The organism is Rathayibacter sp. AY1B6 (assembly GCF_002932755.1).
Taxonomy (GTDB): domain Bacteria; phylum Actinomycetota; class Actinomycetes; order Actinomycetales; family Microbacteriaceae; genus Rathayibacter.
In genome coordinates this window covers 1-56,130 of record NZ_PSWL01000015.1, presented here as the reverse complement: position 1 = coordinate 56,130, position 56,130 = coordinate 1, and the positions used below count along the sequence as shown (strand labels likewise).

The following is a 56,130-nucleotide window of genomic DNA, read 5'->3' as shown; positions in this document are numbered from 1 at the left end:
GACAGCTGTCGGGACGAGCGGAGGCGGATCGACCGCCGCCGGAGCGCCCCCGTCAAGCCCACCGCCGCCGGACGCCGCCGGTGCCAGGGTGGAGCCGTGCCTCCCTGGACCCTCGCCCTCGCCAGCGGCGCCATCGGCGGCGCCACCCTCCTGATCGGCGCCGCGCTCGCCTGGTTCGTGCGCGTGCCCCCGAAGCTCACCGCCGCGATCTCGGCGTTCGGAGCAGGGGTGCTGATCTCGGCGCTCGCCTACGAGCTCGTGCAGGAGGCGGCGGACGACGGCGGACTGCTCCCGACGATCCTGGGGACGCTCGCGGGAGCCGTCGTCTTCGTCGGGGCCGACGCGCTGCTCACCCGCGCCGGCGCGGGGAACCGCAAGAGCGCGAAGGGGTCGGGCGGAGGAGGCGGCGCGGCGATCGCGGCGGGAGCGCTCATCGACGGCGTCCCCGAATCGATCGTGCTCGGCCTCTCGGTCGCCCAGGGCGGTGCGGGAGCGGCGATCAGCGTGCCCATCGTCGCCGCGGTCGCGATCTCGAACCTCCCCGAGGGTCTGTCCTCCACGGTCGGGATGAAGGCGGACGGCCGCTCCGCCCGCTACGTCTTCACCGTCTGGGGCGGGATCGCCGCGATCTCGGCCGCCGCGGCGCTGGTCGGCTTCCTGGTCTTCGCCACCGCACCGGGCGCGGTCGTGGCCTTCGTGACGACCGTCGCCGCCGGCGCGATCCTCGCCATGATCTCCAACACGATGATCCCCGAGGCGTTCGACCGCGACGACGTGCTCACCGGGCTGTACGCCGTGCTGGGATTCGTGACGGCGTTCGCGCTGCATGCGGCGTCGTCGTGACTGCCACTCCCCGCGCGGACGAACGGGGGGAGGTGCGATGTGCAGGGGATCCGGAGGCATCTCGGCCCCTCCGGCGGAGGAGAGCGCTCCCGGGTGAGGATCCCCTGCAGATCGCACACCCGGGTGATCGAGCAGGGCGGAGTCAGCCGCTGAAGGCGGTGAGAGCGTCGTCGAGGATGCCGAGGCCGCGGGCGACCTCGGCAGGGGTGATGACGGCCGGCGGGACCACGTGGATCCGGTTGTCGGCGGTGAAGGGCAGGAGGCCGCGGGACAGCAGGTCGGCCTTGAGGCGGGCGACGGAGGCCGCAGGCAGCGGGGTGCGTGCGGCCCGGTCGCTCACGAGCTCGAGCGCCCAGAACACTCCGGAGCCGCGGACCTCGCCGATCAGGTCGTGCTTCGCCTCGAGCGCCGCCAGGCCCGGGGCCAGGTGCTCCGAGCCGATGGTGCGCGCGTTGTCGACGATCCCCTCCTCCTCCATCGCCTCGAGCGTCGCGACGACGCTGGCCGCGGCGAGCGGATGGCCGGAGTAGGTGAGACCGCCGGGGAAGACGCGCTCGTCGAAGTGGTGGGCGATCGGGTCCGAGATGACGACGCCGCCGATCGGGACGTAGCCGGAGTTGACGCCCTTGGCGAAGGTGATCAGGTCGGGACGCACGTCGAAGGCGTCGAAGGCGAACCACTCCCCCGTGCGGCCGAAGCCCGCCATGACCTCGTCGAGGATCAGCTGGATGCCGTAGCGGTCGGCGATCTCGCGCACCCCCGCGAGATAGCCGGGCGGCGGGGTGAGCACACCGGCGGTGCCGGGGATGGTCTCGAGGAGGAACGCGGCGATCGACTCCGGCCCCTCCGCCTGGACGACGCGCTCGAGGTGGTGGAGGGCGCGCTCGCACTCCTGCTCGAGCGTCTCGGCCCAGAACTCGCTGCGGTACAGGTACGGCCCGAAGGCGTGCACGTGCCCGCGGGAGTACTCGTTGGGGATGCGGCGCCAGTCGCCCGTCGAGACGATCGCCGCTCCCGTGTTGCCGTGGTACGAGCGGTACAGCGAGACGACCTTGTCGCGGCCGGTGAACAGCCGCGCCATGCGGATCGCGTTCTCGTTCGCGTCCGCGCCGCCGTTGGTGAAGAACACCTTCTCCATGCCCTCGGGTGCCCGCTCGGTGATCAGGCGGGCCGCCTCGGCGCGGGTCTCGTTCGCGTAGGCGGGACCGACGGTGGTGAGGACGCCCGCCTGCTCCTGGATCGCGGCGACGACCTTCGGGTGCTGGTAGCCGATGGTGACGTTCACGAGCTGGCTCGAGAAGTCGAGGTAGCGGGTGCCGTCGACGTCCCAGACCTCGGCGCCGAGGCCGCCCGCGATCGGCAGCGGGTTCAGCGCACCCTGCGCCGACCAGGAGTGGAACACGCGGGACCGGTCGGCGGCGGTGACCGAGGCGTTGTCGCGGACGGTGGGGGCGGTCGAGGACGTCATGCTCCCCATCGTGCCGCGCCCGCCTCAGGAGTGGGCGTGCGGATCCGTCGATCCGCGGACCCTACGATGGACGGAACGTCGAAGGGAGCCGCGCATGCCCGCGACCGTCCGCGATCTGCTGGCCGAACCGGCCTTCCGCCTCCGCGTGCTCGCCGGTGTCCACGACGAGGCCGACCTCGACGCCCCTCTGGTCTGGGCGCACTCCTCGGACCTCGTCGATCCGACGCCCTGGCTCGAGTCGGGGCAGCTGCTGCTGACCGACGGCGTCCACTTCACCGGGCACGACACCGCCGAGTTCTCGGAGGAGTACGTCGCCCGGCTGCGCGGCCGCGGCATCCGCGCGCTCGGCTTCGCCACCCGCATCGTGCACGACGAGGTGCCTGCCGCTCTCGTCGCGGCGTGCGAGCGCCAGGGCCTGCCGCTGCTGGAGGTGGCCGAGCTCACCCCGTTCATGGGGATCATCCGCTTCGTCGCCGACGTCATCTCGCGGGAGCAGCGCGAGCGGCTCGAGTGGTCGCTCGAGGCGCAGCGGCGGGTCGCCCGCGCGGCGCTGCGGCCGGACGGGCTCGCGGCGATCCTCACCGAGCTGGAGCGGCAGCTGGACTGCTGGGTCGCCCTCTACGACGCGGCCGGGCAGAGGGTGCATCTGCCCACCCGGCTCGACGTGCCGGCGGAGGAGGCGGTGGCCGCGGCCGCGAGGCACGCGCTGACCCGCGGCAGCCGAGCGGGGCTCCGGCTCGACGACGGCGGCGGAGTGACGCTGCAGACGATCGGGCGCCGCGACCACCTGCGCGGGGTGCTCGCCGTGGGCACGGGCACGCCGCTGGACCCGGCGGGCAGCGACCTCGTCGCGAGCGTCATCGCCCTGGCCAGCATCGCGCTGGAGCAGCGGCGGGCGCTCGACTCCTCCCGCCGGCAGCTGCGCTCCGGACTGCTCGAGCTGCTGGCCGCAGGAGCCTTCGACGTCGCCGAGAGCACCGCACGGCGCCTGGGGAGCCCGCTGCCCGCCGAGCCCGTGCGGGTGGTCGTGCTGAGCGCGCCCGTGCACGGCGACTCGCTCCTCGACGAGCTGGAGGTCGTGGCGGAGGAGGACGGCGCGCGCCTGTTCTTCGCCGAGAGGGACGGCTCGCTCGTCGCCGTGGCCGCCGCCGACGGACTCGAGCCGCTGACCGCCGTGCTGAAGCGGCACGGCGCGAGCGCCGGCGCCTCCGCCCCGATCGGCTGGTCCGACCTGGACCGGGGCCTCGAGGAGGCGCGGCGCGCCGCCGAGCGGACGGGAGACGGGACGGTGGTCCGCTTCGAGGACGTCGCCGCAGAGGGGATGATCGGGCTCCTCGCCGCCGCCGGAGCCGCACCGCTCGCCCGCCGGATGCTCGCACCGCTGCTGACCCCGGAGGGAGCCGTGCTGCTGGAGAGCGCTCGCGTCTGGCTCCGCCGCAACGGCGCCTGGGAGCCCGCCGCCCGCGACCTCGGCGTGCACCGGCACACCCTCCGCAACCGCATCACCGCCGTCGAGCGCGCCCTCGGCCTCGACCTCGACGACGTCTCCGCCCGCACCGAGCTCTGGACGGCGCTGCGGCTCCACTCATAGCCGATCTCCTCCTGCGTCGTCGATCGGCCGCAGTCGGCTCGGGCAGGTGGCCGCGCCGGGAGGAGCGGGTCGCGTCCCGCGCACGACGATCCGCTCCCACGCGGATCGCCGGTTGCGCTATGCGCCGCTGAGCCTCTCTCCTCCTGGCGTCGTCGATCGGCCGCAGTCGGCTCGGGCAGGTGGCCGCGCCGGGAGGAGCGGGTCGCGTTCCGCGCACGACGATCCGCTCCCACGCGGATCGCCGGTTGCGCTCGACGCCGCTGAGCCTCTCTCCTCCTCGCGTCGTCGATCGGCCGCAGTCGGCTCGGGCAGGCGGCCGCGAGGCGAAGAGCGGGTCGCGTCCCGCGCACGACGATCCGCTCCCACGCGGATCGTCGTGCGCGGAACGTTCGACGCTCTCGAGAACGGAACCACCCTCCCCAGCCGACCGCGGGCGATCGACGACGTCAGGAGGAGAGAGCCTATGAATGCTGCGGGAACCCCAGGTTGATGCCGCCGTGGGAGGGGTCGAGCCAGCGGCTGGTGATGGCCTTCTGCTGGGTGAAGAAGCGGACTCCCTCGGCGCCGTGGGCCTTGGTGTCGCCGAACAGGGACGCCTTCCAGCCGCCGAACGAGAACGTGGCGACGGGGACGGGGATGGGGACGTTGATGCCGATCATCCCGACCTCGACCTCGTTCTGGAAGCGGCGGGCCGCTCCTCCGTCGTTGGTGAAGATGGCGGTGCCGTTGCCGAAGGCGCCGTTGTTGATCAGCGCGACGCCCTCCTCGTAGGAGGCGACGCGGACGATGGAGAGCACCGGTCCGAAGATCTCCTCCGTGTACGCGCGGGAGGTCGTGGGGACCTTGTCGAGCAGGGTCGGGCCGAGCCAGAACCCGTTCGCGTCCCCGTCGACCTCGATGCCGCGGCCGTCGATGACGACCTCCGCGCCGTCCTCCTCCGCGATCGCGATGTAGGAGGCGACCTTGTCGCGGTGCGCCTCGGTGATCAGCGGGCCCATGTCGCAGCCGCGGCGCCCGTCGCCGGTGCGCAGGGTCGCGGCGCGCTCCTGGATCTTCGCGATCAGCTCGTCGGCGACGGGCTCGACCGCGACGACGACCGAGATCGCCATGCACCGCTCGCCCGCCGAGCCGAAGCCCGCGTTGATCGCGGAGTCGGCGACGAGGTCGAGATCCGCGTCGGGGAGGACGAGCATGTGGTTCTTCGCGCCTCCCAGCGCCTGCACCCGCTTGCCGTGCCTGGTGCCGGTCTCGTAGACGTACTGCGCGATCGGCGTGGAGCCGACGAAGGAGATCGAGCGCACGTCGGGGTGCTCGAGCAGCCCGTCGACGGCCTGCTTGTCGCCGTTGAGCACCGTGAAGACGCCGTCGGGAAGGCCTGCCTCCTTCCAGAGGGCGCCGAGCCAGATCGCCGGGGACGGGTCCTTCTCGGAGGGCTTCACCACGACGGTGTTGCCGGCGGCGATGGCGATGGGGAAGAACCACATCGGCACCATCGCGGGGAAGTTGAAGGGGCTGATGATGCCCACGACTCCCAGCGGCTGCTTGGTCGAGTAGACGTCGACGCCGGTCGAGACCTGCTCGGAGTACTCGCCCTTGAGGTGGTGCGCGAGCCCGGTCGCGAACTCGACGACCTCCTGGCCGCGCGTGATCTCGCCGAGCGCGTCCGAGACGACCTTGCCGTGCTCCGACGTGATCAGCTCGGCGAGCTCCTGCTTCTTCGACTCGAGCAGCTCGCGGAAGCGGAAGACGATCTGCTGCCGCTTCGCGAGCGACGTGTCGCGCCAGGCGGGGAAGGCGGCCTTCGCGGAAGCGACGGCGGCGTCCACCTCGGCGGAGTCGGCGAGCGCGACCTCCTTGGTCGCGACTCCCAGCGCCGGGTCGTACACGGGAGCAGTGCGGCCGGGACGGCGGGGCTCGAGGCGCCGTCGCTCGAGGCGCCGGGGGCGGCCGTGCTCGGGTCGGCAGCGTCGGGGACGGCAGCGTCCGGCTCCGCACCGTCCGGCTCCGCACCGTCCGGCCCCGCACTGTCGAGATCGGCACCGGAGTCGGCAGCGTCCTGCTCGGCCGAGCCGGGCTCCTCTCCGCGCGCCCCGGCAGCGGACGCCTCAGCCGCCACCGCCTCCTCCGCCGCACCAGCCGGGTCGAACCGCGCCAGCGCCGCCGTGATGTTGTCGTGGCCGCCGCGCTCGTTCGCCCAGGCGACCAGCGCCTCCGCGAGCGTGACCGGATCGGCGCCCACCCGTTCCTGCGCGTCGCGCAGCACGCGCGCGAGGTCCTCGGCGGCGGACGCGTAGTTCCAGAGCCCGTCGGAGCAGACCAGCACCCACCCCGGCTCGATCAGTTCCTCGGAGGTGACCCGCGGCTCCTCGTCGTGTGCGTCGGCGCCGAGCCAGCGGGTGATGGCGTGCGCGTCGGGCGCCGTCTCGGCCTGCTCCCGCGGCACTCCCGAGGCGATCTGCTCCTGCGCCCACGAATCGTCGACCGTGAGCTGCCGCGGCTCGCCCTCGTCCGGCATCCAGTAGCTGCGGCTGTCCCCCACGTTGCCCGTGACGAGCAGCGCGCCGTCGAGCACCGCCGCCGTGAAGGTGCACGAGGGCGGATTCGACCGCTTCTCGGGCACGGCCGCGTCGATCGCTCCGGAGGCGCGCGCGGTCGCCATCTGCAGGAGCGCGCGCCAGCGGTCCGCTCCCGCGCTCTCGCCGCCGACCTCGGCCTGCAGCGCGCTGAGTGCGGCGCGAGCGGCGGCGAGCGACGCCTTGTCGGAGTCGGGCGTCGACGAGACCCCGTCGCAGACCACGAGCAGCGCCGTCTTCAGAGAGCCGTCGTCGCCGGTGGTCGCCCCCAGCGCCATCGCGTCCTCGTTGGCCGGGTGCCGGAGTCCGCGGTCGCAGACCCCGCCGACCAGCGGGTGCGGCGCCTCCGCCCAGTGCTCGCGCTCGCTCGGTGCGGGGCGTCCGCACTGCTCGCAGTAGCCGTCCTCGGCGACCGCTCCCCCGCAGGAGACGCAGGTGGCGGATCCTCCGACAGCGACGGGCGGAGCGGAGGGAGTGGCCGCGACGATCAGCGGTGTCCCGCAGGCCTCGCAGAACGCGTCGCCCGTCGTGACCGGCTCGCCGCAGTTCGGGCAGGGCGTCGACAGCGCGCCGCTCATGTCAGCGTCCAGCGTCGGACCTCGTTGGCCCGGTCGACGAGGCGCAGGCGCTCGTCGCGGTCGCGGGTGGAGGCGGCGAGCGCGCGATAGGAGGCCTCGAGCCCATCGCGGATCGCGGCCTCGTTCGCCTCGACTCCGCCGAGGGTCGCCCCCTCGGCCGGGCCGTCGCGCCGCACCAGCTCGAGGGCGGAGGCGAGGACCTGCGTCGTGAGCTCGAGGCGGGTCCGCTGATCGATCGACACGGAGTCGACGCTCGCGAGAGCGGCCGAGAGCGCCGGCAGCCCGCGGCCCGACTCCGCCAGCAGCTCCGCCCGGCGGCGGCGCGCGTCGGAGTAGGAGGAGCGCGTGGGCGCGACGATGTCGAGGGCGTCGAGCGCCCCGTCGAGGTCGGAGCGCAGCTGCCGCACCCGGGCGAGCCCGAAGGCGGCCGGTGCCGTGTAGTTCGCGTCGGCGCGGGCACAGATCACGTAGAGGGACTCGGCGACCTCGGGCTCACCGCTCGCCTCGCACGCCGCGGCGAGCGCGAGCTTCGGGGCGAGCTCGCCGGGGACCTGCCCGTAGACGGTGTTGAAGGAGGCGCGGGCCCCGATGTCGTCGCCGCGGGCGAGCTGCGCGAGGCCGCTCATCCAGACCGCCCGCCACTCCCACGGGTCCTCCGTGAGGATCTCGCCCGTCGCGCGGGCCGCCTCCTCCCAGCGCTGCGCCTCGATCGCCGCCCGGGCGCGGGCGAGCCGCACCTCGACCGTCACGGTGGGGGCGAGCGCGAGAGCGCGCAGGCGCACGATCGGGTCGGCCACGTTCACGCCCGCGAGCCACGACCGCGCGGGATCGGACTCGTCGCGGCGGAGCGCCGGCAGCGCGTCCCACGGCGGGACGCGGTCGACCACGTCGGCCACGGGCGCCTCGAACAGGGCCGACTCCGTCGAGTGCAGCGCGGGGTGCCCCGGACCGCGATCGGTCGCGACGACCTCGCGCAGCACCCCGAGCAGCTGGCCGCGCATCTCGTCCACCGTGGCGAAGCGGTCCTGCGGATCGGGAGCGCACGCCTTCGCGATCAGGCGGTAGAAGGAGTCGTAGCGCTGGAACAGCGGCGTCTCGGACACCGGCGGCAGCGAGGCGACGAAGGTCGTCTGGTTGCCGCGGAAGTCGAGCACCAGCGAGGCCAGCGTCCGGCCGATCGTGTAGACGTCGGAGGCGACCGAGGGACCGAGGTCGGCGACCTCCGGAGCCTGGTAGCCGACGGTGCCGTAGATGGCGGAGTCCTCGTCGTCGATCCGGCGCACTCCGCCGAGGTCGATCAGCTTGACCTGGTCGCCCACCTGGATCATGTTGTCCGGCTTGAAGTCGCAGTAGAGGAGCCCGTGGTCGTGCAGGTAGGCGAACGCGGGAAGGACCTCGAGCACGAAGGCGAGCGCCTGGTCCACCGGCAGCGGATCCGCGGCGCCGCCGTTGGCGTCCAGCCGCTCCTTCAGGATCTGCTTGAGGCTCGGCCCGCCGACGTACTCCATCACGATGTAGCCGGCGCCGTCGTGCAGGACGAAGTTGTAGATCTCGACGATCAGCGGGTGCTCGACCTCGGCCAGGAACCGGCGCTCGGTGACGGCCGCGGCGTACGCATCGGGGTCGCCGGAGTTGAGCAGGCCCTTGAGCACCACCCAGCGTCCCGAGACGTTCCGGTCGCGCGCGAGGTAGATCCAGCCCAGGCCGCCGTAGGCCAGGCAGCCGACGACCTCGTACTGGCCGCCGACCACGTCGCCCTTCACCAGCTGCGGGGTGAACGAGAACGGCGTGCGGCAGTTGGGGCAGAACCCCTCGGTGCGGCCGGGCCGACCGTCGCGCCCGCGGCCGACGGCGGTGCCGCAGTGCGAGCAGAAGCGCTTGCGCTCGGGGAGGACCGCCTCGGTCATCAGGGCGGCCGTCGGGTCGGCGGCCGGGCGGGACGGGACCGTGGTGAGCCCGGCGCCGAGCCTCGGGCCGCGCAGGCGGGTCGAGGTGGTGCCGACGCGGCGGGTGACCTTCGAGCCGGTCTGCGCGGTGCGGGCGGAGCCGAGGGCAGCGGTGGCGAGGCGGGCGGAGGAGGTGCGAGTGCTGCGCGCGGTGGCCGACTCCTCCGCGGGTCCGGGTGCCGCGGCACCGGGCGCGCCCTCGACGAAGCCGGTGCCGAAGGCGGCGGAGGCGGTGGCCGGCGGGGAGGCCGGGGCGGCGCGGCGCGCGGTCGGCGCGGAGGCGGCGGCGCCCTCCTCGGGCGGGAGGCCGCAGACGTTGCAGTAGCCGTCCTCGATCGTCCCGGTGCAGCCGGGCGTCGCGGTGCAGGGGGCGCCGTTCATGGGGTGGCCTTCCGGTGGTGCGCGGGGACGGGATGCGGGAGGTCGCGGGTGACGACGTCGTACTGCTCGACCAGGTGGCGGGCGAGCGGGACGGAGCAGGGCACCGCGTCGAGGGCGGCGCGCACCTCCTCCTCGGCCGCGACGCCGACGGCGGTGGCAGCGCGACCGTTGCCCTCGGCCCGCTCCCGCAGCGCCCGGAGGCGGAAGCCCAGAGCGGCGCGCTCGCGCAGGGGCGACGTGTAGGCGGCCTCGACCGCGTCGAACGCGCGGCCGACGGCGGTGAGCCGCGCGAGGTGCGCGTCGAGCGCCTCGCGGTCGGACGGAGGATCGCCCAGCCGGGAGACGTCGGGCACGGCCAGCCGCGGCGGGTCGGCGATCTCGCGGCGGCAGCGGGCCACGAGCTCGCGCAGCGGCGCTTCGCGGCGCTCGGCCGCCTCCGCCAGCTCGCGCGCCCGCCGGCGGTCGCGCTCGAGTCCGCGCCGCTCGGACGCGGCGATGATCAGGTCGCGCTCGAGCCGGGCGGAGTCGCTCTCGAGCTGGCCGAGCGGCCCCGACACGTCGGCTCCCCGGCCCGCCCGCTCGGCGAGCGCGTCGAGGCGGGAGCGCAGCACGCCGACCCGCTCCGCCCGCTCGCGGTCGACCGTGCCGCTCCCGTCGCGGGTGAGATCGCGGCAGCGCTCGATCTCGGCGCGCACCCCGACGATCCGCCCGGCGACGTCGGTGCCGCTGGGGTCGAGCTCGAGCCGGGAGCGCAGCTGGCCGACGACCGCGTCGCAGAGGCGCACGGCCTCCACTAGCGAGACCGCGCCGCTCCCGGAGGCGTCGAGACGGCCCCAGATCAGCTGCGACATCCGCTCGCGCGCCACCACGTCGACGCGGCCGGAGTCCCAGACCGTCTCGAGCTCGGCGAGACGCCGGGTGACGGATTCGCGGAGGGACTGGGCGAGCACCACGTCCGCCGTGTAGTTCTCGGCCTGCGGCGACGCCAGCGCGGCGGCGTCCAGCCGCGAGAGCTCTCGCGTGGTCCGCTGGAGCCAGCGGGTGAGAGCGGCGAGGTACTCGAAGAGCTCGCGCTGCGGCGCGGCCTCCCCCAGCCGGCCCGGAGCGACGGGGGTCCCCTCCGCGAGACCGGTGCTCATCGGCCGTACACCGGGGCCGGCGGCGATGCCTCGCCGAGGACCCCGAGCCAGCGCTCGTAGATGCTCTGCCAGCGGCCGTCGGAGCGGATGCTCTCGAGGGCGGCGTTGACGAAGCGCACGAAGTCCGGGTCGTCGGCGGGGAGGCCGAGGCCGTAGGGCTCCGAGCTCAGGGCGTCGCCGACGACCTTCGCGTACGGGTCCTGCGCCACGAAGCCCGCGAGGATCGTGTCGTCGCCCGCGATCGCGTCGACCTCGCCGGCCTGGAAGAGGGCGAGGCACTGCGAGTGCGTGGCGGCCTCGACGGCCTCCACCTGCGGGTAGTCGTTCTGCAGGCGGCTGAGCGTCGTGGTGCTGCTGGGCGCGCAGACCTTCTCGCCGTCGAGGTCGCCGATGCCCGTGACGGGGGCGCCGTCCGGGTCGTCCGAGACGAGCACCTTGAGGCCCGCGTCGTAGTACTCGGACGAGAAGGCGATCGAGCTCCAGCGGTCGCAGGTCATCGTGAGGGTGCGGGCGACCATGTCGACCTGCGGGGCGCCGTCACCGCCGGTGAGCGCGGGGAGGCGCTGAGCGGAGGTGATCACGACGTAGTCGATCGAGTCGGTGCCGAGGATCGCGCGGGCGACCTCCCGGGCGATGTCGACGTCGAAGCCCTCGATCGACCCCGTGATCGGGTTGCGCGCGCTCATCAGGAGGGTGTCGGCCGAGACGCCGACGCGGAGGGTGCCGCGCCCGCGGATCTCCGCGAGCCTGGTGCTGTCGGTCACGCCGGTCGGCGCGTAGGAGGTGACCGCCGAGGGCGAGCAGTCCGCCGCGGCCGGAGCGGCGGGAGCGGCCTCGCTCGCCGTCGGAGTCGGGGTCGCCGCGGCGAGGGGCGTGCCGAGGTCGTCCGCCCCCGTCGTGCAGCCGGTGAGGGCGAGCGCCGCGGCGGTGGCCAGGGCGAGGGCGGCGGCGCGCAGGCGGTTCATCGGTACTCCTCCAGTCGCTGGGCGATGCCGCGCCAGGCGGACACGGCTCCGGCGAGACCCGCCGCCAGCAGGATCCACGAGACGAGGGTCGCGAACTCCGCACCCCTGTCGAGCGTGGTGGCGGCGGCCAGGGCCTTCTCCTGCACCACGTCGCGGGCGTCGTCGGAGAAGGTGGTGAAGAGGTCGTTCGGGGTGCCGTTCCCGGTGATCGTGGCGACGCGGACGGCCTGGTCCCAGTTCCCGGCGTCGTCCGCCGCGCGGATCTCCTCGTGGAACGACTGCCACTGCCCGAACTCGTCGACGAGCCGCGTCCTCGCCAGCTCGTCCTGCACGCCTCCCGAGAGCTTCTCCCGGGCGGAGTCGACGGCCTGCGTGTAGCGCTCCTCGAGGGCGGCGCCGGAGCCGCGCTTGATCAGCGTGAAGCTCTCGAGCGACTTGGCGTCGCTCGCGGCGATCAGCGCGTTCGAGACGGTGAGCGCCTCGCGGTAGGACTCGACCCGCGCCGTCCCCGCGTCCGCCGCGACCGATCCGTAGGCGAGCGCCCCGCCGACGCCGACGACCAGGAGGAGGGCGGTCCCCGTGGCGAGCGGGCGGTTGAGGTAGCGGTGCGTGCGGCGGGCGAGCCAGAGCTGCGCCGCGAGGAGGAGGACCAGCATCACGAGCGAGCCGATCATCAACAGGACGCTCCAGCGGACCGCGTCGTAGGCGGCCGCGACCCGGTCGGCACCGGAGTCGACCAGCCCGTCGAGGTCCTCGAGGATGCCGCCGTCGCCGGAGAGCGCCGTCGACGCCTGGTCGAGGTAGGCCGAGGCGACGGGGAAGCCCTGCCGGTTGTTGGCTCGTGCCTGCTCGATCAGCCCGCTGTAGGTCGTGATGCTGCTGGCGACGCGGGCGAGGGCCTCGGTGTCGGCCGAATCCGCGGCCGAGAGCCCTGCGATCGCCGACGCGGCGCCGGTGAGGCTCGAGACGTAGGACGCCCGCAGCTCGGTCGGCTCGAGTCCGCCGACGAGGAAGGTGTTGGCGGCGATCGCGTTGGCGTCCACGAGCAGCGTGCGGACGTTCTGCACGCCGAGGAGCTGGGCCGACTGCTCCCGGGCCGTCGTCGCGGCGCGCGCCTGCATCGCTCCGGCCTGCTGCGCGAACACGCCGAACAGCACGGCGGCCAGCGCCGTCAGGGCGAGCAGGAGGCGCAGAGTGCCGGGAGTCGTCGCGGTCGCGCGGGCCAGCAGCGACGGCCTGCGCCGGGCCGCCCGGTTGGCGACCTGGACGAGGGGCGGCTCGGGGATCCTCTGCGCGGGCGGCGCGGCGGGTGCGGTGCTCAACGGCTCTCCTCCTCGGGGTCGTCGGTGACGGGAGGCGCCGCGCCGCTCGGGGCTGCGTCCGGCTGCCCGAAGGCCTCCTCCGAGCCCGCGACCGCGCCCTCGGCGTCCTCGCCGGGCCCGTCCGGGCCGCCCGAGGCGTCGGGGCTCTCCACCACGTCCTCCGGCAGCAGGATGCGCAGCTCGTCGAGCGTCGGCTCCTCCACGTCGCGGAGCCGCCACGCGTGCCGGGCGATCGCCGCGTCGAGGACGTTGCGGACCCAGCGCCCGTTGCCGAACGCCTCCGTGCGCTGCTGCGCCGAGGCGAGGCCCGCGAACGCGGCGAGCGCCTCCTCCGTCGGCTCGAAGTCCGCGGAGGCGGCGAGGCGGCCGAAGATCGCCGAGAGCTCGTCGTCCGAGTAGTCGGCGAAGTCGATCGTGGTCGAGAAGCGGCTGGCGAGACCCGGGTTCGTGTCGAGGAAGCCCTGCATCGGCCCGGAGTAGCCGGCGACGATCACGACGAGGTCGCCGCGGTGGTCCTCCATGTCCTTCACCAGGGTGGTGACCGCCTCTGCTCCGTACTGGTCGAGCGCGAGCGCGTAGGCCTCGTCGATGAACAGGACCCCGCCGCGCGCGGAGGCGATCACCTCCGCGGTCTTCGTCGCGGTCTGCCCGAGGTAGCCGGCGACCAGCTCCGAGCGGTCGACCTCGACGAGCACGCCCTTCGAGAGGATGCCCAGCGATCGGTAGATCCGCGAGACCAGCCGCGCCACCGTCGTCTTGCCCGTGCCGGGGTTCCCCGTGAAGACGAGGTGGCGGGTGAGCGTGGGCGTGCTGAGTCCGGCGGCCTGGCGCAGCGTGTCGATCCGGAGCAGCTGAGTCTGCCGCTTGATCTCGCTCTTCACCCGGTCGAGGCCGATCAGCGCGTCGAGCTCGGCGAGCAGGTCGTCGATGGACTCCGGCGGATCGAGCGGCTCCGGCTCCGAGGCGGGCTCCGCAGCGGCAGCGGCGGCGGGGGCCGGCTCGTCCTGCGGGCCGTCGTGCTCGGTCCGGCGGAGGCGCTCGAGGATCTCGTCGATCCCGGGCACGCCGGCGGGCAGACCGGTCGGCAGGTCGGCGCTCGCGGCACCGTCCGGTGTCCGGCCGGTCGTTCGCAGTGCTCCCCCGCCCGTCGTCGCAGCGGCTCCCCGGGCGCCCGGGACGGCCGAGAGCTGCGCCGCGGCGGTCGCGGAGGCGGAGGCGATGCCGCCGATGCCCGGGTCGCCGAGAGCGCTGGCCGCCGACACGACCTCGGTGAGGGCGCGGGCGTAGGGGGCGGCGTGCGGAGAGCCGGCGGCGACCAGTGCAGCGAGCTGATCGGTCGGCCCCGACCGCCAGCGCCGGCCGCTCGAGGCGGCGGTGAAGAACGCCTCCAGGCCGCCCGTCGCGCCGGTCGCGGCGAGCCAGTCCGGCCCGGCGCCACGGATCGACTCGGCGACGGCGGCGGCCAGACGCGCACCCTCGTCGCGGACGGCGGCGGCCTCGAGTCCGGCGGCGGTCCCCGCGAGCACGAGGGCGTCCAGGGCCGGGGCGAGCGCGGTCACGAGGCGCTCGGCGGGGTCAGCGAGCCGGATCCGGACGGCGCTCCCGGCTGCGGAGGCGCGTCGAGACCGCTCGGGGAGAGCGAGGACTCCGTGAACTTCTCGGCCAGGAACTGCCCGTGCGCGATCAGCGCCGAGGCGTCCTGCCGTGAGACGGCGTCCGAGATGCGGTCGAGCGTGCCTCCGAGGAGGTCGAGCTGGTCGCAGAGGATCATCAGCGAGGTCTTCCCCCTGTGCACGGCGCGGCGGTCGGCGAAGTCCCTCGGCAGGCGGAGGTAGCCCTCGACCGCCTCGGGGAGGTAGCTGGTCGCGGTCGCGACGACGGTGTGGCCCTGCCGGCTCATCCCGCCGAGGCGGTCGAGGCGGGGCACCATCTCGCGGACCGTCTCGTCGATCCGCTGGATGCGCGCCGCGACGATCCCGGGCACCCTCCCCTCGGTCCGCGCGCCGACCCTGTCGAGCGCCGCGAGGATGTCCTCGCTCGTCGGGACGCTCGGCAGAGCGGGCGCGGTCTCCTCCGGTGCCGCGGGGGCACCCGTGAACAGTCGGGAGAACCAGCCCATCGGCTAGCGGCCGAGATCGAGCGAGGACGTCGCGTCGATGTCCGAGTTGCTGCGGCGGGCCCGCTCGACGTACTCGCCGGCCTTCGCGGTCTCGGTCTGGAGGACTCCGACGGTCTGGGCCATGCTGTCGAGCGCCTTGATCTTGAAGTCCGAGATCGAGTCCATCGTCTGGTAGATGTTCGCGAACGCGGCCTGCAGCTGCGGCAGCCCGACCGTGGCCGAGGCGGCCTGCGACTGGATCGAGGCCGACTGGTCGGCGAGCATGCGCGAGGTGGCCTCGATCATGTTGGACGTCGTGGTGTTCAGCGCCGTGATCTGATCGAGCACGAGCCGCTGGTTGGCGAGCGCCTGTGCCACGATGACCGCGGTCCGCAGCGCCGAGACGGTCGTGGTCGTCGCCCGGTCCACGCCCTTGATCAGCTCGACGTTGTTCTTGATGACGACGTCGATCGCGAGGTAGCCCTGGATCGACACGGCCAGCTGGGTCAGCAGGTCCTGGTGCTTCTGGCGCGCGTAGAAGAGGACGTCCTCGCGCAGCGCCTTCGCCCGCTCCGGGTCGGTCGCGTCGAGCTCGGCGATCTTCGCCGAGAGCTTCACGTCGAGCCGCTCGGCGACGTAGATGTACTCGTTGAGACGGGTCATCGTCTCCCAGAGGTTCTGCTTCTCGAGGTTCAGGGCCGCGTTGTCCTTCCGCAGCTCGTCCTGCCCGTCGTACAGGGCCTGGATGATCGCGTTCAGGTGCGACTGCGCGCTCTCGTACCGGCGGAAGTAATCGGTGATCCTGTTGCCGAACGGGATGAAGCCGAGGATCTTCTTCTGCAGGTTGTCCTCGGACGGGTCCAGGTCCTCCACCGTGCGCCGCAGCTCGAGCAGCGTCCTGCCGATGGTCGAGCCCTCGGCGAGCCCGCCCTCCTTCAGAGCGCGCACCGGCGTGCTCAGCAGCCGGTTCGACGAGTCGGCGGCCGAGCGGATGTCGGCGTCGCCCATCGTGCGGATGTCGTTGGCCCGGGTCGCGAACTCGGGGCTGCGCGCCTCCGTCGCCAGGAGCGTGTCGAGGTAGCCGTCGACCTTCGCCTCGAGGCCGGGCAGAGCGGCCTCCGGCACCTTCGGAGCGATCGACGGCGCCGAGGTGGTCGGCACCGCCGCCACCGGCTCCGGCGGCGTGAGCGAGAGGGCGTTCTGGACGGGCGGCTGCAGGGCCTCGGTCATCGGGATCCTCACCGTTCCTGGCGCTCGGCGCCGACTGGGATGAACGTCCGCCCAGCATATCCCGGGCCCTCCCGCGGGATCCCCGCGAGCCGCCTCGTCCGAGGACTCGACGCGAGAGGGCGGCTGTGGAGGAGCGTCGGCCGCCGGTCAGACCGCCTTCGGACGCCTCCGCAGCGTCGCCACCGCGACTCCGGCCAGGGCGAGCGCGCCTCCGAGCAGCGCGGCGAGCGGCGGGGTCTCGCCGAGGACGAGCCAGGACAGCAGCACGACCACCGCGGGCACCGCGTAGGTGGACGCCGCGGTGCGGCCCGCGCTGGAGCGCGCGAGGACGTATCCCCACGTCGTGAAGGCGACGGCCGTCGGGAAGATCCCGAGGTAGACCACGGCCAGGATCGAGGAGAGCGGAGCGGCGGCGAGCGCCTCGACGAGCTCCGGGGCGAAGGGCAGGCACGCGACCGTGCCGGCGAGGCAGCCGAGCCAGGTCATCGTCGGCGCGTCGATCCGGCCCAGCAGGCGCTTCTGGAGGGTCGCCGCGCTGCCGTAGACGACGGCGGCGACCAGGCCGAGGGCGACACCGATCACGTCGAACTGCCCGGTGGAGGTGGAGAACGCGATCACCGCGACGCCGGTCAGCGCCACGAGCATCCCCGCGAGGAGGCGGCGGGGGAACCCCTCCCCCAGCAGCAGCCCGGCGAGCACGGCGGTGATCATCGGCGCGATGTTGACCAGCAGCGCCGCCGTCCCCGCGTCGACGTGCCGCTCCGCCGCGTTGAGCGCCAGGTTGTAGACCCCGAACCAGGCGACTCCCCAGCCCAGCACGAGCAGGAGGAGGCGCCCGCGCGGGACCGCCGCGCGCGGGTCGGGAGCCGCCTCCGAGCGGCGCCTCCGGGCGGTGAGGACGACACGCACGACCGTGAGCGCGAGCGACCCGACCACGATGCGGCCGAGGGTCAGCGCGCCCGGGCCGAAGTCCTCCGTCGTGGCGCGGATGCCGACGAAGGCCGACGCCCAGAGCAGGACGGTGACCGCGATCGCGCCCCACAGCAGGAGGGCGTCCCTCGTGGAGGGCGGGGCGGAGGAGGAGACGGCGGTCATGAGGCCATCGTGGCGCTGCCGGCGATTCAGCACCAGTTCCGTTCACTGTCGGATCATTCAGCGGGACTGTACGGTCGTCCCATGCTCGACGTGCACCGGCTCCGCATCCTCCGCTCCGTCGTCGCCTCCGGCTCGATCGCGGGAGCCGCCTCCGGCCTCGGCTACACGCCCTCCGCCGTCAGCCAGCACCTCACCGCTCTGCAGCGCGAGACCGGACTGACCCTGCTGGAGCGGGTGGGGCGCGGCGTCCGCCCGACTCCCGCCGGACGCGCCCTCGCCGCCCAGGCGGACCGCGTCCTCGAGCGCCTCGCCGAGGCGGAGGCCGTGGTGGAGGAGCTGCGCGAGGGCCGCTCCGGCCGCCTCTCGGTGACGTACTTCGCCTCCGTCGGCAGCGCCTGGATGCCGGAGGTCGCCCGCCGGCTGACCGCTGCGTTCCCCGGCCTCGCCCTCGACCTGCGCCTGGGTGAGGAGCTCGACGACGACCTCGGGGCGCGCCCCGACGTGCAGCTCCTGGTCGCCTCCTCCGAGCCGACCGCTCCCGGGTTCACGGCGCACCACCTCCTCGACGACCCGTACCTCGTCGTCCTGCCCGACGGACATCCGCTCGCCTCCCGGAGCGAGATCGACCTCGCCGAGCTCGCTACCGAGCGCTGGGTCGACAACGACCTGCCCACCGGCTGGTGCCGCCGGAACGTCGTGGAGGCCTGCGCCGCCGCCGGATTCGCGCCGCCCTTCCACGTCCAGGCGAACGACCACATCACCGCCGCCGCGTTCGTCGCCGCGGGAATGGGAGTGACGGTCCTGCCGGAGCTCGCGGCCCACCGCCTGCCCGACGGCGTCCGCGCCGTGCCCGTCGTCCGCCCCCGGCCCGTCCGCTCCCTCGAGGCCGTCGTGCGGAACTCCGCCGCCTCCTCCGCACCGGTGGCCCTGGTGCTGGAGACGCTGAAGGCCCTCGCCGCGCGCCGCTGAGCGCGCCTGGACGGGCGAGCTCGCAGCACATCGGAGCACGATGGGCGCGTGAGCTCCGTCGAACCCGTCACCCGTTCCGCGCCCGCGCTCGGCGGGCCGCGCATCCTGAAGCAGCGCTGGACCGAGGCGACGTTCCTGCACTGGCGCGTCGACCCCGCCCTGGTGGCGCCCCACCTCCCCGCCGGGACGAGGCCGGACGAGCACGACGGCTCCTCCTGGGTGGGCCTGATCCCGTTCCGGCTCTCGCGGACGGCCTTCCTCGGCGGCCCGCGGGTGCCCTGGCTCGGCACCTTCCCCGAGGTGAACGTCCGGCTCTACTCCGTCGACGAGCAGGGACGACGCGGAGTCGTGTTCGTGTCGCTCGACGCCTCGCATCTCCTTCCCGTGCTCACCGCGCAGGCGGTGTTCGGGCTCCCCTACCGCTGGGCTCGGATGAGCATCGAGCACCGCCACGGCGCGGTGATCTACGACACGATCCGGCACGCGGACTCGGCCGCCCGCTCCCGGATCGTCGTCCGCCCGGGCGAGGCCGTCGGCGAGGACCCGCTCGCCTCGTTCCTCACCGCACGCTGGGCCTACCACGAGCGCCACCTGGGCTCCACCTGGTACGGCCGCAACCTGCACCGGCCGTGGCCGCTGCGCCGCGCGGCGCTTCTGGCGCTCGACGACGGACTGCTCGACGCTGCGGGCTTCCCCGGGCTGGCGTCGCGCGCGCCGGACTCGGTGCTGTACTCGCCGGGAGTGGAGACGGTGTTCACCGTGCCGCGGCGGGTGTGAGAGCCGCCCCGCTGCGGGTCGCGACGCTGCTCCGGCGGCGCCGTTCAGGGCAGGCGGAGAGCGCTCGTCCTCGGAGCGGTGACGGCGCGGGGAGGCAGCCAGCCGCGCTGGACGGCGAGCACCCCCGCCTGGAAGCGGCTGTCGGCGCCGAGCAGCTCGAACAGGCCGGCGATGTGGCGACGACAGGTGCGCACACTGATGTCGAGCCGGCTGGCGATGACCTCGTCGGTGAGTCCCGCGGTGAGTCCGGAGAGGATCGCGGACTGGACGGCCGACAGCCCCGCGTCGCCCGCCGGAGGGGCCTCCGCGCGGAACGGCGCGGCGAACTCCCACGCCGCGTCGAACACGTGCACGAAGGCCGAGATCACATCAGGAGAGCGGATGACGAGTGCGGCGCGGTCGTCCTCGTCCCGCTGGCGGGAGACGAGGGCGAGGGTGCGGTCGAAGACCAGGAGGCGGAACGGCACGAGCGGCAGCGTGCGGAACTGCGCTCCCAGGGGCTCCAACTCGGCGACGGTGCGCTGAGTCGGCAGGTGGTCGCGGCGGCGATCGTGGTACATCGTGCGACGCGAGACGCCCTGCGCGAGGAGTGCCCGGTCCTTCTCGTTGCTCTCCTCGTGCCGCTCGACACTCGCTCCGCTTCCCGGCTGGACGATGAGCACCTCGCGGGACACGCGCCGACCGACGTCGATCAGCAGGCGCATGACCGTCACCGGGTCCTCGACCACCTCGACCTGCGAGACGCTCGCCACGGTGTCACGGGCCTCGCGGTACGCGGGCAGCAGGGCCATCAGCTCACTGCGCTGCTTCGTCACGGCGGCCCGCAGATCGTGGATGCGGCGCTCGTCCTCGTCGACCAGGCCGGCGAGCGCGACATCGGGCGCGGTCGCGGCCAGCGCCTCGCCTCCCTCGTGCAGCGGGGTGAGGAGCCGCCGCGCGACGAGTTCGTCCCGTGCCTCGACGAGCTCGCGGACCCGCACGCCGAGATCCATCGACGCGCCGTCGATCGTCCATTCGGAGCGCGCGCACACGTACAGATACAGCTCGACGGCATGCTCGCTCAGCACTCGACTACTCCCCCCGGACGGACCCGCCGATCCTACTCACCGATCCGGGGTGGGAGCTCGGCGAGCCGGTCATGACGGCCACAGGCCGTCGGCCCACGCACGTTCGACGGGCAGCGCGTGCGCCGGACGGCGCGGCGCCGGCTCCTCCGAGTGGCACGGCTCCGAAGGGCGCGGCTCCGAGCCGGGCCGCTCCTGGTCGGCCGGCTCCGGGTCGGACCGCTCCGGGTCGGCCGGGGCGCCCGCGGCGGCCTCCTCCCGGTCAGGCACGGCGCCCTCGCCGGAGCGACACGACGGCCAGCACCGCCAGCTCGGCCGCGAAGACGAACGAGACGACGCCGAAGACGAGCGCGCCGCCGAGCCGGAACAGCGGTGTCATCGCGGCGAGGGCGATCATGGGTGCCGTCAGCGCGACGACGAGAGGCCCGCGACCGGCTGCCGGCCGGGCGCGGACAGTGCCGACGATCGCGAGCGCGGTCGCGGCGACGGCGACGAGGACCAGGGCGATCGTCACTCCGATCACCTCGAGGCCGCCGAGCAGGGATGCGCCGAGCGCGATCCAGGCGAGGGCTCCGACGGCCGCAGCGGCGGTCGTGCGAGCGGCGACGGGGGTGCGGGTGGTGGCCGAATTGCTCATCGGTTCTGTCCTTTCGTTGACGGTCGAGGATCTGTGGACGACAGGGCCGTCCAGTCCCGCGCGTGGATCCCGAGCAGGGCCTCCTCGCGCGGGAGGTACCCGAGCCGGTTCATCAGCATGTGGTTCTGGTGGAACACGAGGTGCTGCGGGGTGCGCGGCACCTCCATCCTCCCCGCCGCGGCGAGGTGGTCGTCGATCGCGCGGAACCAGCGGCGGCGCCACGCCTGCACCCCGGGCAGGGCCGCCGTGCGCCGCAGGCGCTCGCCGACCGCGTCCCGGTGCCCGGCGGCCTGCGCCTCCAGAGCGACGCGCAGCGTCTCGTCGCCGAGGACGGCCCCCGTCCACCATCGCGAGTGGATGTGCCAGAAGCGCGACCAGGAGACGGCCCGTCGCGCGGGCCACCGACCCGCGCGGGCGCCGTGCAGGAGCGCACCGGCCGCATCGGCGAGCAGGAGCGCCGCGAGCGCATCGCGTGCACCGCCCTTCTCGTGCTCCGAGACGCCCCAGAGCGCGAGCTCCGACGAGAACTCGAACAGCCGCTCCGCCAGCTCGACGCCGTCGAGACCGCCGTACTTGTCGATCTCGGGCTCGTAGACCGCGGGCCGCACCCCGACCGCGTCGCCGGCACCCGCGAGGAGGGCGGCGCCCGCTCCGGGCACGAGCTCGATCGGCCGCGCTCGGGGCGCGGTCGTGATCAGTTCGAGGTGCGCGCCGAGGTCGTCGACGCTGCGCACGAGGCGGTCGAGGCTCGCCCCCGGTCCGAAGACGCGCAGGCGCAGGTGCGGCCCCCTGCGATCGACGTAGCGGAGGAAGAACCAGCGGCTCGCGCCGAGTGCCCGCACCTCGGCGAGCACGGGCGGCAGGAGCCCCGCGACCACATCGTCGGTCGCGTCCACTCCTCCGGTGTACAGGCACGCGTACCACCACTGCGGGGCGTCGGCGAGCTCGACCGGCCGTGACGCGGCCCCGAGGAGCATCACCGGTCCTCACCCCCGAGCAGCACGACGTGCTCGACGGCGCGGAGAGAGCCGTCGGAGGCGCGCGCGTACTCCGAGGGAGCGGGCAGCGCCTCCGTGAACTCGACGCCGCGCAGGTCGTCGCGTCGATGGGCCTCGGCGAGCATCGTCTCGAGCAGCCGGAGCGAGTGCGGGCTGCGCAGATCGATCGCGACGGGCTTGCGGCCCACCGGATCCAGCGCGATGCGCGCCCTGACGAGGCGTGCGAACACCAGCGGCGGCAGTCCGTGCTCGCGCCGCCAGCGTCCGACCGAGCGGAGCAGCTCGACATCGCCGCCGGATCCGGACGGCGGACCGCCGGCCGGCAGACCGGCGGGGAGCTGGGAGGCGGGCACGGTCCAGAGCGCGCGACGGGTGACGATCCTCCCGGTGGTGCGCCGTGGGCGCGACACGACCCGGCCGGCGTCGGCGAGGACCGCGAACGCGGGCGATCCGAGGCGCGGCAGCCGCCACGGGTCGGCGAGGAGGGCGAGGATCCGCTCCGGCCCGCTGAGCAGGTGCGACGGCACCAGTCCGAGGTAGAAGGGCACGACGGGCGTGCCGTCGGCGGTCAGCAGCTCGATCGACTCGGTGGCCGGATCGTGGTGCAGGCGGAGCCCCGCGAACTCGACCGCGGCGGCACGCTCCTCCGTCACCGGAGCCTCGACCGGCAGCGACAACCGCGGCAGCGTGCCCGCGGCAGCGGACTGCATGCCGTTGACCTCCCACGAGGGCACGAACTCGACGGCGAGCCCGCCCCGCGCGAGACGGCGGGCGCGATCGGCGAGCAGGGGTCGGAGACCGGCGTGCAGCGCGCCGAGACGGCTGACGAGTCCCCCCTGGCCCCCGAGGAGCTGGTTGACCACGAGCAGCGGCGTGCTCCCGTGCACGACCTGCACGGCGACGGCGGCGGTGGCGGTCGGCATCGACCGGCCGAGCGGAGGCTCCGGCACCTCGATCCCCGACGCGTCGGCTCCCGGTCCCGCGAGCGCCGCGCGGAGCGCCTCATCGGCGCTCGCGGCGAGCAGCCAGCGCCACGGGTCCTCGATCGTGCCGCCGACTCCGCAGCGCTCGACGACCGCGGCGACGAGCGCCCGGTACGCGGGCGAGCGGGTCGTGCGGCGGGCCACGGAGCCGGCGAAGCGCTCGAACTCGTCCTCGAGGTCGGGCGCGGGGCCGGCGACGGCGACCGACGGAGCCGCGTCGACGTAGACCTCGAAGCGGCGGCGCCCCGCGCTCACGCCGCGATCGGCGAGAGCACGCTCGGCACGGTCGCGCAGCGCCGCTCGACGGCGGCCGCGCTCGACCCCGGTCAGGGCGGTGACGGCGCGCGCGTCGGCGGCGAGCTCGGCGAGCAGGGCTCCGGCGGGATGCTCGGGGATCGAAGCGTCCAGCCGCGCGGCGAGCACGTCGAGGGGGTGGCGCTCGGCGTAGCCCCAGGGCGCGACGACGCGCAGGAGCCCCGCGTCGAGCATGCGGAGGTAGGCGGCGAACGGATCGCTCCCTCCGAGCTCGTCGAGGAGGCGTCCGAGCGGTCTGCGTCCGCCGCGCTGCAGCGCCTCGAGCACTGCGCCGGTCTCGCGGAGGGCCACCCGCAGGGTGCTGCGCCAGACGAAGTCGGGGGTCTCGAGCAGCTCCGCGACGGCGACGGGCTCGCGCACCGGGTCGAGACCGCCGGTGGGCAGCGGCTCGATCTCGAGGGCGGCGACGGCGGTCTCGTCGCGGGCGAGCACGTCGAGCCAGGCCGCGGCGTAGGCGTGGGTGACCGCGGCGGCCGGGGCGGAGGGTGCGGGCGCGTCGGCGAGCGCGACCGTGGTGAGCGTGCCGAACGGGCTGGTCTTGCAGGCGGCGCGGGTGGCGTACGAGAGCAGGCTCCTGGCGGCGTGGCGTCCGGGATCGAGGGCGGCGCGGCCGGGAGCGGCGGCGAAGTCCGGGCTGGCGTCGGCGATGGCGCCGATCACCTGGGGGTCGTCGCGCAGGGCCGTGAGCGCGGCTGTGGCTCTCGCGGTCCCTCGGTCGACGGCGTCGCGATGGCGATCGCCGAGCACGGCGCGCAGGCCGGCCGCCTCCGCCCAGGCGGTGACCGCCTCCGCGTCGGAGGGACGCCCCGCCAGCGCGATCCCGATCGCGGCGAGCAGGGCGGGGTCGAGAGCCGCCGGAGTCGCCGAGCGGGTGCAGCGGCGCAGGGCCAGCACGGCGCGGCGGAGGGTCCGGTCGTCGTCGAGGAGCGGGACGAGGCGGTGCAGAGCGCCGCTGGCCGCCACGCCCAGAACCGGGAGCCGCGCCTCGAGGTCGTCGAGGCGGGCGGCGAGCTCGTCGGCGCCCTCGGGTGCCCGGGGCAGCCGCTCGGCGTCGAGGCCTGCGACCCGATCGAGACGGAGGCGCTGGACGGGCGTGCGCGAGGCGGGGACGGTGATGCTCATGAGAGGACCTCCACGAGTCCGATGACGGTGCGGGCGACCCCCGCGACCAGAAGCACGAGGAAAGCGAGGCAGGCGAGGGCGTAGCCGACGAAGAATCGGCGGCGGCGGGCGGACAGCGCGGCGACTCCCTGCGGCAGCGGGAGGCGCAGGAGCCGGTGGGTGAGGAAGGAGAGGGCCTGGCCGCGGACGTTCACCTCTCCGGCGAGCGCCGAGACGGCGTGGTACCCGTCGGACGGGGTGACCGGGTTCAGGTTCATGACGGTGAGGAACGCCTGGAAGACCAGCAGCACGAACGCGAGATCGCCGACCTCGCCGGGCACGGTCAGCGCGACGACGGCCGCGACTCCGAACCAGAGCTGGTCGTTGACCGGGCCTGCGAGCGAGAGGAAGGCCCGGGACCGCCGGTCCGGGACGCGGTAGGCGTCGGTGCGATCGACGTATCCCACCGGCATGACGTAGAGCATCAGCCCGATCCCCGCCTCGCGGACGGGAACGCGCAGGTACTGGCAGACCAGCGCGTGCGAGAGCTCGTGCGCGGCGATCTGCGCGAACAGCAGCGGATAGACGAGCCAGAGGTGGGCGGGTGGGCGCCAGTCGGCGCCGGCGGTCGCCAGGGCGAGGACGCCGAGCACGGCGCCGAGCGCGGCGAGGGCCACCCACAGGGCGACCAGCTGCGACCCCGGCACGGAGCGCAGCGGTGCGATCAGCGGTTCGAGCGCTCGGTCGACGCTGCGCGTCAGCGGCAGGCGCAGCAGGTGCTCGCGGCGCATGAACCGAGCGATGCCGCGGCGGCCTCCGACGCGCGCAGGCGGCTCGTCGAGGGCGCCGGCCTGGCGCAGGCCGTGGGCGAGGCGGGCGAGGCGATCGGCGACCTGGTCCGCGTCGCGCTCGCCGCGGATCCGCTCGACGAGTTCGGATCCGGCGGCACTGCCGTCGAACAGCGGCAGGAGGGGGACGACCTCGCGGCCGATCGCGATGTAGCGGCCCGACGCCCCGATGTGCAGGAGGGGCTTGTCGTCGAGGCCGGCGAGAAGCTCCGCGTCGGCGCGCAGGCGCGGGCGGCTGTCGCGGAACCAGTCCACGGGCGCGTCCTCCAGTGCGGAGGCGGTGCCGCGGACAGTGGTCGTGGTGCTCACGCTGTTCCTCGTTTCGAACGGATGCTGAGGGGAGGGTGGAGAGGGTGGTCGTGCCGCCCGCGGTGGAGAGGGCGGCACGACGGGTCAGTCGCCGGCGCTCGAGAAGGAGCTGCCGGTCGAGGCCGAGGAGGCCGGGCAGGACGCCGAGCCGCCGGTCGCGAACGAGCCCGCGGTGGTGAAACCGGCTGCCACCTGGTTGTCGAGCTCCTCGACGGAGAGGTCGTGCGCGAGGAGGTCGTCGGCGAAGAGGTCCTGGTTCTCGCTGGCGTTCTGAGTCATGGTGTGTCCTTTCGAAGGGTGATGCGGTGGGTGGTGCGGATGTCGGCGATCAGCCGAACGAGGAGGCGGATCCGCCCGAGCTCGCCGTCGAGGCCGGGCAGGAGGCCGAGCTGAACGTGCCGGCGGAGCCCCAGGTGCCCAGAGCGGTCTGAGCGTCGAGCTCGTCGACGCCGAAGTCGCCGTCGAGGTCCTGTGAGGTGAGGTCGTCCATGGGAGTGGTCCTTTCGTCGTGGGAGGAGTGAGTGAGGAGGAGTGCCGGCGCGGCTCAGCCGAAGCAGCCGACGGTGCCGAGGGTCGAGGCCGACGAGGCGGGGCACGAGGCCGAGCCGACCGTCGAGCCCGAGCTCAGCGACGCCAGGGCGGCGTCGCCCGGCAGCTCGGCGACATCGAGGGCCTCGATGTCGACCGAGAACAGGTCGTCGTCCGAGGACGAGGAGGCGGGGAGTGCGGTCATGATGCGGTCCTTCCGGTGGTGGTGGTGGTGGTGACGATGTCGCCCTCCACGGCCGGATGGCCGAGGGAGGCGGCGAACAGCTGGGCGTTCGCGTAGCCGTCGACATCGAGGAGTCGACGAAGTCCAGAGGTGAGGAAGCCCGCGAAGGGGCTGCCCGCGAGTCCGAGTCCCGCGGCCTCGTGCAGCGCCGCCGTGACGGCCGCGGCGGCGCGCGTGTTGACGAAGCGCTCGCCGTGGTCGCCCCAGCGCTCGAGCGCATCGGCGAGCGGCGCGATCGCGATGAGGATGACGGGCGACCAGGCGTACTCGATCTGCAGCACCAGGTCGTCGGCGCTCTCCTCGTCGAGCTCGGCGAGCGGCACGAACTCGTCGCCCTCGAGCCGGAGGATCGCGGGTGACGAGCCGGTCATGCGCCGCGCGGCGACGAGCAGCTCGATGCCGAGTCCCGCCTCCGCCTCGCCCGGCCACGTGGACGCATCGGCCAGGTGCCCCGCCCGCACGATCTGCGCGACGGCCTCGGCATCGACCCACTGCTCGCGGTAGAACCGCATCGACTCGCGGCGCTCGAGCACCTCGTCGAGGCTGTGGAGGCGCGGGGTCGCGTCCCGTCTGACGGGAACGGTCGGCAGGCCGGTCGGCCGCACCCCCTGCACTCGCGGGCGGCGGGGGGCCGCAGGCGACGGGCGGGTGGCGAGGGCGGCGGGCGAGAGCCGCACGCTCTGCTGCAGCTCGCCGATCAGCTCGTGCTGGGCGCGGAGCCCCCTCATCGGCGTCGGGATCGTGGTCATCGCGCGGTACCTCCGGTCGTGGTGGATGCGGCGGCGGCGTGCAGCGACACGACGGCCGTCACCGGCTCGGCGTCGAGGTCGATGCCGAGGAGGCGGCCGATCGCGGCGTCGTCCCAGGCCGGAGCTGCGTCGGCACGCAGTCCGTGCTGCGCCGCCAGGAGTCGTGCGTGGGTCACAGCGACCCCCGCATCGAGGTGGACGATGCGCCAGGCGAAGGCGGCGTACTTCGACGCCACCCGGCCGAGCGCACCGGTGAGCACCAGCACGGCGTCGGCGTCGGGATCGGCTCCGGCGATGCGGGCCTCGGGGTCGGCCCAGGGCAGTTCGGCCCAGGTGTCGTCCCCGCGCTGGTAGCCGTAGACGCCCGCCGGCAGCCCCGCCACTCTCCGGGCGAGCACTGCGGCCTGCACGGAGCCGAGGTTGCCCCCGGAGGCGGCCCAGCGGTGCACCTTGCCCTCTCGCGGGGTGCCGCTCTCGCGGTTGCCCGCGGTGCGGATCACGAGGTCGGCGAGGACGCCGGCGGTCAACGCGGACCCTTCGGTCTCGCGCTCGGCCAGCGCCACGGTGCGCGCGCTCGGCCAGCGCTTGGAGTCGCGCTGCAGCACGATGTTCGACTGCTTGTAGTGGACCTGGTGGTCCTTCGGCGAGGCGAGGGCGCGCGGCGGGAACGCAGTCGACGCCTCGAAGGCGTAGGCGAGCGGGATCCCGTCGGGTGTCGACGGCACCGCCACCAGTCGGTCCTGCACCAGGGTCTCGAGGTCGAGCCGCACGAGAGACTGCTGCGACAGCGGCGTCCCGACCCGCGAGAGCAGGGCGGCGACGTCAGCGGCGACGAGAGCGGCGGCCAGCGGGTGGTCCAGGGCGCTCGGGTCGTCGTGGGTCTCCGCCGCGATCTGGTCGGCGATGTCGTCGAACCGTGCGGTGTAGGAGGGATCGACGTAGGGCCCGTAGTACAGCCGGCGCCCGCGCAGCCGGACCGGCAGCACGCCCACGCCGGCGGCGGCGGCGCGCTCGGCGTCCCTGCGCAGCGGTGCGGAGTCGCCGACGAGGATCAGCAGACTCCGACCATCGACGGAGGCGGTGCCCGGCTCGGCGAGTCGGACCTCGCCGATCTCGGTGAGTCGCAGCTCCGCGGTCAGCTCCTCGGCGAGTCCGGACGCGGTCGGTCCGGCTGCGACGAGCACCCGGCTGGTCCGCAGCCGCTGCACGGCCTCGGCGCCGGAGGCGTTCACCCGGGTCGAATCGATCGAGCGGGAGTAGAAGGCCAGTGCGGCGGGGTCCGCGCCGGTGACGTCGGGGGCGCCCTGGGCGTCCTCGAGCAGACCGCTGGCGTAGAGCAGAGCGACGGCCGAGTGGGTCGCCCGCAGCGCCCGCCCGGTCTCCGCGGCGAGCTCCTCGATCGAGCGGGAGCCGTCGAGCAGCGGCAGCAGAGCGCCGAGCACGGCGCCGGCCGCACGGCCGCCGAGCAGCTGCCGGGTCGGCCCTCCCTCGACGAGCACGCCGTCGTCGCCGGGGACGACGACCAGGCCGGGGGCCAGCCGCGGGCGCCGCGGGAGGCGGAACTGCGGATCGGTCAGCGCGGCGACGCCCATCGCCTCGGCCCCGAGCACTCCGGATTCAGACATGGTGGACACTCCTCCGGTCGGTCGCGCCGAGGGCGGCGAGCTCGGTCGCCAGCGCCGACCAGGTGGAGTCGGGCCGGGGCACTCCGCAGCGCTCGCAGCCGTGCACAGGGATCAGCTCGGTGCGGTGGGTGGTGCCGTTCAGCAGGTGCACCGTGCGGACGACGTTGCGCTCCTCGGCGACGCGCCCCTCCCGCACGGCGGTCGCGATGCCGGCGAGCAGAGCGACGGCGACCGAGACGTGCTGCGGAAGGTGCCCGACGGGGCCCGCGGACGGATCGTCGGCGTAGCGGCGCCACAGTGCCTCCGCACGTTCGAGACCGCCGTCGTGCTGCCGCTGGCGCCGCTCGAGGCAGCGCTGGCAGCCGCCGATCGTGTCGGACGGGCCGCCCGAGCCGCCCGGCACGAGGGTCGGGCCGACCCGGAGCCGGGGGTGGACGAGGACGGCCTGGGTGGTGGGCACACCCGTCTCGACGGAGGAGCGGTCGACGGCCTCGAAGAGCGCTGCCGACTCGCGCCAGGCGAGAGCGATCCGCAGATCGGGGTGCGGCCAGTAGGAGGGGTCGAGGCCGCGGTCAGCGGTGACCCGGTCGGTCGCGGTGACGTCGCCCGCGGCGTGCAGCACCGCAGTGAGGCGGTCCGCGACGGCCTGGGCCGCATTGCCCGAGGCGAGGAGGTGAACTCTCATGATGTCGTCCTTGATCTGCCGGGCCGGGTCAGGCGAACGGCTGCGGGAGCGGATTGAGGCCGGCCTCGTCGGCGGCGGGATATCCCATCGCGACGGGGGCCTCGTAGAGGCGGGGGTGGGCGAGGTAGCGGCCGGTGTGCACGAACGAGAGCGGCATCAGCTCGGGCACGATCACCCGGACCACGCGGAAGCCGGCTGCCCGCGCCTCCTCGGTCGTGATCTCGACCACGACCACCTCGGCGCCGATGGCGTCGAGACGCTCGACCATGCCGTGCAGCTCGGTCTCGGGGTCGCCGCGGAGCTGCGACGGGATCTCGGACAGCCGGCGCGTCGCAGTCGAGGTGAGCAGGAAGTCGTAGTCGCGGATCCGCTGCGGCTCACCCATGTAGCTGGCTCCGTGGAACACCGATGTGAAGTCGGCGACGTCGTCGGGCCGGCCGCGCGAGGCCTGCATGGCGATGCGCGACGACGCGGACTCCCGGAGCATCTTGGCGACCGAGTCGACCGGGTCGAGGGAGGTGTTGCACATCACGAGCTGGCCGAGCACCTCGTTCTCGGGGGTGACGTCGACGGAGTAGAAGGTCGGCACGCCGACGTCGGTCGTCGCGTCGTAGAAGCGGGTCTGCACGTGACTGGTGCGGTAGCGCTCGAGGAACGGCGCGAGGCGCTCGTCGTCGACGTCGATGTCGAGCTGCGGCCACGGGATCCGCTGCAGCCAGGTGAGGGCGATCGAGTCGCGCTCGATGACCTCGCTGAGCCCGTTGATCACGGCCTGAGCGAGCGACGTGTGGGTCGCGCATCCGGTCGAGATCGGCATCGTGAAGCGCTCGGTCGGCGTCCGGGCCGGGATGTGCAGCCAGGTCGAGACGGCCGGCACGTACACGGGCCGCGAACGGGTCAGCGACCAGCCGCGCGTCCAGCGGAGGGGCGCGGTCGTGTCGACCGGGGCGTGGATCGAGCGCGGGTGGGCGAGTTCCGCCTCCGAGCACTGCGGGAAGCGGCGCAGGTCGATGCCCTCGTCGCCGAGCTCGTCCGATGCGGCCCAGATCAGCTGGTCCTCGGGGACGAAGCACGACGCGTAGCGCTCGATCGCCTCAGCGAGGCAGAGGCGGGAGGCCTTCTCGGGGTCGAGGGCGCCGCCGGCGCCGTCGATCCCGCCGCGAGTGGACCCTCCGCGGGTCGATTCCCGGACGTTCGGCGAGACGGGCGAGAGGTCGCCGATCTGCGCGACGTAGATCGGGAAGCCGGGTTCACCGGGCTGGTTGGGCAGCCGGTCGACTCCGTGGACGACTCCGAGCGGGCCGACGAGGCGGTCGAGATCGGCGAGACGGCCGAGGTCGTGCTGCGCGCCGGTCATCGCTTCTCCCCCTGGTCCCAGCGGAAGAGCACGGTCGCCAGTCCTGCGGCGAGCGCCGCGACCGCGGCCATGACGCCCCAGGCGACCCCGATGTCCACGGCGTCCACCGCTCCGACCAGATCGACCGAGAGGGCGTTCGCGAGCACCGTCGTCGGCAGCCAGGAGACGACCGCCTGGACCTCGGGAGGGAACACGCTGAGCGGGATGACGGACCCGGAGAGCATCAGCGCCACGGGGATCAGCAGCGAGACCACGGTGGTGGTCGCCTCCGAGTTCGAGGCCCGCGAGCCGATCAGGTAGCCGATCGCGAAGAGCATGGTCAGGCCGATCAGGGCCGTCACGATCAGCCGGGGCACGGCGGCCGGGCTGAGGTAGCCCAGTACCGCGGTGACCGCGATCACGAGAGCCAGCTGCGCCACTCCGAGCAGGAACCGGGCCGGCGACTGCGACAGGATGAACGTCGAGCGCCGCAGCGGAGTGGTGCCGAGCAGGCGCAGAGTCCCCTTGCCGCGCAGACCCACGACGGGCACGGCGGTGCCGAGCAGAGCCAGGGTGAGGAACGAGACCATCACGATCGAGGCGAGGCTGTTGCGCAGCGGATCGAAGACCGCCGTGCCGTCGCTGTAGCCCGCCGAGATGCTCGTCCGCGCGATCCCCTCGGCGGCGACGCTGTCGACCAGGCCGCGCCACTGCGGCTTCTCCTGCGCGTCGAGCAGCACGGTCGCGCCGCCCTCCTGCACGGTGACGATCGCCGTCGACCCCGGGGCGGTCGTGCCCGGAGCCGCCTCGGTCGCGGTGAAGCCGTCGACCTCGAGCCGGTCGACGAGCGCGGCGCTGCCGGACGACTCCGCCACCGTCACCACGGGCCGGGGCGACTCCGCATCGATCGTGTTCGCCAGGAACCAGAACAGCCCCAGGAAGAACAGCGGGAAGAACAGGAGGAAGAACATCGTCTTCCCGTCGCGGAGCAGCTCGCGCGCGTTGGTCAGGCTCAGCTCGGCCAGCGCGGAGCGCGGCGGGGCCTCGAGAGTGGCGGTCATCGGTTCTTCCGTCCCTTCCGCTTCGTCCCGCGGGAGCGGGACTCGTAATCGCTCGTCTCGGCGAGTGCGAGGAACACGTCCTCGAGTGTCCGGGTCGCGACGGTCAGGTCGCGGGGCCGCCAGCCGGCGGTGGTCAGGTGGGCGATCAGATCGTCGGAGTCGCTGGTCACGACCTCCACGCGCTGCTCGTCGGCGCCGGGCGAGGTCTCGAGCGAGACGACCCCCGGATGAGCCAGCAGCGCGTCCGGAGCGGCCTCGAGCGGGAGCGTGAACGACACCCGGCGATGCGCGGAGCGCTGGCGCACCAGCTCCTCGGGGGCGCCGACGGCGACGATCGCGCCGTCGACGACGATCGCGACGCGGTCGCAGAGCACGCTCGCCTCGTCCATGTGGTGCGTGGTGACGACGACCGTGGTGCCCCGCTCGCGGAGCGAGGCGATCAGGCTCCAGAGACTCTGACGCGCCGCCGGATCCAGGCCGGCCGAGGGCTCGTCCAGCACCACCAGCTCAGGATCGCCGATCAGGGCGACGCCGAGCAGGAGGCGCCGGCGCTGGCCGCCCGAGAGCCGCTTCACGCGCACCCCGGCCTGGTCGGCCAGGCCGATCCGCTCGGCGATCTCGGCGACCGGCCGCGGTGCGGTGTGCAGCGAGGCGAACAGGCGCAGCGTCTCGGCGACGCTCAGAGTGTCGTAGAGGCTCGCCTCCTGCGGCTGCACGGCGACGCGGGCGGTGAGGGCGGCCCGGTCGGCCGCAGGATCGAGACCCAGGATGCGGACGGAGCCGGCGCTCGGGCGACGCAGCCCCACCAGCAGGTCGATCGTGGTGGTCTTGCCGGCGCCGTTGGGACCGAGGAGGCCGAAGACCTCGCCGCGACCGACCCGGAGGTCGAGACCTGCGACCGCACGGAACTCGCCGTACGTCTTCACCAGACCCTCGACGACGACGACGTCGCCGTCCGAGGAGCGGCCCGCCGTCTGCGGTGCGGCTGCCGGTCGTTGCAGGATGCTCATGCTCTTCCTTCGTTCTGTGTCGGAGGGACGCGGGTCGGAGGGACGGGGCCTGCGGCTCACCAGTCCCAGATCTGCGGACGGACGATGCCGGGGACGACGCGCTCGACGATCCGCTCGAGCTGCTGCACGTGCTGCGTGTCCTGCACGTCCTGCACCTGCTGCAGGCTCGCGGCGCTGAGCGCATCCGCCGAGGCCGGTCCGGCGGCGGCGGTCGCGAGTCCCACCGCCACGGCGGCAGTGATCAGGAGCTGGCGGGTCTTCGACATGGGCTGTCCCTCGTTCCGGTGGTCCGTGCCGGAGAGGAAGGGATCCTCGTCGGCCTGTGGATCGAGACTCGCCGACCCTCGAGGGGGCCACAACGTCAGCTTCCGGGCATGCCCTCTGCTGCCATCGAGAGCCCGCCGCCGGCCCGGAACGGCGGGGGAACGGCGACCTGAGGCGCCGCGGCAGCTTCCGGACGTGACAGCTTCCTGACGTCGTCGACGGCCTGCGTCAAGGGGGGTACGGGGCGCCGCACCCGGCGCGTACTGTTCAGCGGATGACAGCTGACAACGACACCCCCGTCGCGCCCGCCGCGGTCCTCTTCGACATCGACGGGACCCTCGCCGACACGAACTTCCTCCACGTCGAGGCGTGGTCGCGCGCCTTCTGGCAGGCCGATCTCGTCGTCCCCGCCTGGCGGATCCAGCGGGCGATCGGCGCCGACTCGTCGGAGCTGCTCGACATGCTCCTCGAGGACGAGGTGGAGGAGGAGCGGCGTGCGCTGGTGAAGTCGCTGCACACGAAGAACTACGCCGAGACGACGGCCCGCATCGTTCCTCTGCCGGGCGCTCGCGAGCTCGTCGCGACGCTCGTCGGTCGAGGCGTCCGCGTCGTCCTCGCCACCTCGGCGCCGCAGAACGAGCTCGACGCTCTTCTCGACGTCCTCGACTTCGGCGGGTCCGTCCACGCCGTCACGAGCGGAGCGGACGTCTCCACGGCGAAGCCCGCACCCGACCTGATCTCGATCGCGCTGGACCGAGCGGGGGTCTCCGCCGACCGCGCCGTCATGGTCGGCGACGCGACCTGGGACGTCCTGGCCGCCGAGCGCGCGGGCCTCGCGACGGTGGGAGTCCTGTCCGGCGGCACCTCGGAGCACGAACTCCGCGAAGCCGGGGCCGTCGCCGTCTACGAGGACGCGGCGGCCGTCCTCACCGGTCTCGGCGAGGGGCCTCTCGCGAGCCTCCTGCGCTGACCGGCGAGGGTCCGAGGAGGCTCGCGAGACTCAATCGCGGGGTCGGCGCCGCAGCACCAGCAGGGTCACCCCGATGGCGGCGGCGACTGCGGCGAGAGCGCCGCCGATCCAGAGCACGTCGCCGAGAAGTGCCGGATCCGATCCCGACTCCGTCCGGGCCTCATCGGCGGTCTCGGCTCCGCCTCCCGAGACCGCGACGGTCCCGTTGCAGTCCGGGATCGAGTCCGACCCGTCGGCGAGCGCAGCGCCGTCGGCCGGCGCCCAGTCGAAGGCGTACTGACCCGAGACGGGGTGCCCGTCCGTCGACACGACCTGCCAGGTCACCTCGTACTCCCCCGCAGCACCGAGCTCGAGCGGCATCGACGCCTCCGGCCCGACGACGCTGACGCAGCCGTCGCCGTAGTACAGCCCGTCCGGCCCGACGACGCGCAGAGCCGCCGCCGTCCCGTCCGTCCCGAGGACGAGCAGGTCGTCGTTCGTCGTCAGCACCAGCGTTCCCGGCTGCTCTGACACCGTCGAGTCCGCCGCGGGAGTCGTCGAGACGAGGTAGTTGTGCGCGCTGGCGGGCGCCGCCACCGCGATCGAGCCGAGCAGCCCGATCGCGGTGGCGGCGACCAGGGCCCTGCGACGGGTCACGCCGACGCCCGGGGTCCGCGGCGGCGGGAGGCGAGCCCGACGGCCACGCCGACCGCACCGACGACGAGCCCGCCGACTCCGAGGATGCGGGCGAGCACGTCGTCGCCGCTCGTGGCGGTCGTCGCGGAGGCGGTGGTCGCGACCGCGTCGTCACCGTCGCCGTCGTCGTCGTGTCCGCCCCCGTGACCGGATCCCGCTTCCGCGGCGGTCACTGCGACGGTGGGTGCGGGCAGCTCGGGCTCGTCCTGGCCGTCGACGGTCGGCTGGTCCCACGCGGTGCTGCCCGTCTCGCAGGTCTGCAGCACAGGGAACTCGAGCGTGGAGCCCGCTGCGTCCTCGGGGAGCTGCAGCTGGAGGGCGACCGTGTCGCGGTAGCCGTCGGCGAGGGGCGTCTTCGCCGTGTAGACCACGTCCGAGACCCGCTGGGTGGCGGTGTTGCCGTGGGAGTCCGTGACCGGGTCGGCGATCGCGACCTCGTTCTTCACGACGTCCCAGTTCGGGTTGATCGTGGGGCTGACCGAGTTGATGCCGTCGGGCATCGTGATCGTGAGTCCCGTCGTCGGCGAGCCCTCGCAGCCGTGGGCGAGCGAGAACGTGACCACCGTGTACGAGCCGGCGGCCGTGCTGCTCGCCGCCGCGGTCACGTGAGCGCTGGCCGCGGCCGGTGCGCTGAGAGCCAGCGCGACGGATCCGGCGGCGACGAGAGCGCCACTGCCGACGAGGCGGAGACGGGAGGAAGAAGAAACAGCAGAAGAAGAGCGGTTCATGACAGTCGTGTCCTTGGGGAGGTCCGGCCGTGGGCCGGAAGGTCAGGACGCAGCGCGGATTCGCGGTGCGCGCGGGAGCACCGACCTGAGCCGCTCCCGCGCGGGAGGGACGTCAGGCGGCGCGCAGGGCGCGCAGCGGCGGGCCGCGGTGCCTGAGGATCGAGAGCACCGTGTCGAGGGTGAGGGGCGACCGCGGCTCGGCCGCGATCGTCGGAGGAACGCCCGGAGCCCCCGCGAGGACCGGGGCGGACGCACGGGTGACGATCCGGACGACGACGCGCTGCAGGCCGGCTCCGAGAGTCCAGAACAGGCGCTCGCCGTGCCGCAGTGCCGCGACCGTGAGCGCGGCCGCAGCGAGGTGGGCGACGAGCATCAGCGGAGCATGAGCCGCGTGCCCGCCTCCGCCGGCGATCAGCTCGATGGTCGATCCGTCGTGGAAGTGCGCGCCGGTGCCCGTCGTGCCGACCACGCTCACCTCTCCTCCGCTGCCCGTCACGAGGAAGAGCCCGTGGTAGGCGATCTGGCTGACGAGGACGGCGGCGGTCAGCCGAGGGAGGGAGAGGCGGCGCCCCGAGAGGAGGACGCAGACGACGACGGCGAACGCCGCGGCGAGGGCGAGGACTGCGGGAGCGGGGGTCTCGGCGCCCGCGAGCGTGTGGGAGGCGGCGGCCGTGGTGGTCGCGGCGAGAGCGGCGGCGATGCCGCGAGCCACTCGTGCGCCTCGGGTCTGCACTCGCCCGTCCTCTCCTCGTCGCGTCGACGCGTGCGCGCGACGCCTCCAGGGTAATCGACTCCGCGGAGCACCCCGCCGGCTCCCGGTTCCCTGCCGTTACGAAGCCGTTACCTAGATCACCGAAAGAAATCCAAACCCCCGCAGGGAGGGCTCCGAACACCTGTCAACGGCCGCGACACGGTCCACACAGAACAGGTCCTCCGCATCGAGTGGGGGCCGTCTCACGAAGGAGTAATCCCATGCGATCCACCAAGCGTTCCGCCCTCGCCGCATTCGCCCTGCTGGGCACCGCCGCCCTCGGCCTCACCGCCTGCTCGAGCGGAAGCGGCTCGACCACCGCCGCAAGCGACGCGGCGACCGAGATGTCGACCCCGATGGCCACCTCGTCGGCCTCCGCCTCCTCGACCCCCATGGCGACCATGGACCCGGCCGCGAACCTCGTCGGCCCCGGCTGTGCCGCCTACGCCGAGCAGGTCCCGGACGGCGCCGGCTCGGTCGAGGGCATGTCGCTCGACCCCGTCGCGACCGCCGCGTCGAACAACCCGCTGCTGACCACCCTGACCGCTGCGGTCTCCGGTGGCCTCAACCCCGACGTCAACCTCGTCGACACGCTGAACAGCGGCGAGTTCACCGTCTTCGCCCCCGTCGACGACGCGTTCGCCAAGCTCGACGCCGCGACCGTCGACTCCCTCAAGACCCCCGAGGGCGCCGCCACGCTGTCCTCGATCCTCACCTACCACGTCGTCCCCGGCCAGATCGCCCCTGACGCGATCGCCGGCGACCACGCCACCGTCCAGGGCGGCAACCTCACCGTCACCGGTTCCGGCGACGACCTGAAGGTCAACGACGCGTCCGTCATCTGCGGTGGCGTCCAGACCGCTAACGCGACCGTCTACCTCATCGACACCGTGCTGACCCCCCCGGCCAGCTAATACCCCTCAGCGGCTCCGGCCGTTGACGAACGCCGAAGGGCGGGCACCGCGAGGTGTCCGCCCTTCGGCGTTCGTGCGCGCCGGTGCGCAGCACGGAGCCGCTCAGCTCAGAGCCGTGCGTCACGGATCCGTGCACCGCGGAGCAGTCCGACCGGGAGCAGCGCGGCGGCGCTGCGCAGCGCAGAGCCGGAGGGTCACCACGACCCGGCACTCGCCGACGCGCTTCACCGGAGCACCCGGCACCGACGACACGAGGCGCGGACCCCGGTACAGGGGTCCGCGCCTCGTGTCGTCGTGCGGTCGGCTCTACTCGGCCGGGGCGCTGATCTCGCGCAGGACGCTGTCGCCGGGGCGGGCCTCGATCATCTCGGCCTCGATCTCGGCCCGGTCGAGCAGCTCCTCCATGCGGCGGCGGCGGTTGCGCGTGATGAGCGTCACGACCGTGCCCGTCTTGCCCGCGCGGCCGGTGCGGCCGGAGCGGTGGAGGTACGTCTTGTACTCGTCGGGAGCGTCGGCCTGGATCACCAGGTCGATGTCGTCGACGTGGATGCCGCGCGCGGCCACGTCGGTCGCGACCAGCACGTCGACGCGTCCGCTGGTGAGCAGCGCGAGGTTGCGGGTGCGGCGCGACTGGTTGAGGTCGCCGTGGAGGCTCGTCGCGGGGATGTCCGCGTGGTCGAGCTGCTCCGCGAGCTGCTCCGCGAACGCGCGGGTCCGGGCGAAGATCAGCGTCTTGCCCTGGCGGGCGGCGAGCTGCTCGATGATCTCGGCCTTGTCGCGGTGCTCGATCAGGAGCACGCGGTGGTCGATCGTCGAGGACGCCTGGTCCTCGCCGGCGACCTCGTGGACGCTCGGCTCGACCAGGAACTCGTCGACGAGCGTCGCGACGCCCTTGTCGAGCGTGGCCGAGAACAGCAGGCGCTGGCCGCCGTCGGCGGTCTGGCGGAGGATGCGCTGCACCGGCTCGAGGAAGCCGAGGTCGCACATGTGGTCGGCCTCGTCGAGCACGGTGATGGTGATGTTCGAGAGGTCGAGGCGGCCCTGCTCGACGAGGTCCTCGAGGCGGCCCGGCGTCGCGATGACGATGTCGACTCCGCGCTGGAGGGCTCCGACCTGCTTGTACTGGGGGACGCCGCCGTAGATGGTCGTCGTGAACAGGCCGACGGAGCGGGCGATCGGCTGGATCGTCCGGTCGATCTGCATGGCGAGCTCGCGGGTCGGCGCGAGGATGAGCGCACGGGGAGCGCGGCCGGGCTTCCGGCCCTTCGCTCCGTTGTTCTCCATCAGACGCTCGACGACGGGGGCGCCGAAGGCGATCGTCTTGCCGGAGCCGGTCTTGCCGCGTCCGAGGACGTCCTTGCCGGCGAGCACCTCGGGGATGGTCGCGGCCTGGATCGGGAACGGCGCGGCCGCTCCGAGCTCGGTCAGCATCCGGACGATGTTCCCGCCCAGGCCGAGGTCGCCGAAGGTGACGCCCTCGACGTCGACGGCGAGCGTGGCCGTCGCCTCGAGGCGCTCGAGCACGACGTCGTCGGCCTGGTGCGGCGCACGGGCGTCACGGCTGGGGTAGAAGTCCGAGCCGGAGTCGCGGCGCGAGGGCCGGGAGTCGCGGTCGAACGATCGGGTCGGGCGGTCGCCGCGGTCGTGGCCGCGCGAGGGACGCGCGTCCCGGTCGAAGGAGCGGGCCGGGCGGTCGCCGCGGTCGAACGAGCGGGCGGGGCGCTCGCTGCGGTCGTAGCCCCGCGAAGGGCGCTCGTCGCGCTCGCCGGTGCGGGCGGGCCGGTCGTCGCGTCCGTAGGAGCGGGCCGGACGGTCGTCACGGTCGTTCGAACGGGCCGGACGCGCATCGCGGTCGAAGGAACGCGCCGGACGGTCGCTCCGGTCGAAGGAACGGGCCGGACGCTCGTCGCGCCCGTAGGAGCGGGCCGGACGGTCGTCACGGTCGTTCGAACGGGCCGGACGCGCATCGCGGTCGAAGGATCGCGCCGGACGGTCGCCCCGGTCGAAGGAGCGAGCCGGACGGTCGCCCCGGTCGAAGGAGCGCGCCGGACGGTCGTCGCGATCGTTCGAGCGGGCCGGACGCGCATCGCGGTCGTATCCGCGGGCCGGACGCTCGTCGCGGTCGTTCGAGCGCACCGGACGCGCATCGCGGTCGTATCCGCGCGAGGGCCTCTCGTCGCGGTCGTTCCCGCGGGCGGGGCGATCGGCGCGCTCGGTGGCCCGCTCAGCGCGCTCGTCGGCGTTCCAGCGGGCCTTCTTGGGGGCGTTCTCGTCGACGGCGCGGAAGCCGCGGTGGCCCTCGCTGCGGGAGCCGGGCTTGGCGCCCGGGAAGCGCGAGCGGCCGCCGAGCTGCGACTTGCCGCTCGAGGCACCGAAGCGGTTGGGCTCGAAGTTCTTGGCCGGACGTCCGCCGGCGGGCTTCTTGTTCTTGGGCATGGCAGTTCTTCCTGGGTTCAGGTCGTGCGCGAGGAGGCGACGCCGGAGGAGCCCCGTCGTGTGGGGCGTCCGTGCGCTGGACTGCTGCAGGGCAGCAGGGGGAGAACCCGGGCGAGTCGTTGACCGGGGCCGATTCACACATGTGATTCGTCTCACGACGACTGTCGGAGACTCGGCCCACTTGACTAACAAACCCATCCGCACGAGAACGCGCGGTGTCAAGAGCCGACCGAGCGAGTCTACACGCGGCCCGGGAGCCTGGCTAGGGCGTGCCGCCCACCGCCGCGCCCGTCACGCCGCCCCGCCCGTCACTGCGACGCCCGCCGAGCCCGGTACGCGGCCACGTTCGCGCGGTTCCCGCAGTTGCCCGTGTCGCAGTAGCGCTTCGAGCGGTTGCGCGAGAAGTCCACGAGCACCGCCTCGCAGTCCTCCGCCGCGCAGACGCGGATCCGCTCGCGCTCGTCGCCGCGGATCACGTCGACGAACGCCATGGCGGCCTCGACCAGGACGCGGGTGGCGAGCGGGCTCTCGTCGCGCGTCGCGTGGAGGTGCCAGCCGTAGGGTCCGTGCCGCACCAGCTGCGGGAGCGCGCGGCCGGAGTCGAGCATCCCGTTGACGACGGGGACGAGGTCCTCCTCGGCCCGCGTGAGCCAGAGGGTGCGGAGGGAGGAGCGGATCGCCCGCACGGCCTCCAGCTCCTCGGCCGATCCGTCGCGGCTGCCCGTGTAGCGGTTCTCGAGGAGGAAGTCGTCCAGCTGCTCGATCGTCGCCATCTCGTCCTCGCCGGACGGCGAGAGCTCGGGGAGCGTGTTGACGAGGGTGGCGGTGGAGGTCAGCGACGCCTCGACGTCATAGGCGAACACCATGTTGACTCCTGACAGTGCGGCTCAGTAGTGTGCGATCAGCTCGCTGTCACGAGTGTAATCCTTTTGACTCCTGAAGGAGCCGGCCATGACCGCCGAGAGCACCGCCGCCGTCACCCTCCCCGCCGCGAGCGCGCCCGCGCCTGCACGGCGCCTCGGCTCCGGCCTGGTCGCAGCGCTGGCCGCGTCGGCGGCGTTCGGTCTGGGCGGGCCGTTCGTGAAGCCGCTCCTGGAGGCGGGCTGGACGCCGGCGTCCGCGGTCCTCTGGCGGGCGGGCGGCGCGGCCCTGATCCTCGCGATCCCGGCGGTCCTCTCCCTCCGCGGCCGCTGGCCCGTGCTCCGCCGCAACCTCGGCACGATCGCCCTCTACGGGGTGTTCGCCGTGATCGCCGCGCAGCTCTGCTTCTACAGCGCGATCGAGCACATGTCGGTCGGCGTCGCCCTGCTGATCGAGTACCTCGCGCCGGTGTTCCTCGTCCTCTTCGCCTGGGCCCGCACCCGCCGGCACCCCGGCCGCTCCACCCTCGCCGGCTCCGCTCTCGCGCTCGGCGGCCTGGTGCTCGTGCTCGACCTGTCCGGCGAGTCCGCGCCCGAGCTGGTCGGCATCGCCTGGGCGCTGACCGCCTCGCTCGGCCTGTGCGTCTACTACGTCATCGCCGGCCGCGTGGATCCGGAGCTGCCGCCGATCGCGCTCACGGCGGGGGCGATGACGGTCGGCGCCGCTATCCTGCTGGCCCTCGGGGCGCTCGGTGTCACGCCGCTGCGCGCGACGTTCGGCGAGGTGGTGTTCGTCGGAGCGGAGGTCAGCTGGCTGCTCCCCGCGGGCGTGATCCTCGGCATGTCGACGGTGCTGGCGTATCTGCTCGGGATCGAGGGCGGACGCCGTCTCGGCACGCGGATCGCCTCCTTCGTCGGACTGACGGAAGTGCTGTTCTCGATCGCGGCCGCGTGGCTGATCCTCGGGGAGCTGCCCGCGCCGATCCAGTTCGGCGGCGGCGCGCTGATCCTCGCGGGGGTCGTCCTGGTCCGGCTGCAGCGCGAGCCCCGCACCCCCTGATCGCGGGGGTGCCGCCTGCGGGGCGCCGGGCACCCCGTACGCTGATCGCACTCATGCGCGAGCCCACCCGATCCCCGCGACGCGTCGCCGCGGTCCTGGCCGCCCTCGTACTGCTCCTCACGGGCTGCGCGAGCACCACTCCCGTGTCGGAGCCGGTGGCGCAGGCGCTGGGAGCGGCACCCGGTCCCGACTGGTCCGGCGTGGATGTGACGGCCGACGTCGTCTACGACGAGAGCACCGGGCAGAGCGTGGACGTCTGCTCCTCCCCCGCCCCGTCGGCGCAGCCGCGGCCCGCCGTCCTCGTCGTGCACGGCGGCAGCTGGGCCCGCGGAGGCAAGGCCGACGCGAACTGGCGTCCGATCTGCCAGTGGCTGGGATCGGAGGGGTTCGTCGCCGTCTCGGTCGACTACCGCCTCGCACCCGCCGCCGTGTTCCCCGCGCAGCTCGACGACGTGACGGCCGCTCTCGACTGGATGCTCGAGCCGGAGCAGACCGCGCGCTTCGGCATCGATCCGGAGCGGGTGGCGGCGTTCGGCGGCTCGGCCGGCGGCACTCTCGCCTCGCTGCTCGGCACGCTGCCGGCGACCTCGTCGCGCCTGGCAGCCGTGGTCGACCTGAGCGGCCCCTCCGACCTCAGCGCCGCCGGCCTCGCCGACGACGACCCGGTGGTCGGAGTCGCGGCCGCCGTGCGCACTTACCTCGACTGCGCGGACCTCGCCTCCTGCCCGGCCGCGACCGCCGCCTCGCCCCTCGCGCAGGTGGACGGCTCCGAGCCGCCGTTCCTCATCGCTCACGCGGCGCACGAGCGGGTCGCGCTCAGCCAGTCGACCCGCTTCGCCGAGGCGCTGAGCGGAGCGGGCGCGAGCGTCGACCTCCTCGTCCTCCCCGGCTCGCTGCACTCGATCGCGCTGCTCGACGACGCGCTGCGGGCGCGGGTCGTCGAGTTCCTCCGCGCCCGCCTGGACTCGTGAGCGGAGTCGTCGTCCGCCTCGAGGACGCAGCCGGAGCGGAGGGCCTCCTCGCCGCGGTCCCGCCCCCGAACGCCCGTGTCCTGGTCGCCCGGATCGACGGAGCGGCGGCCGGAGTGCTGGTGCTCGCTCCCGGCCCGGACGACTTCGCCGAGGTGCTGGAGCTCGTCGTCGCCTCCGTCCACCGGCGCACGGGAGTCGCCCGACGGCTCGTCGCGGCGGCGGAGTCGTGGGCGCGCGTGCAGCGGATCCGCACGCTCCGCCTGGCCGCCGCTCCGGCGCTCGCCCCTGCGGCCGACGCGCTCGGCTTCACCGCGATCGACGGATTCGGAGCCCACGTCGGCGACGACGCGGTGCTCTGCTTCGCGCGTCCTGTCTGAGCAGCGCCCACCCCGATCCGGGTGGCGCTCCCGGGAGGAGGCCCCGCCCTCGTCCGGCGCGCACCCCCGCCGTCAGTCGATCGAGCAGCCCGGCTCGTCCGACAGCGCCCGCTCGATCCGGGCGCGGTGCTCGTCCGACATCGGCGGCAGCGCGTCGGGCGCGAACCAGCCGACCTCGGTCGACTCGTCGTCCGCGACGTGCGCCTCTCCCGAGATCCAGCGGCAGCGGACGACGTGGTCGAGGTACTGCGAGCGGTCCCCGTTGGGGTACTGCATCGGCGGGAGGGTGTGCACCTGCACGAGGCGCTCGACCTCGATCTCGACGCCCGCCTCCTCCTGCGCCTCGCGGCGGGCGGTGCCGGCGACGGTCTCGCCCGGGTCGATGATCCCGGTGACGGCCGTCCAGGCGCCGGTGTCGGCGCGCCGGACGAGCAGGACCTCGAGCACCGGCTCCTCGCGGAGGATCACCGCGGTCACACCCGTGAGCCAGAGCAGCTCGGTCCCGATCCGCTCGCGCAGCCGCAGCACGAACTCGGGAGTCGCCATCAGTGCGCTTCGGGCCGGAAGTCGAAGGCGACGATGCCGGCCGTGTCGACGAACGGCCCGACGAACTCCTTGAACGCGTCGTGCGCCGGGTCCCAGTGCGCGGGGTCCTCGACGGCCGGCCGGCCCAGGTAGTAGTGCAGGTCGCCCTCGGACGAGAAGGTCAGCAGGAACGCGCGGTCGAAGCCCTCGCCCGCGCCCTCGATGCTCAGCTGCGGCCCGGTCTCGATCGACTCGATGTAGGGCCGTCCGTCGCGCACGCACTCGTCGGCCAGGGCGAGGAAGCGGCGGGTGACCTCGTCCGCCTCGGCGACCAGCGCCGTCGGGCGGAAGCGGATCAGGACGAGGTGCCGGAGCGTGCCCGGGCGGAAGTCGCGGGCGACGAAGCGCTCCGGACCGATCTCGTCGAGGACCGCGGTGGCGCGCTCCGGTCCGCTGCGCCAGCGCGAGCCGACCGTCTCGGCCGCATCCCTGATGTCCGTCATGCCGACGCCTTCCCGGCGCGGGCGGCACGCCGCCGCTCACGATACCCCTCGACCAGGTTGTAGACGACGGGCAGGACCACGAGGGTCAGCACCGTCGAGGACACCAGGCCGCCGATCACGACGATCGCCAGCGGCTGCGAGATGAAGCCGCCGTGGCCCGTGATCCCGAGCGCCATCGGCAGCAGGGCGAAGATCGTCGCGAGCGCGGTCATCAGGATGGGCCGGAGCCGCCGCTCGGTGCCGTGCAGCAGCGCCTCCCGCACCGGCATCCCGCGGTCGCGGTACTGGTTCACCAGGTCCACGAGCACGATCGCGTTCGTGACGACGATGCCGATCAGCATCAGCACGCCGATCAGGGACGGCACGCCCAGCGGCACGCCGGTGACCACCTGCAGGAGGATCGCGCCGGTCGCCGCGAACGGCACCGACACCAGCAGGAGCAGCGGCTGCAGGAGCGAGCGGAACGTCGCCACCATCACGACGTAGACGATCAGGATCGCGACCAGCAGCGCGATGCCCAGCTGCGAGAACGCGTCGGCCTGGTCGGCGGTCACTCCGCCGAGGGAGGCGTCGACACCGGCCGGGAGCGGCGTCGCGTCGATCGCGTTCTGCACGGCGACGTTCGCCGAGGCGAGGTCGTCGCCCTCCGGGGTGACGGTGATGGTCGCGGTGCGCTGGCCGCGCTCGGTGGTGATGCTCGCCGGGCCGTCCGTCTGCTCGACCGCCGCGAGCGTGGAGAGCGCGACGGCGCCGGTGAGGGTCGGCACCTCGAGGTTCCGCAGCTCGTCCACCGTGGCCGGCGGCTGCCCGTCGGCGAGGTAGATCGAGAGGGTGCGGTCGTCGATCACGACGCTGCCGACCTGGCTGGGCTGGAGCGCCTGGCTGACGATCGTGCCCACGGCGACCTCGCTGAGACCCGCCCGGGCCGCGGCGTCGCGGTCGACCCGCACCGCGATGTAGGGCAGCGAGGAGGAGAGGTTGCTCTCGGCCTGGCTGATCCCGTCGGTCCCGCGCAGGGCCTCGAGGAGCTGGTCGCTCGCGCTCTGGAGGTCGCTCTGCGACGCGGTCGAGAGGTCGACCTCGATGTCCGAGGAGGCGCCGAAGCCGGAGGAGGCGGCGACGCTGATGTCCTCGGCCGAGGCCACGCCCGACAGCGCGTCGCGGACGTCCGCCTGCACGGCCTCCTGGTCGGCCGACTCGTCGGTGGTGACCGAGTAGCGGATCGAGCTGCCGCCTCCGCCTCCTCCGCCGAAGGCGCTCTGCAGCCCGCCGGAGGAGCCGACCGTGAGCTGGACGGTCTCGACGCCGCCGACGCCGAGGATGGCCGTGCTCGCCTGCTGCGCCGTCGCGTCCTGCGCATCGAGGCTCTGGCCGACGGGGACGGTCTGGGTGACGGTGAAGGTGTCCTGGCCGCTGGAGCCGAGGAAGTTCGTCTTCATCAGCGGATACAGTGCACCGGTCCCGACGAGCACGAGCAGCGCCAGGAGGACGGTGACGACCGAGTGGTTCAGGGTCCAGTGGATGATCGGGCCGTAGACCGACTGCAGCCCGCGCGCCCGGCGGGGAGCGGCGTGGGCGCCGTGGTGCGGGGCCTCCTCGACCGGCGCGGCGGTGTCGGTCGGGACGCGGGTGTCGGCCGGGACGCCCGAGCCGGGTGCCCCTCCGGCCGCCGCGCGCTCCTCCGCGAGCGCCGCCTGCGCGGCCTGGCGCACCGCCGGCCGCTTCGAGGGGCGGAGGAACCAGTAGGCCAGCACCGGCACGATCGTCAGAGCCACCACGAGGGAGGCGAGCAGGGCGATCGACACGGTCAGCGCGAAGGGCCGGAACAGCTCGCCCGTGGTGCCGCCCACGAACGAGATCGGCAGGAACACCGCGACCGTGGTGATCGTGGAGGCGGTGATCGCGCCGGCGACCTCGCGGACGGCGACCGCGATGGTCCGGGCCCGGTCCTCGCCGGCGTCGAGGTGCCGCTTGATGTTCTCGATCACGACGATGGAGTCGTCGACCACACGGCCGATCGCGATGGTGAGCGCACCGAGGGTCAGGATGTTGAGGGTGTAGCCGGCCGTCTGCAGGCCGATGAAGGTGATCAGCACCGAGGTCGGGATCGAGATGGCCGTGACCAGGGTCGAGCGCACCGAGAGCAGGAACAGCAGGATCACCAGCACGGCGAAGACGAGGCCGAGCGCGCCCTCCTGCGCGAGCGACGCGATCGACTCCTGGATGTAGGGCGCCTGGTCGAAGACCGAGGTGAAGGCGGCGTTGTCGCCGATCGACTCCTCGAGGTCCGGGAGCAGCGCGGTCACGCCGGTCGACACGTCGACGGTGTTCGCGGCCGGGAGCTTGGTGATCGAGAGGGTCAGGGCGGGCTGGCCGTTGACGCGCGAGATCGAGGTGACGGGGGCGTCGGTGACGGCGACCGTCGCGACGGAGCCGAGGGTGGTGACGGTCGGCTCGGCGGTCACGACCGCTCCTGCGCCTCCCGCCGCCGCGCCGGCCTCGGAGCCGTCCGCGGACGCACCGGCGCCCGCGGACGCACCGGCGCCCGCGGAGGCACCCGCGCCGCCGGAAGCGCCCGCACCCGCGGAGGAACCCGCGGACGGCAGCAGCGGCAGCGCCGCGATCGCGTCGGTGGAGTCGAGCTTGACGCCCGACTGCACCGAGAAGGTCGACCCGTCCTGGGTGATCTGGCCGCCTGCGACGAGCACGCCGTTCTGCTGCAGGGCCGAGCGGATGTCGCCGGTCGAGAGGCCGGCTGCGGCGAGCGCCGCGGCGTCCGGGGTGATCGTGACGCGCTGGGCGGTCTCGCCGACGAGCGCCGCCTCGCGCACGCCCTCGACCTTCTCCAGGTCCGGGATGACCGTGGTGCGCAGGCGCTCGGCCAGCGCGTCCGCGTCGCCGTCGCTCGACACGGCGAGCTGCAGCACCGGCAGGTCGTCGAGGGAGCCGGTGACCACCTGCGGGTCGACGCCGTCCGGGAGCGTGCTCGTGATCCGGTTGATCGCCTGCAGGATCTTCTGCTCGGCGGTGGCGAGGTCGGTGCCGTAGGTGAAGGACGCCGAGATGAGGGAGGAGTCCGTGGAGGACGTCGCGCTGGTCGTCTCGAGCCCCGGCACCCCCTGGATGGCGGTCTCGATCGGCGTCGAGACGTCGTCGTTGACCACCTCCGGAGCGGCGCCCGGGTAGGACGTCACGACGGCGAGCTGCGGGAAGGAGATCGACGGCGCGAGCTCCTGCTTGAGCCCGGTCAGGGCGACTCCGCCGAAGACGGCGATGACGACGGTGACGAGCGCGATGAGCGCCCGGTTCTTCATGCTGAGGACCGCGAGGAGATGCACCCTCCGAGTCTTCCATCAGCCGACTGAGTGTTGGGAGGGACGCGGCGTTCCGGACGCGCGACGAGCGACCCGCGCCGCCGGTCGGCCCCGGGCGCCCTCAGCCCAGGCGGACCTCCGCCGTCGAGGACCCGACGGGCAGGCTCACCCCAGCGCCCGCCCCCGCGCTCGAGAGCGCGAAGTCCCCGGCGAAGGCCCGGACGCCGACGCGCCCCTCGGCGTCCGTCCGCAGCACCATCGGCTCGAGCCACCACTGGCCGCGGATCCGCGAGCGCAGCGCCTCGTAGGCCGGCTTCGGGCTCCCGTCGCGGCGGAGGAACCCGCCCGGCGCTCCGAGCCAGGCGCCGGCGTCGTCGAAGCCCCAGTAGGTGATCGCCTCGACCGCCGGATGCGCGACCAGCGTCTCGTAGTGCCGCACCATCTCGTCCGCCTGCCGCGCCTCCCCCTCCGGAGTGGTCGGCCAGTCCTCGACCACGTGGTCGTTGAGGTCCTCGATCTCGGCGGGCATCAGCTCGCCCGAGACGAGGGTGGTCTCGGTCCAGTGCAGCGGCAGGCCGAAGCGCGCGAACCTGTCGCAGATCGCCGTGATCTGCTCCTCCCCGCGGAACCCCTGGTGCATGTGCGACTGGAGGCCGATAGCGTCGGGCCGGATCCCGGCCTCGAGCACGTCCTCGATCAGCCGCTCGTATTCGGGCCCGAGGTCGAAGTCGTTCAGCACGAGCACCGGTCCGGTGCCGAGGCTGCGCGCCTCCGAGAAGGCCAGCTCGACCATGCCGACGCGCCCCTCCTCCCGGGCGAGGCGGGTGACGGCGTTCGTCACGCCGTCCGGCTCGTTCGCGAAGCGCGGCATGATCACGACCTCGTTGATCGCGTCCCAGGTGTCGATCAGCCCGGCGAAGGCGCCCACCTCCCGGCGGATGCGCGCGCGGAGGAGCTCCTCGGCCTCGTCCAGCGGCAGCGCGTCGAGCCACTCCGGCTTCACGTAGTGCCAGACCAGCGGGTGCCCCTTCAGGCGGACGCCGTCCGCGGCGAGCGCGCGCGCCTCGGCGAGCACCTCCTCCGTCGCGGTGCGGCCGCGCTCCGGCTCGAAGCGGCCCCAGTAGACGGGGAGGGTCGCCGTGTCGAACAGGTCGAGCCAGAGCCGGCGCTCCTCGGCGCGCGCGGGGTCGGTGCTCGGAGGAGTGCAGCCGAAGCCGAAGGCGTGGCGGCGCTGCTCGATCGTCACGTCGGCATGGGCGAGCGGAGCGCCGTCGGCACCGAGGACGGTGACGAGGGCGTCGGCGAGACGGGGGCTGAAGTCGGTCATGCGGGGCCTCTCAGGCGGGGTCGCGCTCGTCGAGCGCCGTGTACTCGGATCGGGTGAGCGGGAGGACCGCTCCGTGCTTGGTGTCCTCGGGCAGGTCGAACTCCTCCGCGAGCTCCCAGCGGCCCGAGGCCGGGTCGGTGCTCGTGTACGCGCGATAGCCGTAGGGGCGGACGGCGTACTGGTCGACCCAGAGCGACCAGCGCTCCTCGCGGTGGTGCCGGAAGACCAGCGGCCCCTCGACGCTCGGGCCGAGCTCCTGCCCGATCCCCCGGGCGACGGTGGCGAAGTCGTCCGCGAGGAGGGAGGAGCCGACCTGCTGGAACACCTGCATCGTGTCGGGGGCGTCGTCGTGCTGCTTGGCGAAGCGGTGGACGGCCGTGCCCTCGATCAGCAGCGTCATGTCGATCACTCCGCCGGGCAGCCGCAGGTAGGTCTCGGGCTCGGTGAACGTGCGGAAGTCGCGCGTGCGGGCGAGCAGGATGCGGCTGTCGCCCGTCTCGCCGGTGGTGGGATCGCCGTCCTCGGCCAGGCCGGAGGACCAGTGCACGAGGAAGTCGCCCGAGACCGGGTCGTAGACCGACTCCGGCGCCCAGGCCATGCCCGCGCCCTCGGGTGCCACGGTGACGGCGCGCGGCTCGGACCACTCCAGGAGGTCCGAGGAGTCCCAGACCACGAGGTCGCGGCTGCCCCGGTGCCGGTAGAGGTCCCAGTCCGGGCCCTCGGGCCGCCACACGCGGAGATCGGTGGCGACGAGATGGAAGCCCCGCGGCCCGCGGACGATGTGGGGATCCCGGACGCCGCCCGTGCCGCCGGTCCACTCCAGCACCGGCCCGAGCGCACGCCAGCGCAGCGGATCGTCGCCCCGGCTGAGCGAGAGGAAGATCTTCTCGCTGTGGCCGATCCGGTCCTCCACGAAGTGGACCAGCAGGTAGCCGTACCCGTCGCTCATGAGAGAACGATCTCACACGCCCGGCGGGCGCTCCACCTCAGACCACGTCGGCGAGGTACCCCGGGTCGGCAGCCGGGTGCCGGGCGACCTGCGCCCACGCCGTCGCGAGCGCCTCCACGGCCCGGTCGGTCGCCTCGGGCGAGTAGCCGATCGGGATGCGGAGGAAGCGCTCGAAGGCGCCGTCGATCCCGAAGCGCGGGCCCGCGGTGATCAGCAGCCCCGCCGTCCGGGCGGCGAGCGCCAGCTGCGAGCTCGCCGGCCGACCCAGGCCCACCCAGGTGGAGAGGCCGCCCGAGACCCGCGGCACGCTCCACTCCGGGATCGCGCGCGCCAGGGCCGCCTCGAGGTGGTCGCGGCCCGCGCGCAGCTGCGAGCGCCGCAGCTCCAGCACGCCGTCCATCCGGCCGAGCATGTCCGCGACCAGGAGCTGCTCCAGGATCGGCGTGCCGAGGTCGCTCGCCGAGCGCGCCAGTGCCAGCTTGCGGATCACCGCCCGCTCGGCGCGGATCCAGCCGATCCGGATGCCGCCCCACAGCGTCTTGCCGACGGAGCCGATCGAGAGCACCGTCCCCTCGGGTCCGTAGGCGGCGAACGGCAGCGGGCTCATCCGCCGGTCGATGTCGAGCTCGGCCGTCGTCTCGTCGGCGATGATCAGCGTGCCCTGCCGGGCCGCGGCGCTGATCGCCCGCTCCCGCAGCTCGGGGGCCATGGAGCGGCCGGTCGGGTTGTGGAAGTCGGGCATCAGGTAGGCCAGGCTCGGGCTCGTCCCGCGCAGCGCGGCGATCAGGCCCTCCCCGTCCCAGCCGTCCGCTCCGTCGACGTTCACCGGCACGAGCCGCGCCCCGGCCAGCCGGAGGGCCTCGTAGGCGTGCGGGTAGGTCGGGGCCTCGATCAGCGCCCGGTCGCCCCGCGCGAGCAGGGTGCGGGCCACGAGCGCGATCGCGTGCTGCGCGCCGATGGTCACCATGATCTGGCCGGGCTCGGTGCGCAGGCCCCGCACGGTGTAGCGCTCGGCGATCGCGCGGCGCAGCACCGGCAGGCCGACCGTGTCGTAGGAGCCGGAGTCGAAGTGCTCGGGCGCCGCCTGCGCCGCGCGGGTGTACGCCTCCGCCAGCTCGGGGACGGCGGGCAGGGCCGCCTTGGTGAAGTCGAGGAAGTCCGGCGCGAGCGAGGGCACCGCGTGCACGGCCGCTCCGGGCAGACGGGTGACGCTGCCGGAGCCGCGCACGCTGACGAGGTAGCCGCTGTCGCGCAGCTCGCGGTAGGCGGCGGCCACGGTCGTACGGCTGACGCCGAGGCGGGCCGAGAGCTCGCGCTCGGCGGGCAGGCGGCTGCCCGCGGGGATGCGGCCGTCGATCCCGAGGAGGCGGATCCGGTCGGCCAGCGCGAGGTAGGCGGGACGGGTGCCGCGCTGCTCGCGCCAGTCGCCGAGGAGGGTCTGCAGGGCGCGCGCGCCGAAGTGGACATCAGCCATGCGTCCAAGGTAGCCGGATTGGACCGCGCGAAGAAGGCCAATGTCGCGCTGTGATGTGTCCATGACGATCACCGCTCCTGCCCCGGCCGCCGCTCCCCCGGCGAGCCAGTGGCGCCTCCGACCCGTGCCGCGCCTGCTGGTCGGCCTCGTTCTCTACGGATTCGCCGACGCGATGATGATCCGCGCGGCGATCGGGGTCGACCCGTGGACCGTCTTCGCCCAGGGGGTCGCGCACCAGACCGGCCTCGGGATCGGACTGCTCACGAACGTGATCGGCCTGCTCGTCCTGCTGCTGTGGATCCCCCTCCGGCAGCGGCCCGGCCTCGGCACCGTGCTGAACGTGCTCGTGGTCGGCACGATGATCGACGTCGGGCTGCGCGTGCTGGCGACGCCGGAGGAGTGGTGGGCGCGCGGCCTGCTCTTCGCCGGCGGTCTGGTGCTGCTGGCGGTCGCGAGCGGGATCTACATCGGCGCGCACCTCGGTCCGGGACCGCGCGACGGCCTGATGCTGGGCCTGCACGCCCGCACGGGGCTGCCGATCTGGGTGGCGCGCTCCGGCGTCGAGCTCACGGTCCTGCTCATCGGCTGGGCCCTCGGCGGCGACGCCGGCCTCGGCACCCTCCTCTTCGCGGTGCTGATCGGGCCGCTCTGCTCGGTGACCCTGCCTCTGCTCGGGGTGCGGAGGCACTGACCCGCGCACGTCGAAGGCCCCGCCTCCCGGACCGGTTCCGGGGGGCGGGGCCTTCGCGATCGGATCGGCTAGCGCTTGGCCGCGATCTCCGCGCGCATCCGCGACGCCTCGTCCGAGTCCTGGATCGACGCGATCCCCTCGGTGATCGAGGTGCCCGAGGCGGGGGCGTCGTGCTCGTCCGCTCCGAGCGTGGTCTCGTCGAAGGGCGAGCGTCCGCCGAGGACCTCGCGGACCTGCACCATGTCGATCTGCTTGGTCCAGGTGCCCACGAGCAGGGTGGCGACCGCGTTGCCGGTGAAGTTGGTGACCGCGCGGGCCTCGGACATGAAGCGGTCGATGCCGACGATCACGCCGACGCCGTTGACCAGGTCGGGGCGGAAGGACTGCAGGCCGCCGGCCAGCGTGGCCAGGCCCGCTCCGGTGACGCCCGCGGCGCCCTTCGAGGCGATCATCATGAAGAGGAGGAGGCCGATCTGCTCCGGGACGGACATCGGCGCGCCGGTGGCCGAGGCGATGAACAGCGACGCCATCGTGAGGTAGATCGCCGTGCCGTCGAGGTTGAAGGAGTAGCCGGTGGGCACCGTGATGCCGACGACGGGCTTGGAGACGCCCAGGTGCTCCATCTTTGCGATCAGGCGGGGCAGCGCCGCCTCCGAGGAGGAGGTGCCGACGATGAGCAGGTACTCGCGGGCCAGGTACTTCATCAGCGAGAAGATGCTGACGCCGGTCACGAGTCGCAGCAGCAGTCCGAGGACGACGATCACGAAGATCGCGCAGGTGATGTAGAAGCCGATCATCAGGGTGGCGAGAGCGACGACGGCGCCCCAGCCGGTCTTGCCGACGACCGCGGCGATGGCGCCGAACGCGCCGATCGGGGCGACCCAGAGCACCATCGAGAGGATGCGGAAGACCAGGACCTGGAGCTGCTTGATCGCTCCGAGGATCGGCTGGCCCTTGGCGCCCATCTTCTGCAGCGCGAAGCCGACGAGCAGGGCGACGAAGAGGGTCTGCAGGATGCTGCCGTCCACGAGCGAGGAGAACAGCGAGACGGGGATGATCCCGAGGACGAAGTCGCTGGTGCTCTCGGCCTTGAGGTCGCTGGTGTCGTAGGTGGCGCTCGAGATGTCGAGGCCCTCGCCCGGGTGGAGGATGTTGCCGACGACGAGGCCGATCGCCAGGGCGAAGGTCGACATCACGATGAAGTAGCCCAGCGCGAGTCCGCCGACCTTGCCGACCGTGGCGGCCTTCGCGATGGAGCCGATGCCGATGACGATGGTGCAGAAGATGATCGGCGCGATCATCATCTTGATCAGTCCGACGAAGGCCTTGCCGACGGGCTCCAGCGTCGCCGCGAAGGCGGGAGCGACGAGTCCGACCACGACGCCGGCGACCACCGCGATGATGACGGCGATGTAGAGCCAGTGGTTCCGGTCGATGCGCCGCCGGGTCTTCGGAGGGGTGACCGCGGGGATCAGCCGGTCGGACGGCGTCTGAGGCGTCTTCGCCATGGGGGTGTCCTTCTCTTCGTCGAGGTGAGGGGGTAGGACGATGGTGGCCCCGCCTCCGGAGCCCGGCACGGTTGCGTTCATACTGTTCACGGCGGGGCGCCCCGAGCGCTCGCCCACGAGGGAGTGGCATGGTCAGGACGCCGAGCGCACGCGGACCGCGAGGCAGCATCGCCGCGCGCCTGTTCGCCGTGCAGCTGCTGAGCATCCTGCTGATCGCCGTGGCGGCCGTCGCGGTGCTGGCTCTCGACGCGCGGAGCCGGGCGGGAGACGAGGCGGCCCAGCGGAGCCTCGTGGTGGCGCGGACGGTGGCCGACAACCCCTTCGTCCTCGAGTCGGCGGCCGGCGCGGATCCCTCGGCGAGCCTGCAGCCGTACGCCGAGGAGGTCATGCGGGACACCGCCGTCGACTTCCTCACGATCATGGCTCCCGACCGCACCCGGTACACCCACCGCGACCGCGACCAGATCGGCCTGCCGTTCCAGGGCACGATCGAGCCGGCGCTGGAGGGGCGGACCTTCACCGAGACGTACACCGGCACGCTCGGTCCCTCCGTCCGCGCCGTCGCGCCGATCGAGGACGCCGACGGCGCGGTCGTCGCGCTCGTGTCGGCGGGCGTGACGCTCTCGGCCGTGGACGCCTCCTTCGCCGCCCGCGTGCAGGTCGTCGCCTGGGGCGCGGGCGGGGCGGTCGCGCTCGGCGCGCTCGGCTCGTGGCTCCTCGCCCGCTACCTGCGGCGGGTCACCGGCGGGCGGGGCCCGGAGCAGATGAGCCAGGTCTTCGCCTACTACGAGTCGGTCCTGCACTCGGTGCGGGAGGGGCTGCTGCTGGTCGACGACCGCGGCCGGCTGGTGCTCGCCAACGACCACGCGCTGGAGCTGCTCGGGCTCGAGGGCGTGCGGACGCCGGTGCCGGTCGCGGAGCTCGACCTCCCTGGCGCCCTGCGCGAGCTGCTGCAGGACGACGAGCCCGTCTCGGACCGCCTGGTCGTGGCCCGCGAGCGGATCCTCGTGGTCAACGAGCGGCCCGCCGCCTCCCCCGGCGCCCGCCCCCTGGGCACGGTCGTCACGCTCCGCGATCGCACCGAGCTGCAGCGGGTGAGCGGCGAGCTGGAGTCGCTGCGCACCCTCTCGGACGCGCTGCGCTCGCAGACCCACGAGTTCTCGAACCGCCTGCACACCATCGCGTCGCTGATCGAGGTCGGCCGGCCCGACGAGGCGCTCGCGTTCGCCGCCGGGGAGCTGAACCTCAGCCAGCGCCTGGCCGACCGCGTCCTCGGCTCCGTGCAGGAGCCGGTGATCGCCGCTCTGCTGCTGGGCAAGGCCGCGCAGGCCCGCGAGCGCGGAGTGGAGCTGCACTTCGAGACGCACCTCGAGCCCGGCACGCAGGGCCTGGAGCCCGGGGACCTGGTGACGGTGCTGGGCAACCTGATCGACAACGCCCTCGACGCGGCCGCCTCCTCCGCTCCGGAGCGCGAGCCGTGGGTGGAGGTCTACCTCGGCCTCGCGGAGGGCGAGCTGGTGGTGCAGGTGTCGGACAGCGGCCCCGGAGTCGCCGGCGCCGCCGACGTGTTCGCGCGCGGCTACTCGACGAAGGAGTCGGACGGCTTCGGCCGCGGCATCGGCCTGGCGCTGGTGCAGCAGGTGGTGGAACGGCTCGGCGGCACGATCGAGGTCTCGCGCCACGTCGGTGCGGTGTTCACGGTGCAGCTGCCGCTGCCCGCGCGGGTGGCGTCGTGATCCGGGTGCTCGTCGTCGAGGACGAGCCGCTGACGGCGAGCGCCCATGCCGACTACGTCCGGCGGGTCGACGGCTTCGAGATGGCCGCGGTCGCCGGCAGCGGGGCGGAGGCGATCCGGGCGCTGCGCGCGGACCCGGGCATCGCGCTGATCCTGCTCGACATGAACCTGCCGGACATGGGCGGCCTCGACCTCTGCCGGGCCGTCCGGTCGGCGGGCCTGGACGTCGACGTCATCGCGATCACCGCGGTCCGCGACGCCGCGAACGTGCGCGCCTCCGTCGCTGCCGGGATCGTGCAGTACCTGATCAAGCCGTTCGTCTTCAGCGCGTTCGCCGCCAAGCTCGCCAGCTACCGGTCGTACCGCGAGCGGATGCACGGCGCCGACGTCGCCAGCCAGCACGAGGTGGACGGGGCCTTCGCGGCGCTGCGCACCTCCAACGCGCCGGGTCTGGCCAAGGGGCTCTCGGCTCAGACCCTCGAGGCCGTCACCGCGCTGCTGGGCCCGGTCGGCCTCTCGGCGGCGGAGCTCGCCACCCGCCTCGACATCTCGCGGGTGACGGCCCGCCGCTACCTCGAGCACCTCGCCGACTCCGGAGTCGCGGACCGCGCGCCCCGCTACGGCTCCCCCGGCCGCCCGGAACTGGAGTACCGCCGCCGCTGAGCGCGCGTCAGGCGGCCCGCAGCGCGTCGGCGATCTCCTCCTCGATCAGGTCGTAGTTGATCGCCGCGCCCACGCGCAGGCCGTCGGCGGACGAGGCGACGACCTGCGCCATCGGCTCGACAAGAGAGCCCGCGGCGAAGACCCCGGCGACGCCGGTCCGGCCCATCGGATCGACGGCGAGGTGCCGCGCGACGCCCGACGGGTGGTCGGCGAGCTCGAGGCCGAGCCCCTCGGGGAGCCGCGCCTCGACCCGCGGGCCGACGACGAGCGCGTCGAGCTCGTGCCGTCGACCGTCGATCACGACGCCGACCAGGCGGTCGTCCTCGACGAGGACCCTCTCGACGCGGCCCGGCACGAGCGCGATCCCGCGGGCGGCCAGCGCCGCCGCCTCGTCGCCGGCGGGCGCGGGTGCGCCGTGGAGCAGGATCGACGTCCGGTCGCTGAGCTGCCGGAACATCTGCGCCTGGTGCCCGGCGAACGAGCTGCCGAGCACGCCGATCCGCCGGCCGCGCACCTCGAAGCCGTGGCAGTAGGGGCAGTGCAGGACGTCCCGTCCCCAGCGGGCGTGGAGCCCGGGGATCTCCGGCAGCAGGTCGCGGACGCCGGTCGCGAGCAGGAGGCGGCGGGCGCGGAGGACCGTGCCGTCGGCGAGGGTCGCGGTCACCCCCTCGGGTCCTGCGGAGGCATGGACGGCCTCGCCCGCGACGACCCGGGCCCCGTAGCCCTCGGCCTCGGCGCGCGCCAGGCGCACCAGCTCCGTCGGAGGGACGCCGTCGCGGGTCAGCACGTTGTGGGCGCCGGGCGAGGGGGCGTTGCGCGGAGGTCCGCCGTCGACGACGAGGACGTCGCGGAGACTGCGGCCGAGGGCGGTGGCGGCGGCGAGGCCGGCGAAGGAGGCGCCGACGTCCTGATCCTCGGCGCCTCCTTCGCCGGCCTCGCCCGCCGGCAGCACCAGATCGTGCTCGCC

Annotated in this window: 49 protein-coding genes and 2 pseudogenes; 12 read left to right on the top strand and 39 right to left on the bottom strand. The window is 73.8% G+C overall.

Annotation, left to right across the window (positions count from 1 at the left end):
• Positions 1 to 96 precede the first annotated feature (96 nt).
• Positions 97 to 843, top strand: coding sequence for a ZIP family metal transporter (locus C5D08_RS09750; RefSeq protein WP_104276882.1), 747 nt, complete (start codon positions 97 to 99; stop codon positions 841 to 843).
• Between the two features lie 142 nt (positions 844 to 985).
• On the opposite strand, the gene C5D08_RS09745 is transcribed toward C5D08_RS09750, so the two are convergent.
• Entirely contained in the window at positions 986 to 2,311 is a 1,326-nt protein-coding gene (locus tag C5D08_RS09745) for an aspartate aminotransferase family protein (protein WP_104276881.1), read from the bottom strand.
• Positions 2,312 to 2,405: 94 nt separating this feature from the next.
• On the opposite strand from C5D08_RS09745, the gene C5D08_RS09740 reads away from it, so the two are divergent.
• A complete protein-coding gene (locus C5D08_RS09740; protein WP_181110189.1) occupies positions 2,406 to 3,902 on the top strand; it encodes a PucR family transcriptional regulator in 1,497 nt (498 codons plus the stop codon).
• 461 nt (positions 3,903 to 4,363) lie between these two features.
• Here C5D08_RS09740 and C5D08_RS09735 read toward each other — a convergent pair.
• The 10 genes and pseudogenes from C5D08_RS09735 to C5D08_RS09690 form a co-directional block, all read right to left on the bottom strand.
• A pseudogene (locus C5D08_RS09735) lies at positions 4,364 to 5,815 on the bottom strand (CoA-acylating methylmalonate-semialdehyde dehydrogenase); the annotation flags it as partial.
• Positions 5,816 to 6,108: 293 nt separating this feature from the next.
• A pseudogene (locus C5D08_RS17345) lies at positions 6,109 to 7,053 on the bottom strand (PP2C family serine/threonine-protein phosphatase); the annotation flags it as partial.
• Complete coding sequence (locus C5D08_RS09725) at positions 7,050 to 9,380, bottom strand: serine/threonine-protein kinase (protein ID WP_104276878.1); 2,331 nt, start codon at positions 9,378 to 9,380, stop codon at positions 7,050 to 7,052. The pseudogene C5D08_RS17345 and the gene C5D08_RS09725, both read right to left, overlap by 4 nt.
• Positions 9,377 to 10,519 carry a hypothetical protein gene (locus C5D08_RS09720; protein ID WP_104276877.1) on the bottom strand — a complete coding sequence of 381 codons (1,143 nt, stop codon included), beginning with the start codon at positions 10,517 to 10,519 and terminating at the stop codon, positions 9,377 to 9,379. Before C5D08_RS09720 ends, C5D08_RS09725 begins: the two co-directional genes overlap by 4 nt.
• On the bottom strand, positions 10,516 to 11,484 hold the full coding sequence (locus C5D08_RS09715; RefSeq protein ID WP_104276876.1) for a glutamate ABC transporter substrate-binding protein: 969 nt from the start codon (positions 11,482 to 11,484) through the stop codon (positions 10,516 to 10,518). The genes C5D08_RS09720 and C5D08_RS09715 overlap by 4 nt, the downstream gene beginning before the upstream one ends.
• The gene (locus C5D08_RS09710; RefSeq protein ID WP_104276875.1) at positions 11,481 to 12,806 is read right to left on the bottom strand and encodes a hypothetical protein; all 1,326 of its coding nucleotides are present in this window, start codon (positions 12,804 to 12,806) and stop codon (positions 11,481 to 11,483) included. The genes C5D08_RS09715 and C5D08_RS09710 overlap by 4 nt, the downstream gene beginning before the upstream one ends.
• On the bottom strand, positions 12,803 to 14,365 hold the full coding sequence (locus tag C5D08_RS09705; protein WP_258067376.1) for an AAA family ATPase: 1,563 nt from the start codon (positions 14,363 to 14,365) through the stop codon (positions 12,803 to 12,805). Before C5D08_RS09705 ends, C5D08_RS09710 begins: the two co-directional genes overlap by 4 nt.
• Entirely contained in the window at positions 14,362 to 14,925 is a 564-nt protein-coding gene (locus C5D08_RS09700; protein ID WP_104249860.1) for a hypothetical protein, read from the bottom strand. Before C5D08_RS09700 ends, C5D08_RS09705 begins: the two co-directional genes overlap by 4 nt.
• Before the next feature lie 3 nt (positions 14,926 to 14,928).
• Positions 14,929 to 16,134, bottom strand: a complete 1,206-nt coding sequence (locus C5D08_RS09695) for a toxic anion resistance protein (protein WP_104276874.1) — start codon at positions 16,132 to 16,134, stop codon at positions 14,929 to 14,931.
• Positions 16,135 to 16,281: 147 nt separating this feature from the next.
• The gene (locus C5D08_RS09690; protein WP_104276873.1) at positions 16,282 to 17,229 is read right to left on the bottom strand and encodes a DMT family transporter; all 948 of its coding nucleotides are present in this window, start codon (positions 17,227 to 17,229) and stop codon (positions 16,282 to 16,284) included.
• A gap of 81 nt (positions 17,230 to 17,310) precedes the next feature.
• Here C5D08_RS09690 and C5D08_RS09685 point away from each other — a divergent pair, with 81 nt between their 5' ends.
• Both C5D08_RS09685 and C5D08_RS09680 read left to right on the top strand, forming a co-directional pair.
• Positions 17,311 to 18,198: a LysR family transcriptional regulator gene (locus C5D08_RS09685; RefSeq protein ID WP_104276872.1), complete on the top strand. Its 888-nt coding sequence runs from the start codon at positions 17,311 to 17,313 to the stop codon at positions 18,196 to 18,198.
• Between the two features lie 48 nt (positions 18,199 to 18,246).
• Entirely contained in the window at positions 18,247 to 18,975 is a 729-nt protein-coding gene (locus C5D08_RS09680) for a YqjF family protein (protein WP_104276871.1), read from the top strand.
• A 44-nt stretch (positions 18,976 to 19,019) separates the two neighbouring features.
• On the opposite strand, the gene C5D08_RS09675 is transcribed toward C5D08_RS09680, so the two are convergent.
• From C5D08_RS09675 to C5D08_RS09600, 15 genes are all read right to left on the bottom strand, one after another.
• The gene (locus C5D08_RS09675; protein WP_104276870.1) at positions 19,020 to 20,042 is read right to left on the bottom strand and encodes a helix-turn-helix transcriptional regulator; all 1,023 of its coding nucleotides are present in this window, start codon (positions 20,040 to 20,042) and stop codon (positions 19,020 to 19,022) included.
• A gap of 259 nt (positions 20,043 to 20,301) precedes the next feature.
• Positions 20,302 to 20,676 (bottom strand): hypothetical protein, encoded by a 375-nt coding sequence (locus C5D08_RS09665; RefSeq protein WP_104276868.1) that lies wholly within the window; start codon positions 20,674 to 20,676, stop codon positions 20,302 to 20,304.
• A complete protein-coding gene (locus C5D08_RS09660) occupies positions 20,673 to 21,653 on the bottom strand; it encodes a lantibiotic dehydratase C-terminal domain-containing protein (protein WP_104276867.1) in 981 nt (326 codons plus the stop codon). The genes C5D08_RS09665 and C5D08_RS09660 overlap by 4 nt, the downstream gene beginning before the upstream one ends.
• The gene (locus C5D08_RS09655; RefSeq protein WP_104276866.1) at positions 21,653 to 24,094 is read right to left on the bottom strand and encodes a hypothetical protein; all 2,442 of its coding nucleotides are present in this window, start codon (positions 24,092 to 24,094) and stop codon (positions 21,653 to 21,655) included. Before C5D08_RS09655 ends, C5D08_RS09660 begins: the two co-directional genes overlap by 1 nt.
• Positions 24,091 to 25,230 carry a M50 family metallopeptidase gene (locus tag C5D08_RS09650; protein WP_104276865.1) on the bottom strand — a complete coding sequence of 380 codons (1,140 nt, stop codon included), beginning with the start codon at positions 25,228 to 25,230 and terminating at the stop codon, positions 24,091 to 24,093. Before C5D08_RS09650 ends, C5D08_RS09655 begins: the two co-directional genes overlap by 4 nt.
• 84 nt (positions 25,231 to 25,314) lie before the next feature.
• Complete coding sequence (locus C5D08_RS09645) at positions 25,315 to 25,509, bottom strand: thiocillin family RiPP (RefSeq protein ID WP_104276864.1); 195 nt, start codon at positions 25,507 to 25,509, stop codon at positions 25,315 to 25,317.
• A gap of 49 nt (positions 25,510 to 25,558) precedes the next feature.
• Positions 25,559 to 25,720, bottom strand: coding sequence for a thiocillin family RiPP (locus C5D08_RS09640; RefSeq protein ID WP_104276863.1), 162 nt, complete (start codon positions 25,718 to 25,720; stop codon positions 25,559 to 25,561).
• 54 nt (positions 25,721 to 25,774) lie between these two features.
• Positions 25,775 to 25,963, bottom strand: a complete 189-nt coding sequence (locus C5D08_RS09635; protein WP_104276862.1) for a thiocillin family RiPP — start codon at positions 25,961 to 25,963, stop codon at positions 25,775 to 25,777.
• Entirely contained in the window at positions 25,960 to 26,751 is a 792-nt protein-coding gene (locus C5D08_RS09630) for a nitroreductase family protein (RefSeq protein WP_104276861.1), read from the bottom strand. Before C5D08_RS09630 ends, C5D08_RS09635 begins: the two co-directional genes overlap by 4 nt.
• Complete coding sequence (locus C5D08_RS09625; protein WP_146082590.1) at positions 26,748 to 28,376, bottom strand: hypothetical protein; 1,629 nt, start codon at positions 28,374 to 28,376, stop codon at positions 26,748 to 26,750. Before C5D08_RS09625 ends, C5D08_RS09630 begins: the two co-directional genes overlap by 4 nt.
• A complete protein-coding gene (locus tag C5D08_RS09620; protein WP_104276859.1) occupies positions 28,369 to 29,061 on the bottom strand; it encodes a hypothetical protein in 693 nt (230 codons plus the stop codon). The genes C5D08_RS09625 and C5D08_RS09620 overlap by 8 nt, the downstream gene beginning before the upstream one ends.
• A gap of 28 nt (positions 29,062 to 29,089) precedes the next feature.
• A complete protein-coding gene (locus C5D08_RS09615; RefSeq protein WP_104276858.1) occupies positions 29,090 to 30,418 on the bottom strand; it encodes a YcaO-like family protein in 1,329 nt (442 codons plus the stop codon).
• Entirely contained in the window at positions 30,415 to 31,458 is a 1,044-nt protein-coding gene (locus tag C5D08_RS09610; protein ID WP_104276857.1) for an ABC transporter permease, read from the bottom strand. Before C5D08_RS09610 ends, C5D08_RS09615 begins: the two co-directional genes overlap by 4 nt.
• A complete protein-coding gene (locus C5D08_RS09605) occupies positions 31,455 to 32,468 on the bottom strand; it encodes an ABC transporter ATP-binding protein (protein ID WP_104276856.1) in 1,014 nt (337 codons plus the stop codon). Before C5D08_RS09605 ends, C5D08_RS09610 begins: the two co-directional genes overlap by 4 nt.
• Positions 32,469 to 32,524: 56 nt before the next feature.
• Positions 32,525 to 32,734 carry a hypothetical protein gene (locus tag C5D08_RS09600; RefSeq protein ID WP_104276855.1) on the bottom strand — a complete coding sequence of 70 codons (210 nt, stop codon included), beginning with the start codon at positions 32,732 to 32,734 and terminating at the stop codon, positions 32,525 to 32,527.
• 272 nt (positions 32,735 to 33,006) lie between these two features.
• Here C5D08_RS09600 and C5D08_RS09595 point away from each other — a divergent pair, with 272 nt between their 5' ends.
• A complete protein-coding gene (locus tag C5D08_RS09595; protein ID WP_104276854.1) occupies positions 33,007 to 33,702 on the top strand; it encodes an HAD family hydrolase in 696 nt (231 codons plus the stop codon).
• Between the two features lie 30 nt (positions 33,703 to 33,732).
• Here the strand turns inward: C5D08_RS09595 and C5D08_RS09590 are convergent, their stop codons facing one another.
• From C5D08_RS09590 to C5D08_RS09580, 3 genes are all read right to left on the bottom strand, one after another.
• Positions 33,733 to 34,338: a copper resistance CopC family protein gene (locus tag C5D08_RS09590; RefSeq protein WP_104276853.1), complete on the bottom strand. Its 606-nt coding sequence runs from the start codon at positions 34,336 to 34,338 to the stop codon at positions 33,733 to 33,735.
• A complete protein-coding gene (locus tag C5D08_RS09585; protein ID WP_104276852.1) occupies positions 34,335 to 35,105 on the bottom strand; it encodes a YcnI family protein in 771 nt (256 codons plus the stop codon). Before C5D08_RS09585 ends, C5D08_RS09590 begins: the two co-directional genes overlap by 4 nt.
• Before the next feature lie 112 nt (positions 35,106 to 35,217).
• On the bottom strand, positions 35,218 to 35,817 hold the full coding sequence (locus C5D08_RS09580; protein ID WP_104276851.1) for a hypothetical protein: 600 nt from the start codon (positions 35,815 to 35,817) through the stop codon (positions 35,218 to 35,220).
• A gap of 260 nt (positions 35,818 to 36,077) precedes the next feature.
• Between C5D08_RS09580 and C5D08_RS09575 the strand changes: the two genes are divergently transcribed.
• Entirely contained in the window at positions 36,078 to 36,770 is a 693-nt protein-coding gene (locus C5D08_RS09575) for a fasciclin domain-containing protein (RefSeq protein WP_104223824.1), read from the top strand.
• 306 nt (positions 36,771 to 37,076) lie between these two features.
• Here the strand turns inward: C5D08_RS09575 and C5D08_RS09570 are convergent, their stop codons facing one another.
• Both C5D08_RS09570 and C5D08_RS09565 read right to left on the bottom strand, forming a co-directional pair.
• Positions 37,077 to 39,206 carry a DEAD/DEAH box helicase gene (locus tag C5D08_RS09570; protein ID WP_104276850.1) on the bottom strand — a complete coding sequence of 710 codons (2,130 nt, stop codon included), beginning with the start codon at positions 39,204 to 39,206 and terminating at the stop codon, positions 37,077 to 37,079.
• A gap of 308 nt (positions 39,207 to 39,514) precedes the next feature.
• Entirely contained in the window at positions 39,515 to 40,072 is a 558-nt protein-coding gene (locus C5D08_RS09565) for a CGNR zinc finger domain-containing protein (RefSeq protein WP_104276849.1), read from the bottom strand.
• Between the two features lie 85 nt (positions 40,073 to 40,157).
• On the opposite strand from C5D08_RS09565, the gene C5D08_RS09560 reads away from it, so the two are divergent.
• Genes C5D08_RS09560 through C5D08_RS09550 form a run of 3 tightly spaced genes read left to right on the top strand, consistent with a single transcriptional unit; the run spans position 40,158 to position 42,474 of the window.
• The gene (locus tag C5D08_RS09560) at positions 40,158 to 41,126 is read left to right on the top strand and encodes a DMT family transporter (protein ID WP_104276848.1); all 969 of its coding nucleotides are present in this window, start codon (positions 40,158 to 40,160) and stop codon (positions 41,124 to 41,126) included.
• Positions 41,127 to 41,179: 53 nt separating this feature from the next.
• Positions 41,180 to 42,097 carry an alpha/beta hydrolase gene (locus C5D08_RS09555; protein ID WP_104276847.1) on the top strand — a complete coding sequence of 306 codons (918 nt, stop codon included), beginning with the start codon at positions 41,180 to 41,182 and terminating at the stop codon, positions 42,095 to 42,097.
• Positions 42,094 to 42,474: a GNAT family N-acetyltransferase gene (locus C5D08_RS09550; RefSeq protein WP_104276846.1), complete on the top strand. Its 381-nt coding sequence runs from the start codon at positions 42,094 to 42,096 to the stop codon at positions 42,472 to 42,474. The genes C5D08_RS09555 and C5D08_RS09550 overlap by 4 nt, the downstream gene beginning before the upstream one ends.
• Before the next feature lie 72 nt (positions 42,475 to 42,546).
• On the opposite strand, the gene C5D08_RS09545 is transcribed toward C5D08_RS09550, so the two are convergent.
• The 6 genes from C5D08_RS09545 to C5D08_RS09520 all read right to left on the bottom strand — a co-directional run bounded on the left by C5D08_RS09545 (position 42,547) and on the right by C5D08_RS09520 (position 50,566).
• Complete coding sequence (locus C5D08_RS09545) at positions 42,547 to 43,020, bottom strand: NUDIX domain-containing protein (protein ID WP_104276845.1); 474 nt, start codon at positions 43,018 to 43,020, stop codon at positions 42,547 to 42,549.
• Positions 43,020 to 43,502, bottom strand: a complete 483-nt coding sequence (locus C5D08_RS09540) for a Dabb family protein (protein ID WP_104223816.1) — start codon at positions 43,500 to 43,502, stop codon at positions 43,020 to 43,022. Before C5D08_RS09540 ends, C5D08_RS09545 begins: the two co-directional genes overlap by 1 nt.
• A complete protein-coding gene (locus C5D08_RS09535; RefSeq protein WP_104276844.1) occupies positions 43,499 to 46,840 on the bottom strand; it encodes an efflux RND transporter permease subunit in 3,342 nt (1,113 codons plus the stop codon). The genes C5D08_RS09540 and C5D08_RS09535 overlap by 4 nt, the downstream gene beginning before the upstream one ends.
• Positions 46,841 to 46,937: 97 nt before the next feature.
• Positions 46,938 to 48,143: an endo-1,4-beta-xylanase gene (locus C5D08_RS09530; protein WP_104276843.1), complete on the bottom strand. Its 1,206-nt coding sequence runs from the start codon at positions 48,141 to 48,143 to the stop codon at positions 46,938 to 46,940.
• 10 nt (positions 48,144 to 48,153) lie between these two features.
• Positions 48,154 to 49,092, bottom strand: coding sequence for a glycoside hydrolase family 43 protein (locus tag C5D08_RS09525; RefSeq protein WP_104276842.1), 939 nt, complete (start codon positions 49,090 to 49,092; stop codon positions 48,154 to 48,156).
• Positions 49,093 to 49,129: 37 nt separating this feature from the next.
• On the bottom strand, positions 49,130 to 50,566 hold the full coding sequence (locus C5D08_RS09520; RefSeq protein ID WP_104276841.1) for a PLP-dependent aminotransferase family protein: 1,437 nt from the start codon (positions 50,564 to 50,566) through the stop codon (positions 49,130 to 49,132).
• Positions 50,567 to 50,627: 61 nt separating this feature from the next.
• Between C5D08_RS09520 and C5D08_RS09515 the strand changes: the two genes are divergently transcribed.
• A complete protein-coding gene (locus C5D08_RS09515) occupies positions 50,628 to 51,257 on the top strand; it encodes a YitT family protein (protein ID WP_374953937.1) in 630 nt (209 codons plus the stop codon).
• A 68-nt stretch (positions 51,258 to 51,325) separates the two neighbouring features.
• On the opposite strand, the gene C5D08_RS09510 is transcribed toward C5D08_RS09515, so the two are convergent.
• Positions 51,326 to 52,765: a cation:dicarboxylate symporter family transporter gene (locus C5D08_RS09510; protein ID WP_104276840.1), complete on the bottom strand. Its 1,440-nt coding sequence runs from the start codon at positions 52,763 to 52,765 to the stop codon at positions 51,326 to 51,328.
• Positions 52,766 to 52,893: 128 nt separating this feature from the next.
• Here C5D08_RS09510 and C5D08_RS09505 point away from each other — a divergent pair, with 128 nt between their 5' ends.
• Entirely contained in the window at positions 52,894 to 54,501 is a 1,608-nt protein-coding gene (locus tag C5D08_RS09505; RefSeq protein ID WP_104276839.1) for a sensor histidine kinase, read from the top strand.
• Positions 54,498 to 55,163, top strand: coding sequence for a response regulator (locus C5D08_RS09500; RefSeq protein ID WP_104276838.1), 666 nt, complete (start codon positions 54,498 to 54,500; stop codon positions 55,161 to 55,163). Before C5D08_RS09505 ends, C5D08_RS09500 begins: the two co-directional genes overlap by 4 nt.
• A 7-nt stretch (positions 55,164 to 55,170) precedes the next feature.
• Here the strand turns inward: C5D08_RS09500 and C5D08_RS09495 are convergent.
• The coding region (locus C5D08_RS09495; protein ID WP_308471631.1) for an NAD(P)/FAD-dependent oxidoreductase at positions 55,171 to 56,130 on the bottom strand (960 nt) is incomplete at its 5' end.

Coding starts and splice junctions, on each gene's coding strand:
- C5D08_RS09745 (WP_104276881.1), bottom strand. CDS start 2,311: ATGACGTCCTCGACCGCCCCCACCGTCCGCGACAACGCCTCGGTCACC.
- C5D08_RS09740 (WP_181110189.1), top strand. CDS start 2,406: ATGCCCGCGACCGTCCGCGATCTGCTGGCCGAACCGGCCTTCCGCCTC.
- C5D08_RS09725 (WP_104276878.1), bottom strand. CDS start 9,380: ATGAACGGCGCCCCCTGCACCGCGACGCCCGGCTGCACCGGGACGATC.
- C5D08_RS09720 (WP_104276877.1), bottom strand. CDS start 10,519: ATGAGCACCGGTCTCGCGGAGGGGACCCCCGTCGCTCCGGGCCGGCTG.
- C5D08_RS09715 (WP_104276876.1), bottom strand. CDS start 11,484: ATGAACCGCCTGCGCGCCGCCGCCCTCGCCCTGGCCACCGCCGCGGCG.
- C5D08_RS09700 (WP_104249860.1), bottom strand. CDS start 14,925: ATGGGCTGGTTCTCCCGACTGTTCACGGGTGCCCCCGCGGCACCGGAG.
- C5D08_RS09695 (WP_104276874.1), bottom strand. CDS start 16,134: ATGACCGAGGCCCTGCAGCCGCCCGTCCAGAACGCCCTCTCGCTCACG.
- C5D08_RS09690 (WP_104276873.1), bottom strand. CDS start 17,229: ATGACCGCCGTCTCCTCCTCCGCCCCGCCCTCCACGAGGGACGCCCTC.
- C5D08_RS09685 (WP_104276872.1), top strand. CDS start 17,311: ATGCTCGACGTGCACCGGCTCCGCATCCTCCGCTCCGTCGTCGCCTCC.
- C5D08_RS09665 (WP_104276868.1), bottom strand. CDS start 20,676: ATGAGCAATTCGGCCACCACCCGCACCCCCGTCGCCGCTCGCACGACC.
- C5D08_RS09660 (WP_104276867.1), bottom strand. CDS start 21,653: ATGCTCCTCGGGGCCGCGTCACGGCCGGTCGAGCTCGCCGACGCCCCG.
- C5D08_RS09655 (WP_104276866.1), bottom strand. CDS start 24,094: ATGAGCATCACCGTCCCCGCCTCGCGCACGCCCGTCCAGCGCCTCCGT.
- C5D08_RS09645 (WP_104276864.1), bottom strand. CDS start 25,509: ATGACTCAGAACGCCAGCGAGAACCAGGACCTCTTCGCCGACGACCTC.
- C5D08_RS09640 (WP_104276863.1), bottom strand. CDS start 25,720: ATGGACGACCTCACCTCACAGGACCTCGACGGCGACTTCGGCGTCGAC.
- C5D08_RS09635 (WP_104276862.1), bottom strand. CDS start 25,963: ATGACCGCACTCCCCGCCTCCTCGTCCTCGGACGACGACCTGTTCTCG.
- C5D08_RS09630 (WP_104276861.1), bottom strand. CDS start 26,751: ATGACCACGATCCCGACGCCGATGAGGGGGCTCCGCGCCCAGCACGAG.
- C5D08_RS09625 (WP_146082590.1), bottom strand. CDS start 28,376: ATGTCTGAATCCGGAGTGCTCGGGGCCGAGGCGATGGGCGTCGCCGCG.
- C5D08_RS09620 (WP_104276859.1), bottom strand. CDS start 29,061: ATGAGAGTTCACCTCCTCGCCTCGGGCAATGCGGCCCAGGCCGTCGCG.
- C5D08_RS09615 (WP_104276858.1), bottom strand. CDS start 30,418: ATGACCGGCGCGCAGCACGACCTCGGCCGTCTCGCCGATCTCGACCGC.
- C5D08_RS09610 (WP_104276857.1), bottom strand. CDS start 31,458: ATGACCGCCACTCTCGAGGCCCCGCCGCGCTCCGCGCTGGCCGAGCTG.
- C5D08_RS09605 (WP_104276856.1), bottom strand. CDS start 32,468: ATGAGCATCCTGCAACGACCGGCAGCCGCACCGCAGACGGCGGGCCGC.
- C5D08_RS09600 (WP_104276855.1), bottom strand. CDS start 32,734: ATGTCGAAGACCCGCCAGCTCCTGATCACTGCCGCCGTGGCGGTGGGA.
- C5D08_RS09595 (WP_104276854.1), top strand. CDS start 33,007: ATGACAGCTGACAACGACACCCCCGTCGCGCCCGCCGCGGTCCTCTTC.
- C5D08_RS09585 (WP_104276852.1), bottom strand. CDS start 35,105: ATGAACCGCTCTTCTTCTGCTGTTTCTTCTTCCTCCCGTCTCCGCCTC.
- C5D08_RS09575 (WP_104223824.1), top strand. CDS start 36,078: ATGCGATCCACCAAGCGTTCCGCCCTCGCCGCATTCGCCCTGCTGGGC.
- C5D08_RS09570 (WP_104276850.1), bottom strand. CDS start 39,206: ATGCCCAAGAACAAGAAGCCCGCCGGCGGACGTCCGGCCAAGAACTTC.
- C5D08_RS09565 (WP_104276849.1), bottom strand. CDS start 40,072: ATGGTGTTCGCCTATGACGTCGAGGCGTCGCTGACCTCCACCGCCACC.
- C5D08_RS09560 (WP_104276848.1), top strand. CDS start 40,158: ATGACCGCCGAGAGCACCGCCGCCGTCACCCTCCCCGCCGCGAGCGCG.
- C5D08_RS09555 (WP_104276847.1), top strand. CDS start 41,180: ATGCGCGAGCCCACCCGATCCCCGCGACGCGTCGCCGCGGTCCTGGCC.
- C5D08_RS09545 (WP_104276845.1), bottom strand. CDS start 43,020: ATGGCGACTCCCGAGTTCGTGCTGCGGCTGCGCGAGCGGATCGGGACC.
- C5D08_RS09540 (WP_104223816.1), bottom strand. CDS start 43,502: ATGACGGACATCAGGGATGCGGCCGAGACGGTCGGCTCGCGCTGGCGC.
- C5D08_RS09530 (WP_104276843.1), bottom strand. CDS start 48,143: ATGACCGACTTCAGCCCCCGTCTCGCCGACGCCCTCGTCACCGTCCTC.
- C5D08_RS09525 (WP_104276842.1), bottom strand. CDS start 49,092: ATGAGCGACGGGTACGGCTACCTGCTGGTCCACTTCGTGGAGGACCGG.
- C5D08_RS09520 (WP_104276841.1), bottom strand. CDS start 50,566: ATGGCTGATGTCCACTTCGGCGCGCGCGCCCTGCAGACCCTCCTCGGC.
- C5D08_RS09515 (WP_374953937.1), top strand. CDS start 50,628: ATGACGATCACCGCTCCTGCCCCGGCCGCCGCTCCCCCGGCGAGCCAG.
- C5D08_RS09510 (WP_104276840.1), bottom strand. CDS start 52,765: ATGGCGAAGACGCCTCAGACGCCGTCCGACCGGCTGATCCCCGCGGTC.
- C5D08_RS09505 (WP_104276839.1), top strand. CDS start 52,894: ATGGTCAGGACGCCGAGCGCACGCGGACCGCGAGGCAGCATCGCCGCG.